The sequence below is a fragment of the Paenibacillus glycanilyticus genome, from assembly GCF_051200795.1.
Classification (GTDB): domain Bacteria; phylum Bacillota; class Bacilli; order Paenibacillales; family Paenibacillaceae; genus Pristimantibacillus; species Pristimantibacillus glycanilyticus.
Genome location: NZ_CP195155.1, coordinates 4,385,619 through 4,443,289 on the forward strand (window position 1 = coordinate 4,385,619; position 57,671 = coordinate 4,443,289).

Sequence of the window (57,671 nt, forward strand, 5' to 3'; positions counted from 1 at the left end):
TCCATGACCTGCGAATTGATGTACTGAACCCGGCCGAATTGTTTGGCGGCTTCAAGCGTATCCAGAATGTCCTTTACATTCGCCGGAAAAGCAATCGTGCTGAAGCTGAACCGGTGCTTGTCCAGCAGACGGTGCCACTGCTCATATTCCTGTTCAGACGGCATTGTGGCGCTAATGCCGGTAAAGCCGGCTTCGGCAATCTTCTCGAACTTCTCCTCTATCGTCCATTCCCTGCCGTTCTCGCCAAGGCCGATCATCGCCCACCAGGACTGCTGGATTTCCATTCTTGGCGGACGCGAAGAACCGTCGTTCAGATGAAAGTTAGATGCCATTTACGTACACGCTCCCATACTAGTAGTTGTTGTTCACTCCCTGACCGCTTACCATATCAATAACAGCCTGATACAGGTTAGGCGGATATTCCGCAATCCGGTGACACAAATACAGGTACCACTCTTGGCCGTACGGAACATAAATGCGAATCGGATTCCCCTCGCTTCGCAGCCGTTTAGCCAGCTCCGGACGAATGCCGTACAGCATTTCAAGCTCTGCTTGAGAGCCTGATAACAAGCCTCTCTCCCGTACGGCATTAATAATCGCATCGTCATGGGTAGCAATGGAGACCTGATGGCCTTGACGGATTGCCAATTCGACTAGATTCAAATAACGCTCATTCAGCTCGGGCGACCGTGCAAGCGACAGATGATCCGGTTCTTGATAAGCTCCTTTTACGATACGGATCCGGCCGGGCGAAGTCAGCGACGCCAAATCCGAAGGCGTTCGGTTGAGATGCGCCTGCAAGGTAATGCCGATGCTGGAGTACTCGGCCGCAGCCTGCTTGTAGACGGATAAAATAGGATCCGTTTTCCCCGACTCTTCCATGCTGATGAACAGCTCAATCTCCGTTCCTTCCGCCTGTCTCGCCAGCTCGGTCAAGTTGGCATAAGCAAGCGAAGGGCTTATCATTAACCCGATATGCGACAGATCAAACGATACCCGCCCAGGAAGTCCCGACTGCTTCAATTGCTGAATAAGCGCTTTCATCTCTGCCGCGGCTTGTTCGCACTCCTTGGCATCCGATGTATTCTCACCAATGTATTCGATAGAAAGAGAATAACCCCTTCTCAAAATCTCTTTTCCGGCTTCCAATCCTTCCGGAAGACGATCTCCCGCCACATACCTTAACGCAGCATGACGCAAAATCTGATTGACCTGCGGGTTCTGCTCCACGTAAGCTTTCAAATCCAAACGGCGTGCGATAGATTTTAAGGCTGTTGTTAACTGCTGCTCCAATTCCATATGTTGATTCATGTTGATGATGCCACTCCCTTTTTCCGAATTGCATTCATTTTAAGAGATAAGAGAGTGACCGTATTGTATAAAATTGCTCTCTAGAGCGATAACGCGTACTTCTGCGGCGTAGCTCCGACAATCTTGCTGAACGTGCGGGAGAAATGGCTTTGGTCATAAAAGCCCGCTTCCGCCGCGATATCCGCTATCGCCCGCCGGTTCTTCATAAGCTCCGTCTTGGCGTGATTAATCCGTAGCAGGTTCTGATAAGCATGAGGCGGCAGATGACTCGATTGCTTAAACAACCGGATCAGATGAAATCTGCTGATATCCGTCATCTTCTCCAGTTCGTCCAGAGTAATCTTTTCGGTATAATGCTCATGCAGGTATTCTTTGACCAAATTGACGTATTTACGGTCTTGTCTGGTTCTGCGGCGCTGATGCGCAAAGTCGGAAGCATTCCGGCTGACTACCGCCTCGATAAGCTCGATCAGCGAGGTTTCGATCTCAAGCGGAGATCCTTCACCCGCTAAAGCTTCCATAGTCCGGTTGATGCGGATCCGGCATGCTTTGTTCTTGCCCTCTTCCAGCAGAAAAGGAATATGCAGCCGGTCAAGCTCACGCTGCTTCAGCCCTTGAAGCCAATCCTGCTTGATAAACAGCATTTTATAGCTCCAGTCCGCTCCTTCTTCCGGATGGCAGGCATGAAGCATCATTGGCGGGAAGCTGATCATGCGGCCTTCCTCCACAAGGTGCATCGTTCCGTCACACCATGCGTGGGTCTCCCCGGTATCGATCAGCCCTATGGAATACTCTTCATGGAAATGCTTCTGGTAGGCAAAATCACTCTTCCTGCATCGCTTAGCCTCAAGAAACGGAAGTGCCTGTTCTCGGTAAAAGACGACATCCGGCATACGTATCGAACACCTCCTTTAATCTAGCATTATTATATCAGCCTTTGCGTAGAAAAGGACAATCCGGAAGAATGACTGCTCCCGGATTGTCCTCGCTTAATCTCTAATTCTTGTAAATGTTATACAGCATAACGGCAACTTCCGCTCTTGTTGTTGTCGCCAGAGGAGACAATTGGCTTCCCGACCCTTGAATGATGCCGTTCTTAACAAGGGTAGCGATGCTCTCTGCCGCATACGCGCTTACTTGATCGGAGTCCGCATAACCGCTGATATCAGCAGCTGTACCGTTCATCGCAGACAGCTTTTTAGCCGTAACCAGCGCCTTGGCTGTCAACGTCATCATATCCTGTCTGCTGATGCTTGCGCGCGGATCAAAACGGTTCTCGCCAATGCCGTTCGTAATGCCTAGCTTCTTCGCAATGCCTGCCGCCTGATAGTAATAATCGGTCGTATGGATATCCGCGAAGTTTGAATCTACTTCGGCTGTCAAACCAAGCGTAGATACAAGAAGCTGAATGAAATCTGCTCTCGTAATCGCCGCATTTGGCGAATAGGTTTGGGTCGAAGTCCCTTTGATAATTCCTCTGGATGCCAGAGCTTCAATTTGTGCTTTGGCCCAAGGTACGGCAGCCAGGTCATTAAAGGTCTTGTGCACGAACGCAACGGCATACTTGCTGAAATGCGCCGTTGTAAATACCATAACGCCAGCTGCCGGATCGTAATAGCCGCTTGGCACAGACTCTGTCGTGCCGTCTTCCTTCACGTACAGGATGACGAGATGATCCAGATTTTCGCCTGCCGTAGGCGTGTATGGAATGGTTACAAGAACTTGAACATGGTCATTATGGAAGCCAAGCGGCTTGCCGTCCGCCAGCAAATGAATATCAACAGCCGGCTTTCCTTCCGCCAGAGAGCTTGAAGGCCCAATATGAAGGGTTACGTTTTGGGCGGAACCAAGCTGCGCGGACGTAAACATGCCTGCCGGAAGCATTACGCTGCCAAATGGCGTTTTTACCCGAATCTCTTGCGATTCTTCGAGTTGTCCGAGCATGCCGGCCGGAATTTGCTGCTCATACGCTTCCGCTCCTGCCACTTTCGGCAGTTCAATCTCGACTACTTTTCTGCCGTCCCGCAGTACCGGGGCAAGCGCGAAGGCTTTCGCCAGGTCGTCGCTTGTTACGGAACCTTTCACAACTTTGGTAGACGAATCCATCACTCCGTTCACCGTAAGCCTTGCCAGATCCGTTGTAACGACTGGCGTCAGCCCGGTTGAGGAGCTGGAATTACTGCCGCTGCCGGAATTGTTTTGGCTCGATTTGGCCGGTACAATCACCGCAATGGAAGCCGTGTCCGCTGTCGTGTTATCCGCCGTTCTTGTTACGCGAAGCACCAGATTAACCGTTGTTTCTGCTGCCGGCGGCGTAATAACGCCGTCCGTTCCGATCACTTCGTTATCCGAGGACAAGATGGCAACGGAATAACCTGCAGGCACTCCAGGCAGCGTCAGCGTTGTGGCATCCTTGGCTGGAGCCGTAATCGCCGTAATACCGTCCGCGATTTCTTTCACCGTGCGGGCAATCGTAACATTTTGCACGGTGGACAAGGCCGACTCCGTGCCGGTTCCGTCAATCACGCCAACCTTGTAGAAATAGGTATGCTCCGAAGGAAGGCTGCTGTCGGTGTAAGTGCCGGCCGTACCGCTGTACACTTTCGTAAAAATGCTGTCTTCGCTGTCCGAACGGTACAGGTTATAACCAAGCGCACCGGTCGTTTTGTTCCAGGCAAGCTTCACGCTGGTCGAAGATGCCGCTGTTGCCGTAAGGCCCATTGTTGCATCGGCAGCTGGCGTCAAATCCGGATCGACAATCATAATCCAGCTGATCATCGGGTCCTGCGCAGCCGTATTTCTAACCGTAATTTTGAGCGAGCCGTTCGTAATATTCACGCCTGTAAATGCCATTGTATTGCTTGGTGTAAACGTAACGGCGCCTTTCAATTCATCATTCAGGAGCAAGTTTGCTTTTCTGCTCGTATTCGTCCACGGATCGTTAAAGCCCAAATACACATCATACGAACCATTCTCCAAGGAGAACTGATAAGCAAGGTCCGTACCCTTCGGAGAGTTGGATACGTTGCCGCCGTTCAAGTAACGAACCGTTGAGAAAATATCCCCGTCAGCCGAACCGGATGGCATCGAATCTGCGCCAAGATAACCCCAAGGCGAAGCATCGGCTGCATTATAAGCCTGCTCGATCACCGTTTTGTTCGCCAATGTATCCTGCATGTAAGAAGCGAGCAGCTTGTAATCGGATGTCGCGTAACCGCCTGCGTTTACGAAATACAGCGCGTTGTCCGGCACGACGTACATCTTGACGCTCTGCACCTTGTTGTAATACTCCGGCAGCGTCATTTGAACCGTTATTGGACCAGGCTTCGCGAAGTCCGCTGCCGTAAGGGCATGAGAATTAATAGACCAGGATACGGGAGTCGATACGGTTCCCGTTTTGCCCAAGACGTCAACCTGGCTTGGCAAGCTAGGCACTTCCCCCAGCTTAACCGCTTCAGGGAACTTGGTGGTTACGTTCACTTGACCCATTGCATTCAGCAGGTCCGGTGTCCAGCTCGCATACCATTTAATCGCAATATCCGTTCCCATTCCGAACTCGATTGGCAGAAATACATATTTAGCGCCGTCATTGGCAAAGTTGCCGCCGTTCCAAATATCGCCTACGTAAATAAATTTACCGTTCTCCGGATCAACCGGAATCACATACGTCGATTGCGTATTAAAAGCTTTCGTCGGGTCCGGGTCGCTGGCTGACGTACGGACGAACGGATCCTGCATCGGAGCCCATGGTCCAAAAATATGATCCGCTACCGTATATTTGTTCTGGTTGGCAGACCAGCCTGTAGCGCCGGAAGTAATTAAATAATAATGGCCGTTATATTTGAACATCGCTGGTGCCTCGCGCTGGGCTCCAGGGAATACCCGCACATAGTCAACGCCGTTTACGGCTTTGTACGAAGCATCGCGGACAGCGTTTCCGTTCTCGTCCACGTTGCCGTCTTTATGCCAGCCGGTTACATCGAGATAATCCGGCATCAGCTTGGAGATGTAGATCGTCAGGTTCTCTTCGCTCGAATAAATCAAGTACGCGGTACCGTCATCATCCTTGAAGAGATTCATATCCCTTGCCATACCCGGGTTGCCCGGCTGGTAGTCGATCTCCCCGGCAGGTGCCTGATCCATCCGGTAGCTTCGCTGGTAGACGAACGGTCCGGTTGGCGAATCGCTTACGGCCACGCCCGCTTGAGCTTTGCCGTAATTGGCGCTGTTATTGTAAGGATCCTTATCTCCGTCGATATGGGCCCACATGACGTATTTCTTCGTTTCATCGTTGTATATGACTTTCGGACGTTCAACGATTCGTCCTTTACGGATATCCGCCCATATGTTAACGGTATCCGTTCTGCCTTCATACAGCTTGGAGATCAGAGGGTCATTCGTGAAATCATCCATCGAATTGATTAACGTAAGAGCCATGCCCTCGTCTTTCCAGTTCATGAGGTCCGTAGAAGAGTATACCCGGACGCCTGCAGCCGGCCATCCGCCTTTGTGGTATTCCCCATACCAGTAATACTTCTTCGTTTTCTCGTCGTACATCATGCCTGCACCGTGAGCGTCAATCGGATTGCCGGTTGTATCTGCCCATAGTGCGCCCGGAGTTAAGGATGTACGAACCGCGCTCACTCCAAGCAAATCGGATACGGCGGAGGAAACGCCGTCTACGACTGCGCTAATGGTATAGAAGTAACCCGTGCCCTGCGTTAATCCGGTATTGGTGAAGGTTGTATCCGTACCGTTGTACACTTCGGCAAAGGTTCCCGTAGCACTCGCTGCTCTCTTGACGGAATAAGCAACGGCTGTTCCCGGCAATGCATCCCAGGTCAGCGTGACCGAGGAATCCGTTGCGGACGCGGCCTTGAAGTTAGCCGGTGCGTCAAATGCATAGGTCGTTGCTTGAACCGATGCAGGCGCCGATTCGCCAAAGGCATTGTACGCCGTAATCTGGTACTTATATGCTTTGTCGGCTGTCAGGCCTGTAGCCTGGAAGCTTAATGAGGTCCCGTCGTAAATGTTCTCATAAGACGTACCGCCATTCGAAGACTGGTACACCTTGTAGCCGGTTGCCTTGGCAACGGCAGCCCAGCTCAGATTGATTTTCGAAGAGTTAACCGCCGTAGCGGTCTGACTGGCTGGCGCAGCCGGCGCTACCCCTACGGTCTTCACGGTAAATTCCGGCGACCACTGGGACTCGGTAAGCCCCCCGTACAAATAAGCGATCTTGTAGTAATAATCCGTATCCGAGCTCAAACCTGTGTCCGAATAGCTGGTTGCAGCAGTGTTGCCCACATAACTGTAACCGCTTCCGGAAGTTGTGGAACGGTATACGTTGTAGCTGCTTGCTCCGTTTACCGCATCCCATTTCAAGGAAACGGAGGAGCTGGTCTTCTCATCCGATTGAATGACGGTTGAATTGGCTGCCGGGATATCCGCAACCATAACGTCATCCACTTGAACCGACTGCCATTTATTGCGGATGCCGATCTTCCCGCTCGCAAACGTTGTATCAACTGCGTCAAACAGAAGCTTATCCTTTCCGTTCTCCACAATATAAGCTTTGATTGAGCTGCCGATAAGCATAAGCTTCAGCGTATACCAGGTATTTTTGCTCAGCGTATAAGCGGTGGAGCCTTTAATCGTGGCATCCGTATTATTGACCCGCTTGGTCAGAGTAAGCCCGGTTGCAGCCTGCATCTGGAAATAGTAAAAGTTTTTATAGTCTTGGACGCGGGCCAATATGCCCGGATAAGCACCGCCGGCTCCCGTATAGAACCGCATGGATACCGTGGAATCCGTCCAGTTATCTCCCGTCGTAATAATGCCTTCGCCCGTATCGGTCTGGCTAAGCACTTTATTGCTTGCGTCAGCCGGATCGGCCGTTACCGCCCATGTACCGGAAGTAACCGTCCACTCCGGATCAACTGAATAATCCCCATCCGTAAAATGATCTTGAAAATCGATAGCCGATGCTGCCGACACCTTGGGAATCGGCGTAAAGTTAAACAAGGAAACACCTAATGACAGCAGTAAAAGCCAAACAATCGGTTTTTTCCGCACTTTCTTTTCGCTCCTTTAAATAGATTAGAGTACGATCAAACGCGGATGATACTGGCAAAGCCTGCGAGCTCCCCCCTTGTTTCGGAAACCGGTTTCATGAAACCCGTTTCATGATAGGCATAAAAATATGAAATCCAGCGGGACTTCTCCAAACAAAAAAGAAGAAAGCGGTTTCATTGCCCCAATTGTACTGTTTTCCCCATCAATTGGCAACCAACTTTCTTCTTAACTCCAGTCGTTTTTCGAGATATTTTTGTCAAAACTTGTTGAATTTCAAAAATTTCAAATCCTGTTACCTTAAATAAAGCATGAGGGGCTGCAGCTTCAGCGCCTTTAACTCCTCGTAGACCAGTCTCGCGATCTCGATTCCGCCAAGCTGCTGGAAATGCGTATTATCCTCCGTGCCGTCCGGGAAGTTCATAAATTCCCCGGGGGCCAGCCACATGAACAGCTTCTTGGTCTCTTCCGGGCCTAGTGCTTCGAATAAGGCTTTGCTAGCCTTCGCCAAATCGATTAACGGTACTTCCTCTTCGGCTGCCAGCTCCCTGACCGCCGTCAAATAATCCCCGTGTGTATCCCGGAGCGTTCCGTCCTCCTCATAGAAGCGGCGCTGCACGGAACTGACCAGAACCGGAATCGCCTTCCGCTCCCTCGCCCCGTCGATATAGGTCTTCAGAGTCTGCTTGTAAGTGGTAAAAGGTTCCGTATAACGCTCTTCGTCAAACTTCTGGTCGTTATGGCCGAACTGAATAAGCAAATAATCGTATGGCTTTACGCGGCTCCAGATTTGATCCAGCACGCCTTCGCTGATGAAGCTTTTGGAGCTGCGGCCGGATAAGGCATAATTCGCTACGGCCGCGTCCTGCTTCACGAACATCGGAAGCATCTGTCCCCAGCCCGCGTACGGATAACCGTCATCCGGCTGGTCCGTCACCGTCGAATCTCCCGCTAAGAATATCGTACAGGCTTGCGGCGCCGGCTCCACCTCCATCGCGTTAATGCGAGGCGCAAGCCCGGAGAATGAGAGCTTTAGCTGCCCGCCGGTTACCCATACCGAAAAGCTGATCCGGGAGAAGCTGCCCGGAGCTGTCCGCTGCTTATGCACCATTAGGCGTCCCTGACCGGCTTTGATCGTTGTTTCGGTCTCCGCGATTTCATCGCCCAGCAGGACAGAGACGCGGTAAATGCCGTCCTCTGCATCGAGCAAAAAAGCCGTATCGAGCGGGATGCAGAAATCTCTGCGCAAGGCTCCCGGTTCGCCGCGGTCCTTCGCATTTATCCGGTCCGTCCGGGTAAAGCCGTATCCCGTAAAGGAATCATAGACGGATTGCGGCGTAATCTTCGTATAGCCCTCGGCCGGGGTGCCTGTGCCAAAATCAAATCGATAGTTTCGCGTCATTTCGTTTCTAGCTCCTCTACTTTATTTCTCCGCCGGGATACAAGGTTGAGCTGGACAGCCGTTTGGGCTGCGGCAGCGGAGAATCGGTTACGCATTCGCTCAGCTTCACTTGCTTGCTGGAATAAATGGAGGCCATGTCATTCGAATAAATAATGACCTGCTCCGTTCCGCTCCCCCATAAGTCCGCGTGGACGGCATACCCTTCGGAAGGGAATTGTACCACCGGATTCATAGACCCATCGTACAGGGTTGGGAATATACCGCCTCCGCGCCGGTAAGCCAGAATATAGTCCGGCGCATCCTCCGTCCAGCCCCTTAACGGTTCAATAATGGTCAGCCAGCCCGGCGTCTTCCGGTCTTCCTTCCACAGCTCCTTGCCTTCGCTGTCCAGCAGGAACAAAGCGTCCTTGCCGACCAGGCCTTTGCCGTCATCCTCCCGGACAAGCCGGTCCAGCCCGGCGATCTGCAGACCCGGAAGATCGGTCCGGAACCGGCCCAGCGCGATATGCTGCGATTCAACGGACCCCTCATAACGCCACAGCTCCTTGCCATGCCGGTCGTACATAACCGTTACGCTGCCGCCGATGACAAGCTCGGGCTCCCCGTCCCCGTTCACATCGCCTACCCAGATGCAGTCGGCGTGATCGTCCAGATCATGACAGCTCCACAGCAGCTTGCCGTCATGATCGAGCAGATCGTAGCCGGCCATGACCTCATCCCTTCCGTCGCCATCCAGATCGTAGACCCACGGGAAGTGGCCCGGATTCCCCTCATGCGTCCATAACAGCTTGAACTCACGGTCCAGCGCCCACAGACGGTGATAACGGTCCTTCAAGATAAGATCGCCGGCAAACGTGCCACCTGTAAGATTTGCGACAATGATACAGTCGTGGGCATGCGGATCAGGCAGCTCATGGGTTGATCGAACCGAGCCGTCTTGCCCGTTAAGAATATGCAGCCGGTCATCCATGACGCACAGCACCTCTAGCCTGCCATCCCCGTCGATATCCGCAATTTGCGCCGGATAATCCGAGCCATGGCGTCCCGCTCCGGGATCGGGCTTGCCGGTCTGCCACAGCAGATGGCCCTCCAGATCATAAGCGGTCAGACATTGCACCTGATGGGGAATATATCGGACATCCTGACGGTTATCCGGCTGTACCAGCAGCAGCTCCATCCGGCCGTCGCCGTTCAGGTCGCCAAGCAGCACTTTGCAGTTTGCCCCCGCCGCTTGCAGATCTATGGTGCTTAACAAATAAGGCTCCTTAGTGGATACGGATGACATCCTCTTGCCTCCCAACAATATTAGATTCCATAACGCTAACTACAACGCAATCTGCTGTCCGCCCTTCACTTCCACCGTCTCGGCGTCAACCTTTAGCCACACGCTGATGGCGGAAGGATTATAGACAACGCTGAGGTCAGCCGCAAACTTCAGCCCTTCGAAAGCTTTCGCGTAATCCACCAGCTCCATATTCGTGCAATACCAGATCGCCGGATTACCGCCGATGAATTGTCCGAACTGCTCCATCAGCTCCCAATTATTGTCGCTGTCGAATTCGTAGCTGTGGCCCCACACATACATCAGGTACAAATATTGCGATTTTTGAAGTCCGGCGAATTCCTCCGCATGCTTCATCAGATCCCGGTTATGATGGCAGGTTGGCTGCCACTCGTACCAGTCATCCGGCATGCCGTAATGTCCCGTGCTGGGAACAACACGCGCATATTCGATGCCAAGACCGGGCAGCAGCTCCTTGATTCTTTTGTTATAGGATCCGTTCGGGTAAGACATTCCACGGACTGTGTAGCCAACAATACGCTCCAGATTACGCCGGTCCTCCATGACCTCGTATACGATCTGCTCATTCGGGCACCGGGCAATCGTCGGGTGAGTCAACGTATGAGCCGATACTTCATGCCCGGCATACAGCGTCCTGACTTCGCCCGCCCCAATCCGGTCGTTTGTTCCAAGCAGACCGGAATTAAGATGAAATGTGCCCTTCAGCCCGTACCGGTTAAAAATATCGACCAGACGCCGGTCGGCGAACCGCCCGTCATCGTAGCTAAGCGTGAGCGCCTTATGCCTTCCTTCCGGGAAACACATCACAATCGCCATTGCTTTAACCTCCCGCTTCTATCGCATGTTTCCCTTACGGGGCATACACCTGCAAATTTCCGTATTCCGCGATAAGCGGTGCCATCTGGCGGAAGCCCAGCTTGCCTTTCCCAAGCAGCGGCCCCCAAGTGGTGCCGTCATCCTTAAAACTGAATAACAATAGATCATTTACGGCAAATTGCACATACGGCCCTTGCTTGAGCAGCTGCATCCGATATGGCCCCTCCGCATCGGCCGCATCCGGGATCGGATCCGCGCCTTGCGCAACGAGGTGGAAGCCGTAGCTTTTCCGCAAATTGCAGGTATGGAAGCTTCTTTCCTCCGCGTGGCGCCTGCGGAAATAGGACACATGGAACGCGTTAATATCTCCGTGATGATACTGGTCATAAATGCCGCTGCGACCGGCTAACCCGGAATCAAATAAATCCTGTCCTTCTATTCCCGCCGCGCAAAAAAATAGAATAGCCAGCCCCGGCTCGCGGACCGGCCAGAAATCCCACGTGACTACGAAATCCGGCGGGAATTGCTCCGGGCACCAGAACACCAGATTGGCTGCTTGTCCCTCTTCGGGGTCACGCGTGCTTTCAAGGCGCATGCGCCCCATCGGGAAGGTGACGGCTGCATCCCCTTCCATCCGGAAATCCGATACGTCCTCAGACGAGCAGAGCGGGTTATTATAAATCATTCTCCATCCTGCCGGAATCAGCATGCTTCTTGCCGTCGTTGCTGTTGTCATCGTCAAGTCAACTCCTTAGAGATTGCTCCCGAAGCTTAGGCAGATGTTCTGCGATCAGTTCCAGGGCGATAATCGTATTCAGCGACCATTGGGCTGCTTCATTCGTATTTATCCAGTCGATTTCCTGCAGAACGTCAAGGTGAGCAACCGTCGCGGCCTCCTCCTGAAGATTCACGGCCGCAAACGGATTGCCAAGCAAAATGTCCCAGCATTGCCGGGCCGTTGCTTCATCCTTCCTGTAATAAGCGCCGTAAGCAACAATCGCCGCGCTGAGCACCGGATGCTCGAAGCGCGTTGTGCTGATATGGCCCTTCGTCAGCTTATCCTTCTCTTCCTGCGTCTTGTTGTAATAAACGCCAAGCTCCGCGAGCATCTCTTCCCATTCCGGATCCTTCAGCATGCCGGCCAGCTCGAACCATACCTGCGGTCCGCCCATGCAAATCGCCAGATGACGGCCCCAGTTATCGTCGCCCATAGGCGTCAAGACACCGGTCTTTGGATCATAGCCATAGGTGGGGCCGGAGATAAGGCGGTAATTGGCGCCTTTTATACTGTTAATGCCGACCAATATTTTGTCCCGGTAAGCCGCACTCTCGTAACGCTCCCATTGCGTCATCCAGTTCGAGCTGAAGGCTGCCCAGTCGGGACCTACCCGGATGTGGGTCGGATGCTCGTCTTTCGGGAAGTAATACCGCATCGGATCAAGGTTAACGGTTGTAAAATCCGAATCCTTCGTTTCGTTCATCATATCCCCGATCCGCTCATCCGCCGTCAGATAATAAAAGTAACGGTGAAGGCCGGCCATGCCGATTCTCGCCTCCTTGCAGCCGCAGCCCCAATGGACGACGTTATGGCGCGAGCCAAGACCGGCATATTCGCCGAAATGATAGACGTCTACCTCGCTTGTATGCCTGGTCATCGCTTCCGCCATCCGGAAGATGTCTTCCCGGCCCGTTCGAAGAAACATGATCCACAGCCACATGTTGGGCGCAAGCTCCGTGTTCTGCCAAGCGCAGCCGCCTAGATCATAATTCCAGACATGCCGAACCGGATCGTAGCTGTGCATGTAATCGCCGTAATCCCACAATCCGTACCATTTGCGCTGCTCGACTTCCTTCCGGTAAAAGGCAATAATGCCGTCCAGCCTCGCTTCAAGCTGCCGCTTTTCTTCGGTCGAATGATCCGGCAGGCTCCATATTCCGAAAGCTCGTGCTTCATGGTAATAGAATGGCTCGCATACAAGCAGGGTCGGATGATCCGTTTCCTGCCGCATGAACTCCAGGAGCTCCGGCCCCGGCGTTTCCTCCGTACACCAAAGCATCAGTTCATTCGTATTGGCGATACCGTATGGCGTTGCGCGCAGCTCCTCCGCCCCTTCATAGGACGATTCCACATGGGTTTTCGTATCGTAATGCCTCATATCCATCGGCTCGCCTTCCGGCGTCCATAACCATGCGGTAAACGATGCCTCGTCCCCCGCAGCTCCATGAACCTCAAAGCCCGAAGGATGCTTTCTCCAGAAATGGCGCAGCCCGCAGGCAAGTCCGCCCCCTTCGCTGCCAACGAATGCAAGTCCGCCCGCCCGGTGGCCATCCGTGACCTTTACCCAGCTGCAGCCTTCGCCGGTTCTTTTCCAGATCCGGTAATGCTCGGACGACTGCTGCATAAGCTTGAAGCCGTCCCATGTCGCCGAATCATCCAGCAAGCCAAGGAAATACGCGTCATCCGAAGGATCGAAGCCGACTTTTGCCCCAGCAGTCTGCCGTTCGAACAGCTCACGGTACTTCCCTTTTGTTCTCCGGGTATGAAGGGTTTTCGGAGATTCCGCGAATAGTCCGTTGTCTCCCGAGAAACGGATATGACGGTTATATTGCTCGCCTCTCATGGGAACGGCAAAGCGAACGCCAAGTCCCTTAATAAAATCCTCGTTCGGGTTGCCGTCGTAAAAAAACGTATGCACAATCCGGATCGTCTCAAGACCCGCATACAGGTAGAGTCTCATGGAAAAAGGAAGCCATTCCCGCGAACCGGCGGCTGCGCGGTGCCTGCCGTCGATTTTTACAACCGCGCGCACGGGACCCTCCTGCTCAATAGTTAACCGGTGTACCCGGCTTTCAAACGGTTCCTGCCGGAACGTCCGGACGCCGGATACTTCGCTTGCGCTCTCCCTTATGCAAACAAGCTCTCCGCCGCTGCATAGCTCTACTCCATTCCGGGCAATCCCGCGCAGCCAGCTGCTGCCCTGCTTGCCAAGCGTACAGACGATGACACCGGTATCCAGTCGAACCTCATCATCCGTCTCCGTCACTTTAACCGTTAAAGGGGCAGCTGCTGCTTCCCCTTTCGTCAAGCTGTAAGCTTCCGGACCGCTGTCAGCGCTTACCGCTGCGTGAGCGGACCATTTTACGCTGCCGTCCGGCCAATAGGCGGTCGCCCAGTGCTGCATCGGCACGGGCACGCCCAAGCTGGTTGTAAGGCTCAAAGCCTCGTCCCGCCCAAGCTCGCCTTCCTTCCACGGAATTCCCCACGTCATCCCGACCGGCATTATACTCTGATTTGACGATAAGCTGTGCAACTGAATTTTAGCCGCCATTTGCACTCATCTCCTTTGTCGTTTGGCCACATTGTAGAAGCTGGCGGATTAACGCTCAATGAGACAATATTGCGGAAGGGCCAAAAGACGGTTTGCACATTATTGCAACGTTTGCACGATCTTGCTTACAGGTGCTGGCTTTGCTCTCTGTAGCTGGTTGGCGTCATGCCCTCCAGCTTCTTGAAAATCCGGTTGAAGTAGCTGTGCTGGTAACCGACCTGCTCGGCTACGTCATTGATTTTTAGCTCCGATTCCCGCAGCAGCTCCTTAGCTTTCTCGATTCTAAGCTCGGTCAGATAGTCGATGAAGTTTTTTCCGGTCACCACTTTAAACGATTTGCTCAGGTAAAACGGATTGGTGCCGATATGCTCCGCGCAGTTATCCAGCGAAATATCCTGCCTGTAATGCTGCTGCATATAGATCATCGCCGCTTCGATCAGCCGTTTAACCTCGGAGCCCGCCCTGCAGGTCAGCTCCTTCTGGTAAGGAGCAAGCACTTTATCCCTGAACCAGCCAAGCATCCGCTTCGGCTCCCGGATTTGGGACAGCTGCTCATACAGATTAACGCCCTGGAACAGCCTGTTCGGATTAACGCCGGATACCATGATGACATGCTGAATATTTCCGAGCAGATGGAGCATCCCCTGCTGCACGTCGATTTCCTTGGCTCCGGCGCAGGATAACGCTCCAACAAACGAGCTAAGCAGCTCGCTTGCCTCTTCTTCCTTGCCCGTGCGGAGTGCCTGGATAAGCTCCCGCTCCAAGGTAAAAGGATACTGCGGCTCGGCCCAAGCCTCGCCGCCTAACACGCCCTGCTCCATGTCGATAATCTGGTTGGCATTATCGCAATTGCGGTAGCTGACCGCCTGCTTGACCCGCTCGAACTCGTTGGGCAGATCTGAGATATAGGCGGTCTGGCGGCTGACCGCCAGAGTTACCCTCATCCGCAGAATCCGGTTCACCGAAGTCGTCAGCTCCTCGCTGAAGGCTTCAACCGCCTGCTTATACGAGCCGCCTTCCGGAATAAAGAGCATAATTCCTGCCGTTAAATCATGAAAGTTAAGCGTGTCGCTTTGCTCGAAATGCTTGGACGCCAGCTCCTTCATCATATTAACGGCCGCAAACGTGATCAGCCCCTCGTCTCCGCTGCGGAATTTTTCGTCCATGTTCGCGATTCCGTTCAGCTGGATAAACAAGACGGCAAAATGACGGCCGCGCACCTCCCATTTGAACTTTTCCATGCGGCGCAGCAAATCTTCCTCCGAATACGCATAAAGATAACCCTGCAGCAGCTGATGCAGGAAGCTTTCCTTCACATGCGGAAGCTGCTCCGCCAGCTTCGAGTTCAGCTCGAGCCGCTCCTTATGAAGATGTTCATATTGCTGCTCGATAAGGGCAAACTCATCCTCTTTGCCCGTCCATGCGGCTCCGCCCGAATAACCCCCAAGCAGGTTCGCAAGCCGTTTTACCGGCGAATAGATCCGGTGGGAAGCGAGCCAGGATAACAAAGCCGCCAGCAGCAAGGCGATTAGACTTACCGTAATAACAAGCTTGGAGATAAACATCACCGGCGCAATGATGCTGTTGATCGGAGAGGCCGAGACGTACAGCCATTCATCCGAAATTCTCGACAGGCTGCCGTAAGACACGGTGTAGGTCGAACCCTTCCAGTCGAAGAAAAAAGAGCCCTTCTCCGACTTCATGCCATTGATTCTCTCGCGAAGCGCCTCCACGAACGAATCGTTGGAAGCGCTTCCGTTTGCGGAAACAAAAAGGTCTCCCGATTTCTGCTGCAGGAACGCTTCGCCTTCGTAATACGGAGTCATCGTCTGAAGCAGACTGGCAATCTTGTCGCTGTCAAACCGGAAGACCAGCACGCCAAACGGATTGGGACTTCCGCCCGGAATATGGTGCACGAGCGTCAGGTCCTTCTGATCCGGATGTTCGGAATCAAACGCCCACTGGGTCCAATAGGTCAGGTTTTTACCGTGTATCAGCTTGCTGTATAGGCTTAAATCCTTCTGATCCTGCAGCGGCGTATATTCAGGATTAAACAATACTTGGCTCTTCCCGCCAACAAACAGCTCGGCTTTCTTGACCAAAGCGTTCGAGCCCTGCATGGCGATCAGCGTCTTTGTTATATCGTCGGTTCTCTTGAAATCGCGGACAAAATCAAGTCCGTTTAAGCTATAGTCGAATTTGTTGTCGAATGCCCAGTGGGAAAGCAGAAGCTCCAGGTTGCTTAACTGATCATCCATTTGCTCGGAACGTTGTTCAATCTGCTGGTAGTGAAGCTGCAGCAGCTCGCTTTCTACCCGGCCGCCGGCCATCCAATAGATAAGTCCTCCGATAATAAGTCCGGGAATGCCGGAAACGATGAAAATCATAATTAAGCTTTTTCTAAAAAAGCGTCCTTTGCCGGAATCCGTGCGGTTCCGCCAAATTTTCTTTCCATGGAGCATCCTATTCCCCCATTCCTTTCGGTTATAAAGTTGACCTTATAATAGATTCCAAAAAAAGGGAAGCATGAAAATCAGACTATTTTGTACGAAATTCAGAGTTTTTTCCGGTCATGCCAAAGCACCCATCCTCCCGAAGGAATTTTTGATGGGTGCTAACGGTCAGCTTATTTATTTCACGGAGGCTGCGTACAGCTCGTTCATTTCTTTCACCAGATCGTCGCCGCCGGATTTCTTCCATGTCTCGAAGGCCGCAATCAGACCCGCTTCATCGGTTTGACCGACGATAAACTTGATGCGCGCATCGTTGATGATGTTGTCCAGCTGCTGGCCCTTTTGCGAGTAGACGTCTGAGATAAACGGCTCAGCCGGGTTGGCAACAATGTATTGCTCGGCTTCCTTCTGAATTTCCGTCGTTTGCAGACGTAACGGCGTTTGCTGCACGACGCGCCCACGGCCAGCCGGGATGAACGGCAGCATCTGGTTAAGGCCTTCCACCTCGGATTCCAGCAGGGCAGCATCCTTGGTAGGCACGATAAACTCTCCGTCCAGCGTATAATGCTTGCCTTCAATACCGTACCCGGCCAATGTCGTCAGATCGTCATCATTCATTTGATCCAGGAACTTCAGCACGCGCTTCAGCTCTTCCTCCGTCTTGACCGTCCCTTTCGGAATCGCCAGCAGGCCTGCGAAGCCCGATGTCGGCAGCGCTTTTAGCTTGCCGTCCGCTCCCGTTACGCCAATCATATTGTCCATGTATTGGGCATCCGGATTATCTTTGTTTTCCTTGGCAAGCGCCGCGTGAATCTTATCTTCAATCCGTCCGGCCGTATCGGTTACGTCAACAATAACGCCGGCCTGGCCGTTAACGACCGGATCTACCCATTTCGCGGAGTCGAATACCGCAAAGTCCTGGTTGATCAGCTTCTCGTCGTACAGCTTTTTCATAAATTTAAGAGCTTCCAAATATTCTGGCGTCTGATGCTCCGGCACCAGCTTGCCGTCTGCAACCCCCCATTTGTTTGGCGCGCCGAACCACAGCTTGATCGTATCGAAGGCGCTTGCCCAGCCGCCGGTCCATTTTACCAGCACCATGCCGTACGTATCGTCTTTGCCGTTTTTGTCCGGGTCTTTCTCCTTAAACGCTTTCAGCATGTTATAGAATTCATCGATCGTCTTCGGCTGCTGAAGGCCAACCGCTTCCAGCCAATCCTTGCGGTAGACAATCCCGTTGCGGCCAAGGGCGCGGCCGCGGTAGATGCCATAGTTCTTGCCGTCGATGGAGGAGTTGTTCATGATGACCTCGTTCGCTTGGCTCAAATTCGGATAATCCTTCAAATAAGGGCCAAGCTCCCAGAAAGCTCCGGAACGAACTGCATTTACGAAGCTTGGATCCTTCGAGCTTGGCACATATATAATTTCGGGAAGCTTCGTTGAAGCTAGCGTGATGTTGAATTTATCTCCGTAGGAGGCGTTAGGCACCCATTCCAGATGAATGTTCGTATTCGTCTTCTTCTCAATCTCCGTGACGACGGGACCGTCGTCTTTAGGAAAATTCGTCTTGAAGATTGGCAGCATGATGCTGATGTCCAGCGGCTTCTCGGCGGACGCCTCGGTTGTGGCTGCGGCGGCTGCCGTCGCGCTTGCCGATTGTTCCGGCTTGGCCGTTTCTTCTTTGTTGCCGCTGCAGCCGGCAATCGCTGTCATGGCCAATGTTCCGAGAGCTGCCGTTGCTACCCATTTTTGCGTCTTTTTGTTCATCTTTACTGATGCCTCCCTTTAATTTTCATTTTTTGTTATATCGCAATCCGCATTACCCCTTGACCGAACCGATCAAGACCCCTTTAGCGAAATGCTTCTGAAGGAACGGATAGACGAGCAGAATCGGAATAGTGCCAATAACGATAACGGCCATCTTGATCGATTGATCCGGCGGTGCCACAAAATTCGGATCCATGGAATTGATGTCGCCGGCGGCCGTCTGCGAGAGCAGCACGATTTGTCTGAGCATCACCTGCAGCGGCCATTTCTGCGGATCGTTGATGTACAGCAGGGCGGAATAGAAGTTATTCCAATGCCCTACCGCATAGAAAAGCGTAAAGGTCGCAAGCACCGGCATCGAAAGCGGCAGGACGATTTTCCACAGCAGTCCCAGCTCGGTACATCCGTCAATCCTGGCGGCCTCCTCCAGCTCGGCGGGCAGCTCCTGGAAAAAGTTTTTCACGATAATCAAGTTAAAAGCGCTGATCGCGCCCGGGAGCATCAAGGCCCAAAAAGAATCAAGCAGATGAAGATCGCGGACAACCAGATAGGTCGGAATAAGTCCTCCGCCGAACAGCATCGAGAATACGATCAGGTTAAGCACCGTATTTCGCCCCATCAGATTACGCTTGGACAAGGCGTAAGCCATCGTCACCGTAAAGAACAGATTCACTGCCGTGCCCACTACCGTTACATAGAGAGACACCTTAATGCTTTGCAGAATCGTATCGGTCGAAAAAATAAACTGGTAAGCCGCGGTGGTGAACGTCTTCGGGATGAGGAACACGGCTCTCTTCGTTAATTCCGCATCCGATGCGAAGGATCCCGCTATGATGTAGATAAAAGGCAGCACGGCCAGCAGGCTGATGACGCTTAGCAGGATCACGTTCGTTATATCGAATGCGGTCCCGGATGCGCTTCTGTATTGTTTTGCCACGGCTAATCCCTCCTTCCTTCCAGCCTTTTAATAGATGCCGGATTGTCCAAAACGTTTGGCCAGCCAGTTCGCTCCAAGCACAAGCGTGACCCCAATAACCGCTTTGAACAAACCAACGGCCGTACTATAGCTGAACGCCCCTTGCGTGATCCCCATCATATAGACATAGGTGTCGAACACTTCGGCAGACTCCCTATTCAGCGGGTTCAGCATCAGGAAGATCTGCTCGAAGCCGTTGTCAAGCACGTCCCCCATCCTCAGAATCAGCAAAATAATAATCGTGCTGCGGATCGAAGGAAGCGTAATATGCCACAGCTGCCTCCACCGGTTCGCCCCGTCCGTAATTGCCGCTTCGTATTGCTCGACATCTACCCCCGCAAGCGCTGCCAGAAAAATAATCGTGCCGAATCCGGTTTCCTTCCAGATGGTCTGCATAATAATCATTGGCCTGAACCAGTCCGGGCTGGCGAGAAAATCGATTTTGGCACCCGTATACTTGAATAGAAACTCGTTAATCACGCCGCCTTCGGTCGTCAGAAAGACATACGTCAAGCTGGCTACGATAACAAGCGATATAAAATGCGGGATGTAGATCAGAGTTTGTACGATTCTTTTGAAAAACGCCAGCCTCAGCTCGTTTAATAGAAGAGCTAATATAATAGGCGCCGGGAAGTAAAACACCAAATTGTACAAGGAAAGTATTAAAGTGTTTCGCAGAAGCATGAAAAATTCGGGATTCGTGAAGAACACCCGGAAATGCTCTAGTCCCACCCAATCGCTCTTCCAGAAGCCAAGGAAGGGTTGATAGTTTTTGAACGCCAGCAGCACGCCCCACATGGGTACGTATTTGAAAATAATGAAATATAACAGGCCTGGAGTTAAAAGCAAGTACAGCCACTTGTCTTTCTTGAGTCTCGCCAGCACGTTAGGTCGTGTTCTTGTACGAATGGTTGTCGCCTGCATCCGTTCTGCTTGGCCGGGAGCAGCCGCCTGCTTCATTTGAGGTCACCTCCAAGTATGGGTTGCATCGCATGACCTCATTATTAAACCTTCCTTGCCTTTCCGCCAATCGGACATTTTTGAGAAAGCCCTTTAAAAGCCTTGCCGCACGCGCAAATCAAGATAATGCAAACCCGGCAAAATAGTAGAAGGTCCCGTCAAACCGGGCAAAATTGTACGATTGTTCTCCCCTTTTCGTGCGCCTATAGTGAAACTGCATGTTATTCCTGTCGAGTTGAGGTGAGGTGAGCCTATGGGAAATAAGCTGTATCATGAGGCAGCTCCCTTTAAGCTTCTGTTCACATCCTAGGTTGGATTTTATCCAATCTACAGCCTCTTCCCCTATGCTTTTAGCCCCTATGTTGGATTTCATCCAACGTAGGGGCTCCCATCTAATCTTTTTGATGATTTTAGGTGAATTTTACTGGAGAAACTCCAACGTAGGCGAGGAAACGGCATCCAAACCGGCAATTTTAATGGATGGAATCCAAGGTAATCTAAAATGAACATTTGTATGTCAATTCGGCGCCTCTTAGCAAACCTTGTTTGGTTGCTCCAGTTCATATGCAAAAGAAGCATCGCCTTCCGGAAAACGGAAAGCGATGCTTCTTCTTCTTCTGCTTTTATGATTTATTTTTGAATGGATGCCGCTTCAATGTCGCCGTATGCCCAATAGCTTGCCGGAACGTCCTTCCAGGAAGAAGCTCCGCTGCCGGATGGGGTAATGCCGAGCGAACGGTTAATTACAACAACGGCTTCGGCTCGAGACAGCGTGCGATCCGGACGGAACATGCCGTCGGCGTAACCCTTGATGTAACCGGCTCCTTCGGCTGCTTTCACCGCTTGCTCCGCCCAGTGACCTGTCGTATCCGCGAAGCCTGCACCTAATTTGGAGCCGCCGCCGGCCAGACGCACGGCAAGCTGTGCCATCTCGGCACGCGTAATCGCCTTCTCCGGACGGAACGTACCGTCGGTATAACCGTTCATCAAACCGGCTGCCGTAGCTTTGCGGATTGCATCCGCTGCCCAGTACCCTTGCTTGACGTCGCTATAAGCGCGGCTATCTTCTCCTACCGTGGCGTCCTGCGCAATACGCGACAGAATGGTCGCCATCTCCGCGCGGGTAATCGCCTTCTCCGGCTTAAACAGATTGCCATCAAAGCCATTCATGTATGCGGCCGAAGCCGATCCCGAAGCTTCGCCCAGCTTCACAAGCGCGAATGTGCTGAATTTCGAGTTCTTGAATTGAATGCCCTTGCCGCCTTCAACATCAACAACAGTGCCTTGCTTGTATTCTACCGTACCATCGCTATGCTCGATGAAGACGCCAATATGCGAAAGCGCTTCGGAGCTCCAATCTCCGGCTGGAAGCGGCAGCACAAGCGTTGTCTCTCCTTCCGGCAGGTTTGTGTCAATATCAGCCGGAATGCCGATCAGCGTTATCTTGCTGTCCTTGACGGCTGCGGAAACAACCGTGGACAGATTGGCGCGGCGTTCGAGCTGCGCCTTCTTCTCGTTAACAGGCGAAATGACGAAGTGTACCTCCGTGTTCACGTTTTTCAATACGGCGTTCGGCACATGGATCTTCGCGCCGGACACGTCAATGTCCAGATCAAGTCCGCTGGCTGCAAGCTGTTTGACCGCTTCCGCATCCAGCTTCACGGCTGTCTCTGCCGCTTGGCCCTTCGAATCCGGCACCACCAGCTTCAAGGCGCTTGCTCCCGATGCCTTGCGCGCGTCAATCAGTGCCTTTGCCTCCGTGGCAGCCAGCGTCAGCTCATCGCGCACCGTGCCGTCCGGCTGCGTCGTGCGAATAACTTTTGGCGCTGCAGGTTCAACTGGCGGAGTTGCATTGCCTCCGCCTCCGGATACCGGCGGCACGCTTGCTTCCGCAGCGGTAAACCGCAAGGCGTCGGCAAGCATCAGCTCACCGGACTTGTTGACGACGCGGATCGTATGCGAACCCGCGGTCAAGCCCGAGACGCTGTACAGGCTTACTTGCGAGTCGCGGCTGTCCGCATAAGCGTTAACCGTCTTCTTCAGCTCGCCGTCTATATAGACTTCCATCTCGCCTTGCTTTGGTCCAACCGGCGACAGCAGCTCGATGCCGGTGCCTTTAAACGTATAGGAGAAGGCTGCTCCTTCCGCCGCGGACGCATGCGCGTCGTCGCCGTAATCGCCCCGGAAGCGGAGCGTCAGCTTCGTTGTTCCGACCGGCTGAGCGGCCAAGTACTGTAGCTTGATGGTCAACACATGATCATCAATCGTGTAATCAGTGCCGCGAACAAGCGCCGCTCCCCCGTTATAGATGCCACTCAGGCTGTCCGGACTTGCCAGCAGATTAACGCTGACGTCAGCCGGCGCGTTCTTCGCGAAGTCCGTCGAGGAGACATCGATCAGGTCCGGCAGCTGTACGCGCAGCGCGTCGAGCAGCATGAACTTTCCTGATTTCTTCACGGCTTTAATGGTATGGAAGCCGTTTGTCAAGCCGCGAACCGTATACACGGTCCGCTGCGGAGCGTTGTGAGCACCCGCTTCGTACGTGCTTACATTGCCTTGGCTGACACCATCGATGTAGATTTCGACGTTGCCTTGACCCTCGTCAACCTCGGTAATGTAGTCGATCCCCGTACCTTGGAACGTATACGTGAAGAAGGAATCGTTATTTTCCGTCCACTGCACGTCATCCTTGTAGTCGCCGAGACCGCGGCCGCTGCTGCGGTTCCAGCTGCCCGTATAACGGATGCCCGGGTCGTCGTTGTTTACGAAGACATAACGGCCGGGCGAAGCCGAATTAAGAACGGTAAGCGAAAACGTTCTTGGGCTGCTGCCCGAGAATTCGAACGACAAGCTTGCGTCCCCAAGCGGCAGCGATGCCAAATAGGATTTGGCGATACGGACAACATTTCCGTCAACCGTATAATCCGTTCCTGCTGTCAAAGCATTTGCGCCGTTCTTAACTCCGGTCAGCTCGTTAGAGTCGCCTAGCGTCAGCGTAACCGCAAGGTCTGCCTGAGCTGCCGGGCGTTTATCGAACGAAGCCGATACCGGGCTAATAGAAGTTCCGCTAACGGCTACCGACAACGTCTGTGCGGCTCCTCCCGCGAATTTGAAGCTGAGAGCCGCGGATTGACCGGATGCCTGCTGCGCCAGATAAGACGATTTGATTGTCACGACGCCGCTTGATACCGTATAGTCTGTACCCGACTGCAGGGATGCGGTGCCGTTGCTGATGCCGGTGAAGGAGCTTGCGCCGAGATTCAGCGGAATCGTAATATCAGCCGGCGCGTCCTTATTGAAGCTTGTCGCCGAAGGGCTGCCGAGCAGCGTATCCGCGGTGACTTTAAACGCGTCGAAAAGGAAGTAATATTGGCCGCCGGCATTCCGGACTGCCCTCAGCGTATGCGTGCCTTGCGGCAAATCCGCCACGCTGAATACGGAATGCTGTCCAACCTGGTCGTTGCCGTAGGAATCAACCGTCGAATGGAAATTTCCGTCGATATAGATATCAATCTTGCCGCTGCTGGTGCTTTGCTCCGATAGCAGCTCAATCCCCGTACCCTCGAACGTGTACGTTAATTCCGGCTCCGAACCGTCCGGCTCGCCGTAATGCACGTCGCCCATGTAATCGCCGAAGGACCGCCCGGTGCTGTGACCCCATTTGTTGGCGTAAGCAATCGACGGATCATCATCGTTGATCGTAACCGTATAGGAGGAAGCCGCAGCCTCTTCCGAGCCCGACGAACCGTCGGCAGAGCCGGAATCGCCGCCGGTGCCGGCGCCCGTGTCCACGGAAGTGCCGCTGCCCGAGCCCGACGAATCCGTGACGACAACGGACAAGTCCTGTGCGTCGCGCACAAGCTCGTTGCCGCCGTTGCGCGTCCATTCTCCCGTATATTTCATGCCGGTGTCGTCATCGTTAACGATCGATGTCCCGTTTTGCACCGTCACCTTAAACAGGCGCGATGCGTGCGGCTCGAGGAATAAAGGATCAATGCCGGTTGCCGAGCTGCCCATTTCCTTATGGCTCCACAGGTCGCGGATCGAACCGGTGCCGCTAAGGCCGATATCGCTCCATTTTACGCCAACCCGCGCGCCTTTGCTGCCCAGATTAAACAACGCCACCGTATACGTGCCGTCACCGTTATTGGCGTACCAGGCTTGCTGATCGGTATCCATCGATACCGGGTGAATCGGATGACCCGCTTGGTTGACGGCGATTACCTCATCGTTCGTATAAAGGGATAAGCCGTAATCATCCAGATTGGTTAAATCGTCCCCGGTATAAAATTGCGCTGCCGAAGCGGCCCACAGCGTAGCGGCCGTCTGCCGTTCGTCCTTCGTCAAGCCCGACGTTTCGCCGTTGCCGACGTTCAGGGAATCGAAGTCGTTCCAGCCGCCGGGTCCGGCGTCGCGCCACCACAGCGCCGCGCCAGGGAACAGCCTCGCAATGTTGGCCCATTGCGTCATGCCGATATTCGGATCGTACGCCTCAACGTCCCAATCGATACGCCAGCCGTTGGCATATTTCTTCCAATAATCCACGTAGTTATGATCAAGCGCCCAGCTCAGTTCCAGCCAGATGCCGTGCTTGCTTAACGCCTCGGACCACGCTTTAACGTCGCCGCGCGCATCGATGCTCTCGTCGTTATGGCCGGAGCCAGGCGTCACGCTGTCGAACTTGACGAAGTCGACGCCCCACGACGCAATCAGATCGGCAACGGAGTCGACCCATTTTTGCGCGCACGGATTACTGAAATCGATCTTGTAGCCGAGATTCCAATAATCGCCGTATTTATAAGGTTTCACGGCGATGTCGCCGATTGTGCAGCCCGGAGCTCCGTAGATCGGCAGGTCGCGTTCAACCGCATCCGGCGAAATGCCGGGAATCATATAGATGCCAACCTTCTGCCCGTTGGCATGCACGTAATCGATAAGATTCTCGAAGCCGTTCGGATATTTCTCCGTGCTCGGAACAGGCCGTCCGTATTCGTCCATGCTGCCGTTCCAGCCCGCGTCGATATTAATGTATTCATAGCCATGCGACTGCAGCTTTTCATGCATCGTATCGGACATCAGCTTAATTTTATCTTCCGAAATCCAGTTGCCCGACGGACCGTCGTACACCTGCATGCTGTAGCTGCTCCAGCCCATGTAAGGCTTCTGTGCCAAGCCGTTGTCGGCCGCCTCCGCGACGTTCGTCCGCGGCGGAATGAAGCCGATTTGCGCCAGGACGGCGACCACCAGCAGTATCCCCATCCACGCCCTGTTCCGGCGTTTTGCTTTAACGCTCAATCTTTGCATCCCCTTTACCCAAGTTATTCGGCAGCGCCGCCCGCATGTTATGTAGAGGTAATCTCCAATGCGGTCCCTGTATATGAAAACGCTTACCGTACAACCGATTGTAGCGGTCCCCCGTCCGGCAAGGTAGGTACATCTTGGTCGTTGAGCGTACCTTATTCCCGATTTCGGGGGTACAAATCGCCATTTAATGGACAATTTTACCTGGATGGCGGTCGATTAAGGGAAATAACGCAAACGGGACGCCACGGAGTCAAGCCCGCATCGTCCCGTTTGCCATTGTTTTATTGATTCGCCAATTCCGCTGCTTGAGCCTGATTTATTGCCCCTTCAAACACCTGCATGGAATCATCCTTTTACGGAACCGATCATAACCCCTTTCTCGAAATATTTTTGCAGGAACGGGTACAGCATCAGAATCGGCAGGGACGATACGATAATAACGCCGTATTTGATCTGGTCGGCATAACGCTGGGCATAACCGCCCGATGCAGCGCCGCCGCCCGTACCCGCTCCGTTCTGGAATACCTGGTTGGACAGCAAAATATCCCTTAGCACGATTTGCAGCGGCTGCAGATTGTTATCGCGGATATAAATCAGACCGGTAAAGAAATCATTCCAGTGTCCGACCAGGTAATATAACCCGATCACCGAAATCAGAGCTTTGGAGAGCGGCAGAGCAACCTTGGCGAAATACATGAAATGCGAGCAGCCGTCCATCACGGCCGCCTCGTAAAGCTCCGCCGGCAGCGCGGTCTCGAAGAACGTACGGGCTATAATCAAATAGAAGATATTCACGCAAAACGGCAGAATAAACACCCAGAACGTATTCGTAATATGAAGATCCTTCATCAGCAGGTAAGTCGGAATCAGACCGCCGTTAAAAAACATCGTGACGACGAAGAGAAACATAATCGGACGTCTCGCTTTAAATTCCTTCCGCGACAGCACGTATGCGGCCGGCATCGTAAACAGCATGTTGACCAGCGTTCCGAACAAGGTGTAGAACAACGTATTCCGGTACCCGGTCCATACCCGGCTGTCCTGGAATATCTCCTTATATCCAAATAGACTAGTGCCCTTCGGGAAAAACAGCACCTTCCCCGTCGACACAAGCGTTGAATCGCTAAACGAAGCAATCACGATGAAATAAAGCGGATATAAGATAATGACAAAAATGACCGCGCATAACGCATAAAGCGCGATATGAAAGGCGAGTTCACTCCCTTTCAAGCCCTTGAGCGCCATATGGCCTCCCTCCTTCCTTTCCGAATCAATACAGGCTTGTATTGGACATTTTTTTGGAAGCGGCATTCATCGTAAACAGGAATACAAAGTTGATCAGCGTATTAAACAAACCGATCGCGGAAGCATAGCTGAACTGATTGGACACAATGCCGATTTTGTAGACATAGGTGGCGATAACCTCCGAGACCGGCAGGTTCAGAGCGTTTTGCATCAGGAAGATCTTCTCGAAGCCCGTGCTTAAGATATTGCCCATGCTAAGAATGAACAAAATAATAATCGTAGGAACAAGCGCCGGAAGATCGACATACCGGATCATCTTCATTCTGCTCGCTCCGTCCATCTTGGCGGAATCATAGAGCTGCGGATCAACGGTAGACAAAGCCGCCAAATAAATAATGCTGTTCCAGCCGCAATGCTGCCAAATATCCGACAGGACATAGACGGGAATAAAGGTATTGGTCGAGGCAATCAGATTGATGTGGCCAAGCCCCAGCCCCTTCATCAGATGGCCAACAACGCCGGTCTCCGGCGACATCAGCACGTTCATCATGCCGACAAGAACGATAATCGATATAAAATGCGGCAGATAAACCGTCGTCTGCATCACATTTTTAAATCGCTTGCGACGGATCTGGTTCAGAATCAATGCTAGAATAATAGGCGCCGGAAACCCGACGATAATGGTCGCCAAGCTGATGAGGAACGTGTTGCGCATCAGATCGGTGAACAGATAGCTGTCCATAAACTGCTTGAAATAATCGATGCCCCTCCACGCGCCGCCGGTCAAGCCTTTCGTAAAATCGAAATCCTTGAAAGCAAGCTGAATGCCGTACATCGGTATATAGTTAAAGATCAGGACAACGGCAATCGCGGGCGCAATCATAATCCATAGCTGGTAATCCCGTCTTAATGCCCGTAGTCCTCCTCCTAATAATCGCATCGGCGATAACCTCCTTTGCCAGCCGGAAGCCGGCATACCGCATCAAGCGCCGCATGCCGGCTTCCGCAGCTAGTTATTGCTTCTTATATTCGTCGTAGTATTTCTGCATAATTTCAAGATTTTGCTTCAAACCTGCTTTTTCGCTTTCCTTCACATAGCTGTCCCATTCCTCTTCAACGCCGCCTTTTGTTACCCATTTCGCGAAATTCGTGTTGGCCAGGTTCATGACATTGGTGTTGTTCAGGCCCATTGTGCTGTTATCGGCGCTCGAATATTTAAGAAAGGTAGGGAACACATCGTTGTCCACGTCGATTTGAATCGCGTCAATCGGCTTCGATTGCTCCAGAACCTCCTGCATATCCTTGCCTAGCGTCAGCTGAAGCGAATCCGGAATATAGAATGCTCCGTTATCCGCCATCGTGGACGTCCATTTCCAAGTGCCGGGGTCCATCTTGGAATCGGCCGGCGGCAGCACGCTGTAGCTTCCGTCGCCGTTATCCTTAATGTTTGGTCCAAGGGATCCGAACAGAACCTGCATGCCCATATCCGGCGCGTACAGCTCGTTAATAAACCGCATGACCGCGTCTTTGTTTTTCGATTTGGCCGATACGACTAGCTGATTAACTCCGTAGTTCAAGGAATTGTAGTCATAGCTCCACGATACATTGCTGTCAGACGTTGCCTTAAGCGGCGACATCGAGGTGTACTGCGGCGCAAGCTGCTCGCCGAAGCGGTCTGACGCAACCCAGCCCATCGTAAAGCCAACCTTCGCCGTATCCCCTTCGCCCCGGGCAACGGACTGGTATTTCGTGTAATCGTGCGTGAATACTTCCGGGTTGATCAGACCGGCTTTATAAAGCTTGTTCAAGAAAACAACCAGCTGTTTGTATCGATCATCGACCAAATAGTTCTTCACGGCGCCGTCCTCGACGAAATACCCTTGCGGGCTGCCGTCCGTCAGCGTTATGCCTTCTCCGCCAAGCATATAAGCCGGGTTGAAATAGCCGCCGATTCCGCCCGGCCAGTCCATTGGGATCTCGTCGTTTGGATCTCCGTTGCCGTTCGCGTCCTTCTCTTTGAATGCTACGAGCACATCGTACAGCTCATCCCAGGTTGTTGGCATTTGGAGGCCCAGGTTATCCAGCCATTGCTGGTTAATGTATTGGCGGGTAGCCGTGGAAGGCCAGTACCGCTGATATTTCGGAAGGCCGTAAATTTTGCCATCCTGCTGCTCGGCGATTTTCTTCGTCTCCGGCTTCGCATCGAACATCGCCTGAACGTTAGGCAGCTGATCCAGCATGCCCGACAAATCCTGGAACAGTCCTTGGAATTGCGCCATATCCGCATCCGTAATGACATTAGGACCAATAAAGAGATCCGGAACATCTCCGCTTGCCAGCAACGTCCCTTTCTTCTGATCCCAGTCGGCCGTAATTTCCTGCCAGTCAATCTCAACGCCTGCCTTATCCTCCACCTGCTGCAGCCATTCCATATCCTTAAGCGGTTTCGTCAGAGCATGCTTGGTCATAATCGCCGTAAGCTTTACCTTCTTGCCGCTATTGCCGCCGCTGCCGGCGAAGCTGTCTGCCGTAGGATTGCTGCCCGCATTGCTTCCGCCATTGTTCCCGCCCGAATTCGAATTGCTGCTGCATGCTGACATAATGGTTGTTGCAGCAAGCATGACGGTAATCATGCCGACTACTTTTTTCCGCATGTAATTGCCCCCTCGATTCAATTTAGATGGCAGCCGCATCGGAAGCCGATACGCTGCACCGAGGCATCGTCGCCCGGTACATCCACACTAATCGGTATGGCGATATGCCGTATACGGACAGTTTTCGAAAGGTTGGCATTTTTTGAAAGCGTTTAACTTCAGGTTGTTGAAAACGCTTCAATTTCTGCCCTTTCAATTATTGTGGATGTTCAAAAAATGCCGCTTGCCATACTCGGAAGGCTGATCCGCGGGTAAAAAAGAGGCTTTTTAGTTCCAGGGCAACAACAAAGCCTGCCGAACGATTCGGCAGGCTAGCCCGCGATAGATGTGCAGCATTTTAGGAAATGAGCTTATGCGTCTCCCGGTATTGACCGGGTGTCGTGCCTACGATTTTTTTGAAGCAGCGGATAAAGCTTGATGTGTTCGAGAAGCCCGTCTGCTGGGCAACGCCGTCCAATGTCTGGTTCGTTGTCCTTAGAAGCTGAATAGAGGTTTGAATGCGGAATAAATCGATGTATTCTTTAAAATTCTGACCCATCGTTTTCTTGAAATGATGGCTGAAGTTAGACGGAGACATCGCAAAATGGTCCGCAATCAGTTGAAGGGAAAAGTCAGGGTGTAATCCCCTTTGCTCGATAAAGCGAGTAACCTCATCCTGGGATGCATTTCGGACAGGCGGCAAGGTGTTCTGGATCATGAGGCATAACCGCTCGCAGCTATCCCGGATAATATCGGCCATCTGATCGACGGTATACCGGAACTGGTAAGCCGTATCCGTAAGCCGGAGCAGGACATCGTCCTCCGGGCTAAATCGCTGCAGCCCGTTAAGCAAAGCGCTGACCGTGTTAATATAAACGCTTCGGACCATATGCGGCGGCATTCCCGCGCTGCTCATTTGAGAGACAATACGGTCCGTAATAGAGCGAACAGCTCCGGTGTCATTTTTCAGAATGGCCAGCTCCAGCGATTGAAGCAGCTCCGCGTAATAGGATACGGAGCCGGATTTGGGCGCTTCCAGCTCATCGAAGACGATAACCGGACTGCCACCGCGCAGCTGAAGATGCTCCGTTGCCCGTACCGCCTGCAGGTAGGCAATATGGATCGCTTCTGCCCGGTCAGGCTTGCTTGAAGTTCCTATGCCGATATAGACCTTCGCTCCCGTCTGCTCTTCCAGCTCCTTCCCGGTATCCGCCAGAAACTGTTTCATCGCAAAGCCTGCCTCATAGGAGCAAACGTATATCATTTCGTGACTATAAATGCTTTTTAGAAAATACCCGGTACCTCCGATTGGCTGCGCAGCTTCCAATGCCCTTAAGTACTCCGCTGCCCGGCACTCCGTTCCTTCATCGCTCTTCGGGGATTCGATCGACAGGACGGCTACGGCAACCGCTTCATGCGGGAATGCAATGCCGTATGCGGCCGCCTGCCGCATAAAAGCTTCGTCATTGCCTGCTTTCCCGCTTACTAGCTCCAGAAGCAGATGATCTCGAAGCACCGGCATGGTCTGCTTCACTCTGGCATCAAGGGAGCTGTTGACCGATACCAGTTCGCCAAGCGCAAAGCGGATCATCTCGAATTCATTCATGGGCTTCCTTCCGCCAGGCTCGAACAGATTGGAGGCAAAATCCACTATTCGCTTGATCGGCTGATAGTTCCGTCGGATCGCCACATAGATAACGAGAATTTCGAGCAGCAGCATCATGCCAATCAGAAGAACCGTATTGCGCTGAATCGTCTGAATGCCCTGCAGCATCTCCGTTACAGGCAAGACGCTTACATACTGCCACCCGTTCTTGTCGGAAACGGTATGCGAAATAATATAAGAGCTGCCGCCTTTCTCGTAAAAGCCCGCTCCCTTGCCGCTTTTATCAAGACCGGTCAGGAAGCTCTGCACTTCATTTGTAGGTATGTACGATCCTTTGTTGGAAGTGAGCAGAGGACGGCCTTCTCCATCCAAAATAAAGAAATCTCCGCTGTACATCTCCGACATGGAGTTCAGCATCCGGATAATCGTATCTTCGCGGACCATGATAAGCACCGCTCCCGGGGTCTCGTAGCCGCCAATCGGAAGCGGAAGGGCAAAGGTAAGCATGCGGACATGATTGCTGCCAGGAATAATGACATCTTCTACCGGCCTTACTAACGTCCCCTTCAATTGGTTCAGTTCATTAAACATGTCAGGCCAGTCTTTATAGTAATAACCGATGCCCGGTTTGCCGAAATCGCCCACATTGTAAGCGCTTCCTGTTTTGGCGAATAAATAACCCATACTTTGTATATAAAGGAGGGTGTTGTCGACAAAGCCGTCCGTGGCATTATATTTCCGCATTTCGTTTGCAATTTGCACGCGCTGATAATCAATGTCTTCGGCGTTGTACAATTTGATCTCCCGGTTCTTGAGCAGCTCGAACGGCAGATTGTATACGTAACGGGTAAATGTATCCATCGAAGTTCTTACCTGCTCCGTAAGATGCGTATTCCAGTCCATCTCCTTCTGTTTGACGACCGCCGTCGAATGCGGATAATAGTAGACCAAAATAATCAGCAGCGGAAACAGCAGCACCAGGAAGTAGGAGACGAGATGCTGGATCAGCAGATTCATACGGCTTCTTTTCATCGCAACCACCTTTCGCCCTTGCCTAACTTAAGGGATGGGAAAAGTCTCAATAATTGCTTTATTATACCACCCCGGGCAAACGCAGACTACAGCCCTAAGCAGCAATTGAAACCATTCCATTGGATCCCCGGACGGAATAAGAAAGGATGAATTTGGAAAAATAAAGGAATGTTCAAAATTTCATCCCATTAAATGACGAGGTTACGATGAATAAAATTACAGGGTATCAGTTGTTCGCAATCACCTTCATTTTTCAAATAGGCACTACGATTATTTTCGGCTTTGGCGGTCAGGCTGGCAAGGATGCATGGATTGGCGTATTGCTATCCAGCTTCCTGGGCGTATTTGTGGTTCTAGTCTACACGGTCCTCATGCGATTGAATCCGGGGCTGACCCTAGTTCAATGGTTTCCTGCGCAATTTGGGCGTTGGATCGGAACTCCGATTGCATTTTTATACCCCCTTTTGTTTATATATATCGCTGGACGGATTACTGCAGATATCAGGGACATGGTTTCAACAACCTTATTATTTAACACGCCGCTTATCATCATCTGTGGGGTGTTTGTCTTTATTATTGCCTATTGCGTATATGGCGGAATAACGCGAGTATCCCGGCTGGGGGAAATGTTTCTCCCCATCGTGCTGCTCTTGTTTTCGATTGAAGTCATTCTTCTAATCAGCTCAAACGTGATGCATTACCATAACTTGCTCCCTGTTTTAGAAAACGGTTGGGGCCCCGTCTGGAAAACCGTTTACCCGCCGGGCATCACTCAATCGTATGGAGAATCCATTATCCTTGCGATGTTCTGGACGGAGACCAAAGAGCCTAATAAAGTCATGAAAATTACGATTCTCACCACAATAATGTCGGGAATCATGGTAACCATCTTCGATTTGATGGCTGTACTCGTTTTTGGAGATATGTTCTCAGGTTTCCTGTACCCTCTTTACACTCTGCTTAGTTTAATAAGCATCGGCAAATTCATTGAAAACCTGCAAATGTTTGGCGTGCTTTATTTATTAATGACGGCCCTGTTAAAGGGCGTTATTGAAATGTTCGCAGCGGTGAGAGGGATTCAACAATTAACGAATATGAAGAGCTACCGCGCGCTTGTCATCCCGTCCTGCGCCGCTGCGCTCATACTTGGAATGACGATGTCCAAAAACATAGCCGAGCACATTTACCGACATCACTTTGAAATTTTGGTGCCTTATGTGTGGGTGCCTTTATACTTAATCTTGCCAACGATTCTTCTCCTTGTTACTTGGTTGCGTCGGCAATTGGCGAAATGAATCTCTTCATTTTATTACCTCGTCTGGTTTTAATTGCAATGCGGGTCCCGTTACCCCTATCCGTCTAACCGTAATGTTCGCTTTTACAGAAACCTCGGCTTCCCGGAACTCTTTTTCCCAGTCATTCTTCAACGATCTCCATAATGCCAGATTCTTTCTTTTGATCGTATCGCTGAATCCAAATATATCTGTTCCATACTCTTCCTGAACTTTGGAAATCGTTCGTGATACGGTTTCTTCAATATGTTTGTCCAATACGTTCTGAACCAGGCTAATATTAGTAGTCCGTGTCAGGTCCAGCCTGGTGTTATTTTCACGGATTACTCCATTCGCTGTTAAGGTAACAAGAAATTTCAGCTTGCCGTTCTCGACTGTCGGCTGAATGTTGCTATGCAGTTTAAAGAGAACCATACTGACATTACCTTCTTCATCAGGTAGTGTTGCAGGAACCGTCAGCTTGTTTAGATCTCCGGTTACCCATCGCATTGCCCGGCCTTCCTCCATATTCAAAAAACCAACCATTTTCAAATCTTTATTAAAAACCGCCGTTCCTATAATTCGGAATCCTTCCGGATTGGACGACGTATTCCGATTGGGTCGGTTCTCTGTTTTAGAATCCATGCCAATGGCGACCGCCGGCACCGCTGGAGAAGCTCCTTCGCTTGTTGCAGCATGCAAAAAGTTCAGCAACCCCAATTCGACGGGTGTTCCTATTTGATCGTATTCTCCTAAAACCCCAAGCGCGGCAATGTTTTCCAATGGGTACGAGGTTTTCAAAAATTCGTTTGCGATGCCTCCCATGACAATAAATATATCGGTTCTCAGCTTAAGGTTCGGATCCCGCGTGTAAGTATCGAATACATCCTTAACTCCCTGTCTAGCCATGGATTCCCCGATCACAATGACACGCCTATGTCCGCGAAACACTAACCTGGAAAGCTTAGTCTGCATCTGCTGTACCGCGTCCAGCGTATTCATGCCTTCGCCCGAGACGACAAAAAACGGCTTGTCCTTGCCTCCTCCGTTTTTACCGTTCTGCCCACCGCCTATTCCGGCAGGAATGATTGCCTGGGCACTGATCTTGACTCCCTTATTCGGAGCTTTGTCGATCCCCCACCCAAGCTCAACCGCAATCTCATTGACTTCGGAATTATCCCAACAGCCAGATACTAATGTTAGAGAGAGAAACAGAAAAAACAAGCTGGTCTTATGTAACTTATTCATTCGTCTGCATTTCCTCGCTTTGAACTTGGTTGCTGACCTGTCGGGATCCGGGTTTTATTGGCACCGGATGTAAAGGCCGTACGACGGGTCATACTCCATCTCGGCGCACGTATAAATACATCCTTGAGGCTTTGAGGTACGCTCGGAACGACCGGACTCAAATACGGAACTCCAAACGACCGCAGGCCAAGAAGATGGATCATCAAAAGGAATAACCCGCTAATAATCCCGTATAAGCCCAGCATGCCTGCCAATATCAACATGGGGAAACGAAGAAGACGATAAGCGGTTCCGAAGTTATACCGAGGGATGGCAAACGATGCGATCCCGGTTGTGGCAACAACGATGACCACAGGAGCGGACACGATGCCTGCTTGTACGGCAGCTTGCCCAATGACAAGCGCTCCTACAATGCTGACGGCCGAGCCTACGGCTTTAGGCATGCGAATACCGGCCTCGCGGAGCCCCTCGAACATGAACTCCATTAACAACGCCTCGACAAACGTGGGAAACGGGACGCCTTCCCTCGAATTAGCGATGCTGACAAGCAGATTCGTAGGGATAAGCTGTTGATGAAAGGTTGAGAGCGCCACGTACAGGGAAGGAAGCAGCAGTGCGATATTAAATAAGGAGTACCGGACGAATCGAATGAATGTCGTGTAAATGGAACGTTCGTAATAATCTTCTACTGCCTGCAAACCCGTCCAAAACGTCATCGGAGCGATGAGCACGAATGGGGTGTTATCGACAAGGACTGCGACTTTCCCTTCGAGCAAGCTTGCGCATACGATATCGGGCCGCTCGGTATTTTGAATTTGCGGGAACGGAGACCAAGGCGCATCTTCAATAAATTCTTCGATAAAGCCTGATTCCAGTATCCCGTCCATCACTATCCGGTCGATTCTATTGCGGACTTCCTTCAGAATCGTATTCGAGACAATCCCGTCAATATACGCAATAACGACATCGGTCTGAGAAACTTCGCCAATCGTAACGGATTCCATTTTCAGCTTTGGACTACGGATTCGTCTGCGTATTAAGCTGGTATTGGTACGCAATGTTTCCGTAAATCCGTCCCTTGGGCCACGAACGGAGATTTCGGCGGCCGGTTCTTCGATCGAGCGTTTCTCGAATCCTTTAAGATCCGCGACAAGGGCTTTATTTTCTCCGTCAGCCAAGAGAACAATATTCGCCTTCAGAATCCCATCGATTATTTCGCCTAAAGTGGAAACGGTTTTAATTTGCGAGACCGCTATCAATTTATCTTGAATCATCTGCCCCGATAGAGGGACCTCATCATATAGGAGTGGCGCTAACACCATGTTATCCAACGTCTTGTTATCGATTAAACCATCCGCATAGACGATAAGAATCCTCGGATTGCTGCCGATTGAACGAAAAATGATATCGGAGCATTGTTGAAAAGTTTCCCTGACCATCTTCTCGTTTATAGAAAGCTTTGTGCTTAATTGAAATGGAGGCTCAGTCGATTGTAACCGGTCAGAGCTATGATTGCGATCCGTTTGTTGCCGACTTCTTATCCGCATCAAGCGTAAATCCCTCCTCCATACGCGTAAGCAAGCATCCCCGATGTGTAGTGTATCCATTCTTTCCAAATTTTTTTCAAACCATCAAAAAAGAGCTGCCTCATGGCAGCTCTCTCTGTTAGTTCGTATTAGCCTTCAATGGCTACTTTCTTTGCGGTCGCGCTGGTCTGTTTCTCGTCGGAAGCTTGAGCAACGCGTTTAATGAAGAAGGTCAGAATGAGACCAACGACGCCGATTCCGACGATAACCAGATAAGCATCGTTCATCCCGCTGATTGTCGCATTCGTAATCATCTGCTGTTGATCCCCGGTTGCTCCGGATGCCATCGCATCCTGCAGATGGGATTTGGTTTGCGTAGTCAGGATCGTAACGAGAAGCGATGTGCCAACCGCACCCGCTACCTGTCTGATCGTATTGGAAATCGCCGTGCCATGCGCGTTTAGACGGTTAGGCAATTGGTTAAGACCCGCTGTCTGGACAGGCATCATCAGAAGGGCCATACCGATACGGCGGCCGGTCGACATCAGAACCAGATAAGTGTAGCTTGTCGTATCCGTCAGATTAATGAAACCGAGAGTTGTCACGATAACAATAATCATACCGGCAACGGACAGCCATTTGGCGCCGAACTTATCAAACAGTCGGCCTGTAACAGGCATCAGAAAGCCCATGATAAGCGCGCCCGGAAGAAGAAGCAGACCCGATTCCATCGCCGTATAACCGCGCGCGTTCTGCAGATAAAGCGGAAGCAGCATCATATCCGCATACATAATCATCGTAATCGCAATGTTAATGAACGTTGTTAAGCTGTACATATTGTACTTGAAGGCCCGCAGGTCAAGCAGCGGATTCTGGGAAATAAGCTGCCGCCATACGAACAGCACCAGAGAGATAAAGCCGCCGATAATCGTAATAAGCACTTCTGCGCTTTCCCATCCCGCGCTGCCCGCGCGGCTGAAGCCGTACAGCAAAGCTCCGAAACCGATCGTGGACAAGACAACGCTAATCACATCGATTTTCGGATACGAACGTTCCGAAACATTCGTAAGGAAAACAAATCCGCAAATGATAACAATAATGGCGAGCGGAATCATGCCGTAAAACATCATTTCCCATTTAAAGTTCTCGAGCACCCAGCCGGCAAGCGTAGGACCAATCGCCGGTGCGAAAATAATGGCGAATCCAACCATCCCCATTGCGCCTCCCCGCTTCTCGGGCGGGAACAAGGTCAAAATAACGGTCATTAGAAGCGGCATAATAATACCGGCACCAGCCGCTTGAATCAAGCGTCCGATAAGCAATACGTTAAAATCCGACGCAAGCGCAGATACAATCGTACCCGCCAGGAATAAAATCATCGACGTCTGGAACAATTCCCGCGTCGTAAATCGTTGCATCAAAAAGGCTGTAATCGGAATTAAAATACCGTTAACCAGCATGTAGCCGGTCGTCAGCCATTGGACTGTAGTAGCCGAGATGCTAAAATCTTTCATTAACTCAGGGCCGGCCACGCTCATAATCGTCTGGTTCAGCGTCGCAATAAAGGCGCCCAGAATCATAACAAATAAAATAGGACCCTTTTTGATAGAACTGTCCGCTTGTAAACCTTTACTCAACCGCTCCATCCTTCTTTCTTGTCTCTCTAGACTAAATTTACAACGTGTCGTATAGTGAACATTGTATAAATTAAATTATAGCTCGAGCCACCCCTTTTACAAGCGACGATTCTAGTCAAAAGTGTAAATTAGTTTACAGAAATTGAATTTATGTAGTATTTGTAAAGAAAATAATACAGTCAAAACGAAATTGTCGTTTACTACTAGGAATTTAATAACTAAAGGAAAGGAAGGGAGTAACGATGGACAAAACAACAACCCGGACGGATCCGCGTATTTTGCGGACGCGCCAGCTGCTAAGAGATGCCTTTATCGATCTGCTCGAGGAAATGGATATCGAGAAAATATCGGTTAACAAGCTTGCCGAGCGGGCTACGATTAATCGGGTTACCTTCTATCTTCATTATAAAGATATCCCGGACATGCTGGACAAAATGGCGGATGACATGATTGAAGATATTAATCAGGTACTGGATCGCTCGACCGTAAAATCAGACTCGCCGGAGGTCATCAATACAACGATGCTCGTAAAGCTGCTTGAGCATATCGCGGAGCATGCGAAATTTTACAAGATTATTTTGGCCTCTCACCGCACGACGATCTTTACCGATCGTTTATTGCGGTTGTTGACCAAGCTGATCTCGGATGGCATCGACAAACGGGGAAATGACTCTTTTGTGGCGAAAGCCAATATTCAGAAGGATATCGCGGTATGGTACAGCTCCGCTGCCTTGATCGGCACCATTGTATCTTGGCTTCGCGCGGACATGCCTTATACCCCGGTGTTTCTCGCCAAGCAGTTCTTCCTGCTCCGTACGCTGCAGGATCCCAAAAAATGAAATAAATCGCCCTCATCCTGAAAACCTTACATACAGGTGAAGGCGATTTTTTTTACATTGCTTATTTATCCTCATGGGGCTTAGTGCTTTGTCTGACAATAAGCTCCGGTTCAAGGGAGTACACTTTCTTCACCTTTTCCTTGTTCATCAGATCGCGGAGCACGCGCACCGCCGTCCGTCCTAGATTATTCGCCTGCTGCGATATGGTTGTCAGCTCGGGAATAACGTGATGCGCCAACGGAATATCGTCGAATCCCACGATCGAGATATCCTCCGGCACGCGAAGTCCCTGCTCCACCGCCGCCTTGATCGCGCCGATTGCCGTAAAATCATTGACGCAGCATACCGCCGTCGGCCGGTCCTTTAAGTGCAGCAAAGCCTCCATTTGCGTCCGTCCGGAATCAACGGAGAAGCTGTCGGGCAGAATCCAGTCTTCCCGCACCGTCAATCCGGCATCCTTTAACGTCTTCTTATAAGCCCTAATCTTGACCGCCGTAGTTGCCATATGACTCTGCCCGCCGATAAAGCCAATCTTCTTATGGCCGGTTTCAAGTAAATGTTTGACCGCCAGAACGGTGCCCGCGTACTCGTCCGTTACGACGCGCGTAATGCCGGAGTCCTTCAAATTGCCGTTTACGAGCACCATCGGAATTTTCTGCGAATGCTCAACGACCTCCTGGACCAAGGCGGGGCTGCAATCCTTCAGGTTAATACGCCCGCCCATGAACAGAATGCCGTCCACCCGCTTCTCCTGCATGATGGTCAGGAACTCCGATTCCTTGTCGTGCAGCCCTATCGTATTGCAGAGGAAAAAGGTATGGCCGGACTCCCTGCCCTCCTGCTCCGCGCCTGAGAATACTTCCGGAAAGAACGGGTTCGTAATATCCGGTAAAATAACGCCAATAATTCCCGTCTCTTTCTTCAGCAGACTCCTTGCGTTAGCATTCGGCTGGAACTGATATTTTTGCATGATCGCTTCGATCTTCTCCCTCGTTGAGGCACGTACGGGAGCGGTGTCGTTTAGTACGCGCGAAACGGTCGCAACGGACACCTTGGCTTCCTTCGCTATATCGTACACAGTCACTTGCTTCATCTGATAGGTTCTCCTCTGGAACAACTAATATAGTTGAAATTATACCAAAGTTAGGTTGCTAAAGAAACGGATTTAAGCAGCCGCAATCCGCCAATCTTCCTAAAAAAACCGCTGCCCGATATGATTGATTCAAAAATTGAACGCATCATCCAAGCAGCGGTTGCTTACAACCTTTTTATTTTGCGGCGAATACTAGGATTGAATAGAAATCCAGCGCTTGCTGGACGCCTGGTCATAAAGCAGACGTACCTTGGACGGGCTTGCTCCATTCTCGTCAAAGAGGACAAGCTCGTTGCGGTCCTTCAGCCATGCCATCGGAATTTTATAATCCTCCTGCGGACCAACCTGCCAGTAACGGCCAAGGTCGATGCCGTTCAGCCATAACGTTCCTTTGCTCATGCCGGTTAAACGCAGCTTCAGCTTGGCGTTAACATCCGCCGGAAGCACCGGCTTGTCGAATTGCACGGTATGCCATACCGGAACGCCTGTCTCTCCCGCATACGGCTTACGGTTAAGCTTCCGGACATCGGCAATGCGCCATCCGTTTAGCTCCTTCTTCGAGGAAGACGCGAGAAGCTCCAGACGCTGCAGCGGCGATTTAACGTAAGCCATTTCGATCAGATTGGAGCCTTCCTGAATGTACTCCGAGATATCCAGCGTGTGATGCAGGAACCAGTCCTGATAGCCTTCCAGCTTGATTTCCTTGCCGTTAATGCTAAGGCGTCCGCTGATCGCGCCTACCAGAACGACGCGGTCGAAACCGGCTTCCACGCTAAAGGTTCTGCTGATCATGCTGCCACCCGCGATAGAATTGACTTCATTCAGATGGACCGTTGCCTCTTCATGCTTCCATCCGCCAAGAAGGTCAATCGATTGTCCGTCCGCATAGACCGCCCCGGCAATCCCCTTCGCTTCGCCCAAATAAGGCGAGAAATTGAGACGGCCCATATTTTGCACCAGAATTTGCAGATGGTTCTTGCTGTTAGGCGTAAGCTGCACTTTTACCGCCGCTGCTCCTACCTTCTGCACAAGCGCCTGCTGCTTACCGTTCACGTACACTCTGGCCGTATCCTCCAGCTTCGAGAGCACTAGCTTCGTAGCATTCTCATTGCCGGCATCGATGTCGCATTCATAAAGCAAATGGCCATAAGGCTGACCAAGCTCGGAGAAGGCTGTTGGCTGCGAGGCTTCCTGGCCTTGCGCCGCTGACAGCTCGCAGGCTTCGGAGCTCCAGCCTTCAAGGACCGGCGCTTGCAAATACACGTACGGCGCAAGCTGTCCGCCAGGGAGAGCTCCCCAATTGCCCAGGTGAATCGGCTCCGCATCGCTGTCGTGAAGAGCAGCCCGGAATGTACCGTCCGCCATCAGGTCGAAATCGGCGTATCCAATCGCCCAGCCCGCGCCGTTCTTGCCGGCAATCCGCCAAGCCCGGTCCGCGCTGTCTTTGTTGATGACCACAATGCGGTAAGGCTTGCCGCCAACGGTCAGTTGAACGAATTGCGCCTCCTGGAAGTGGCAAAGATCAAAAGCAACTCTTCCGTCGCCATCCAGCTGTTGTCTTCTGACCCCGTCATCCTGGACCAGAATCGGCTGATCGGATTCCAGCTCGATATACGAACGCTGACCGTTCTCCGCATAGACGATAAGCGTATGCTGGCCATCGATCCATTCATTGGCGATCAGATACGTATTGCAGGTCAAATAAACGCCCGGTTCAAGCTGAAGTCTGTCGATTACGGGAACAACGGCAGAAGAACCAACCGTAACCGGAATGGTCCGGCCGTCTGGCAGCGTCATGCTGGTTGTTTCGCGCTCATCCTTCGAGCTCTCCACAAACCAGATCCGCTCCTTGCCTTTCTCGCGAACCCGTGCCGAGAACCCTTGCGGAAGAGCTGCCAGCGACGCGTCGCCTTCAACCGCATTCAACAGGACGCTTTCCGTTGCTTGGACAAAGTAAGACATCCGTTTGGCGGTATTATATTTTTCCGTCACGCGCCCGTATTCGCTTAGCGGTGCATCATAATCGTAAGAGGTCACCATGAAAATATCGCTGGCGCCAACCGTACGGCCGCCGTAGCCGCCAAAGTTCGTGCCGCCAAAGAACATGTAATGGCTGATGCCCGTAAATCCGGACCGCAGCGATTCCAGCATTCTTTTCTCGTATAAGGCTGCCGTCTTCTGCGTAGCCGCAGGCGCACCCCAATGCTCGAACCAGCCGGTCCAGAACTCGGTTACGATCTTTGGCGTATCCGGCTGCTTTTGCACCAGATTGTTATAATGGTGATCCGCACCCGACCAGAAGTTCGCGCCTTCAACCGTGCCTTCCGCGCCGCCGACGCAAGTGATCAGCGGTACCGTTACGCCCCGGTCCAGCATGACGTCTCTTAGATGAAGCATATAGTCGCGCGCAACCTCGTCGCTTGCCAGATAACCGTATTCGTTCTCCACCTGCACGAGAATAACCGAGCCGCCGGCATTAATTTCGCGCTCCTTGATAATGGGAATAATCCGGTCCATGTAGAGGTCCACATAGGTCAGATATTGCTTATCGAAGGCCCGGAATTTCATATCCTCTTTGTTATTCAACCAGTAAGGGAATCCGCCGAAATCCCATTCCGCGCAAATAAACGGACCGGGACGGGCAATGACCCACAGGCCCAATTCATGGCATAGATCAAGAAACGCGCCGCAGTCGTTATCGCCTTCGAAGTTCCACTTTCCTTCTTCCGGCTCGTGAACGTTCCAAGCAAAATAAGTATCGACGCAATTCATGCCGGCCAGCTTCGCCTTCACAAGCACCTCGCGCCATTCTTCCTTCGGCATCCGGAAATAATGAATGGCCGCGCTGTTCAGGAACACTTGCTCTCCGTTAATATTGTAGCTGAATGCGTTATATTGAACCGCCGTATTTTTATGCGGCAGTCCATTCGTTTGTACGATGGTTTCCTGCATCTGAAGTGCTCCTCCTTATTTCTCTGTTAAAGAGTTACATTGGCTATAACCACAGTCGTTACGGACTGTGCTTCAAGGTTAACTGTAAATTTATTGCTATGAATGGACAGCTCGGCTTCAACCAGGTTTTCCAGCTCCGATGTGCGATATAGCTTGGCTGCTGCATCGCCTTGGACAAACGGGCCGAGATCATAACGGATTTGTCGTTGCCCTTCCCGGTTATGCGCAACCACTGTCAGCTGCTTGCGGGCTTCATCGTAAGCGGCAATGGAATCGCGGTCATCCAGCCATAAAATGCGACTGCCCGGACGAATAAACCTGCTGAATTGAGCCATCGCGTAATATTGCTTCGTCATTTCGTATTGACCGTTGCCTTGTCTGAAATCGGTGTGGATAAATCCCCAGTTATTCCGAGCGCTTTCGTCCTCTACGGCCTGCCAATACACCCAAGCTGCGGGCTGCAGCAGCCGCAGATCCGTAATGATCCTCTCGGCCAGCTCCATCACGCTGGTCATATCCCCGTGATCATGCGGTCCGGTACCCCCGGTTCCGTACTCCGACATCCACAGCTTCTTCCCCTTCTCCTGCGCCAGCATGCGAATCTCCTCAAGCCGAACGCCATTATAAGAGTGGGTATTGATTTGCGAGAAGCTGTTAAACGTCTCTTCGTCATAACCGTGCAGCATTTCCAGCGTTTCATCCACGCTGTTCCCATCGGGTGCGCTGACTGCCGTTTCGGTTAAGCCTTTTAATTGAAGGGATCGGGCCGTTAGCTTAATGATCTCCATTTGTTTATCGAGCGAGAAATGTGCGCCTTCTTGAATATTGCCCTTTTTCCACCAGTTCGAGATCGGTTCATTCAACGGATTAAGCGTCCGGAAGGCAACGCCGTGCACATCCTTATAGTGTTTAACCACTTCCGTCAAATAGTCCGCAAATGGTTCATAACATTCTTCACGCAAATTATTGCCGCCGTCTTCCGCACCCGTAACGGAACCGCTTATCGTCATCCAATAAGGCGGCGAATTGGAAAAAGCTTCTGCAATATCAGCCCCGCGCTTCATCGCTGCCAGCAAGACCTTCCTCTGGCCTTCATCTGCATTCCAGTTCCATATGCCCTTCTCCGGTTGAAATCCCGGAATATCACCGCCTGGGCGCAGCGTGTTAGGCTGGATTTCCGGGTTTTCCCCGCCGCCAATGTTGTACCGGATAATGTTTAAGCCAAGGCCTTTATCCGCATCAAAGATAAGATCCATGATCTCATCCTGCTTATCCCGATCGCTCCACTGGCCGACAATATGCCCCCACCAGGCAAGCGAAGTACCCCAGCCTTCAAAGCCGTCATAGCCATTCTCCGGCTTGATCTGAATAATGGCACCTTCGTTAGTAAGTCCGTTATCGTGTCCATTAATGCCGCTCATAAGTCCTCCTGTTCCAGCCTATTCTGAAACCTATTTCATGAAACGGGTTTCATAACTGCTGAAAAATGAATACCCTTTGATGGGTATTGGTAATTATGGAGCTCAATTGAAAAGGCTTACAATAATCTGGTTTTAATTATATTCCCGACTTCTGGAAACTGTCAATACTTGTTTATCGGCTCGTTCAGAGGCAAAGAGACCGCCCTTTGGACAGTCTCTTTACTTGGGTTTAATCGCTATTTTACCGCTATGCTCAACTTCTTGCCTTCTAGTCTCTCCCGCCTTATGTGCCAAACGCATTCGCGAGCTGGCAGGTATACGTAAAAGCCTCTTTTATGGCCTCGCAAATCATTATTTACGGGTATAAAATGCTTCGAATTCCGCAACGGAGTCAAAGCGGTTTAGGGCTACACCCTCCGCTATGAGATGCTTCTCCAGCTTGCCGATAAGCTGCAGCACGGCTAACCGTAACGGTTCAAAATTAACAGGATCCAGCAACGACACAAGATCCGGATATCCATAACGAACGTAGTACTCCCGATAGTCACCAATGTCAACTAGTCCAGGCCAACGTCCTTTTTCCGCCGCGTACAATATTCGGGCTAGTCCGTCTTGCAAACCGGCAGCAACAAAAAAGGCCGTTTCGTAATGGCCCTTTTCGCATGCGGTCAACAGCTTGTTCATCATGCCTCTTTCCTCTTCGTAGTATCCTTTCATACGTTCTTGGTAAGAGCGTTTCTCTTCCAGGCTGCTTCTTTTCTCCGATATTAGACGCATCGTATCCGCTGCCAATTTCTCGCATGCTAATAAGATTTCATCCGGATTATGACTGAACATGATCGTATCCAGGTATTGATCCAGATGACCCGGCTTTACCTTCAGATCTCTGACTTGCTCGCGATAGTGGCCCCAGCTTCGCTTATAATAGATTTGGTTCAAGAAGCCAAGAGACTTGAAAATGTTTCCCGTAATCTCTTGAGCTTGGATTCGAAAATAGGACAGATTCTCGGAGTCCGTAAAAATCCGCATTTTAGCCAAGCTGGCAAGGCATTCCTTTATAACGGATTCTGCTTTGTTAACCATTGATGATGCATTGGCTTCGCTTCCCATGCCGGATATCTTGTCTCGAAGCGCCATGAATCTGGCCAGATCCTCCTCTGATCGAACATACAATAGTTGGCAGTCCGCGATAATCGTGGTGTTCCACTCCTCCGACGCTGCCATTCGTTCGGCACGATCCCAGCCGATTGGCCAGAAATCAAAGCTGATGCCTTCGATTATGAACTGGCACTCGGCTTGTCTCCCTTTGTCCGTTGCCGGAATAAAGAAGAAATCCAAATCGGAACGTTTCGTGGCCCGCCCCTGCAAATAAGATCCATAATAGCCGACAATCGAAATATCTTCGGAGTAATGCTTTTTAATATGCTCAACAATAATATCCGCGACAGCAAAAACATCAACCATTAGACAACCTCCTAGTCTGTCTTGATCAACTTCCATGATTTATTCGAATAGACTAACCAAGCCTTGTAATCCGAGATTTCTGCCCTCATTTCGCATACATGGTCCATATCGGTGTAATGACCAATTTGGCTTAATGGTATCGCAATTTCTTTCGTCCCCATCGTTATTCTTGCTAAATCAATGATTAAACCGCCTCCCGTATATTCAAGGAGCATGGATGCAATGTCCATGGGAATATCATTCATTTGTTTGCCTGTTAACCGTTTATGTTTGGAAACAATAATTTTTGCCAAAAGAATTTTATAATCATTTAGATCGGTCACGTAAAGTTTATTAAACCAACCGTCATCGTGAGCAAAATAAGCAAATCTTTCCTTAGGTATGGCATGCAATGGCTTAGCAAGATGAGCGAAATACAATAATTCCGCAATATCAGCAGCACTTAAAGCATCCAAATCGCTTTCCTTCGAGAAATCCACCCAACAAAAATCCCCATAACCGTAAATATTGTCTTCCATTAATTCTTCAATTTCTTGCTCCGTAACATAATCAAATCTGGAGTGCATATTCCATTGTGCGCTGTCAAAATGATGTTTAAGCAACAAAAGGTTCTCCGGTCTTTTATCCATACAATTCATAAATTCATGGAATTCGATTCCATAGGAATAAAAACAATTCAAAGAGTTTGGCCTGCTTACATAGATCATATCCCTGATTTTTTTACGATTCCTCATAAATTTAGATCCTCGCATAAATGTTTTATCCTTACTATAAGCCAATTTCGCCAAATTCAGGTTGTAATCTTTAAGTATAAAAAAAATATAGCCAAGTACCCGAAGTACTTGGCTTGTTTATTTGCTACAGCTGATGAGTTGCAGTCGGCTGCCCTGCCGGGCTTGCTTCAAAGTCATCCGCATTAACAGCGGTGGATTGCCTTGAGAGAACCTCTAAACGCGCAATACGCAAGCCGCGCGATACTTGGAGGCAGAGGATCAAAAAAATCATGTAAAGAATCAGCGTAACAAAGCTCAGGATAAGAAGCATCGTTCCGCTCAATTCGTCGGCTTGATTAACCATGCGGCCAAGCCCGTTGGAGAGCATCATGAATAGAAGAAGCGGCAAGGCCAAGCTGCAGATCCAGCGCCCTTCCTTCTTAGCGCCGCCTGTATCATCCAGATACCACCGTCCAATCATTCGGTAAATGGAAGGAATCCCGAATAAGTTATAGACGGGAATCAGGATGCACGCGAGCGATTTCCCGGGTGAACGGGCGAAGCTCGGAAAGAGCGTCTTCATATCGAGATGAACGCAATAGATCCAGATCAAATAAACAACCGCGGCAATATAATACAGAACGGAGGATACAATTTCAATGAAACCGTAGAAATCATAAATATAAGCGGTGAACGCATCCAGACTTGCCGTATACACAATGGTGCTCACCAAATCGGCACAAGCTAGTCCAGCAAGCACCCACAGCAGTAATTTCAATACGTTCGACAAAGTCTCTGACTTCAATTTCAAGGTTGGTTCACGCTCCGAATATAGGGATTAGGTAACTGCCGCAAATAAGAAATAGCTTCTTCTAATGTCGCAACCGGGACAAGCTGTAGCTTCAAATCCAGTTCTTTCGAGGCAAGCTCGGCTTCTTGCTCATTGCTGAGTCCCGGGTACATAAACGTCTCTTTATCCTTAGGGACGAAGAAAATATCCGTGCCCGCCGCTTCGGCCGTTCGCAGCTTATCCCGGATAGCGCCAACGGAGCCGACTGTATGGTCCTCTTCCAGCGTTCCCGTGCCCGCGATAATAATCGTACCGTCTTGAGAGAAATCTTCCTGCATCGCTTCTTCCACAAGACCAATCCCCAGCATAAGGCCGATCGAATCCCCGTAATAATTCGACGTTTCTTCGATTAACTGCTGAAGCCGTTCATCTCGCCGGTCTTGTTCGATCGGGGAGGAGATCACCTCGGAAGCCGAATCTACGGCATAATGGATCGTCTCATTACACCTATCTTCTTCGAAATCCAGCATCGCGCTTAGATCGTCTTCAGCCGAGGAATCAACCTTCGTAAATTCGGCTTCCGAATCGCTAAGGCTAACGGAATACTTTTCATAGCGATTACAAGTGACGCCTTCTTGGACGTACACGAAGTTAACGCTGCCGTTGACATCAATCTCTTCCATCGGGACGATCTCGCCCGTAGTCGTGAAGCTATAGTACTGGGGCCAATAAGCATAGACGGCAACCGTAAAGGGAATGAGGAGCAATAAGATGCCTATGATCCAGTGGCGGTATGACTTTTGACTTTCATTGTTTGTCATCTGAGGTATTTCTTTCAATTTCACAACCATCCTATTGGTTCAAATGTAGGTCGAATGTCTCCTATTCGACAGTTGGATAAGTATTCCTGCTTACTTAAAGAAAGAAAACTAAAGAGGAAGAGTAGGTTATACGATACTTCTGCAGCGTCAGAATTATTTTTGCTGTGCCCCATGCATCCGCTAATCTCGCAAGATTTCTTGTAATTAACTTCTTAACTATAGGACATGCCAACCCTGCTAGTTCGAGAAAACTTATTGAACTTCAAGGGAAGAGTAAGCTATAATGACAACAATATTCGCATTTTAGAAACACTGTTTCTATTATAGAAACACTAAGGAGGGGCATTGTGTTAAAAACGTTGGATAATTCACTCGAGCTATTGCATTATTTTACGAAGGAAACGCCCCAATGGGGCGTCCGGGAATTGGCGAAAGCAATGGGAATGAACCATTCCATCGTCTTCCGTATTTTGGCAACCTTCGAACAGCACGGGTTTCTTGTTCAGGACAAGGACTCGAAGAAGTATTCCTTGGGTATGAAATTTATGGAGTTCGGCGCTATCGTGAGAGATCAATTCCGTATTTCGGATGTCATTCTGCCCATTATGCAACAACTGTCGGCAGATACGGGGGAATCTATTTATTTAACTTGGCGGGACGGGCTGGAGGGCATCTGCGTGGAGATTGTGGAAAGCTCGCAAACGATCCGTTACGGCGTTACCGTAGGAAGTCGGTCTCCTCTTTTTGCAGGCGCATCGAATAAGGTGATCCTAGCTTTTCTGCCGGAAGAAGAATTGGAATCTATACAGCTTCAGCCGTTTACGGACAAGACGATTACGTCCAAAGAAGATCTCATCCAGGATCTAGAAAAGATACGTGTCGCGGGATGGGCATATTCTGTAGGCGAATATACGGAATCGGTGTTTGCCTTATCGCTGCCTTTATTTAATTCGTCCAAAGAGGTTGTTGCCTCCATAACGGTTGGTGGCCCGGACTTCCGAATGCCGCAACAGAAGGTGGAGCCAACTCTGCAGAAGTTAATCCGGGGACGAGACGAGATGCAAGCTCTTATCGGCAAACTTGCCGGAGCAGCATCCTTTCGTGGATTTATGTCCTGATCACATTATTCCAGACAACATAGGGGGAACATCATGAATTCCGAGCAAAGCAAAAAGCACCCTTCCGCGTTTGAACCGCTTACCTTATTGCTGACGGTTGTAACCGCTGTACTTGGTGCGATAATCGGCATGCAAATTATTGTGACTCTTGGGGTTACGCCTAGCACTTCCATTATTGGCGCTCTTGCCGCCATGCTTATTTCACGGATTCCCATTGCGTTAATGAGAAAATACCGGTCAGTCCAACGGCAAAATCTCGTTCAGACCTCCATTTCTTCGGCAACCTTTGGCGCAGCCAACAGTCTGCTGATCCCAATCGGCATTCCGTTTGCCATGGGCAACACGGAGCTTGTGATTCCCATGCTGATTGGCGCGGGGCTCGCGATGCTTATCGATGCCACGCTGCTGTACAAGCTATTTGATTCCCGCATTTTTCCTGCGAGAGGAACCTGGGCCCCTGGCGTCGCTACGGCGGAATCCATTCTGGCCGGAGATAAAGGCGGCAAACGCGCAGGCTTGCTCGGTATCGGCACAGCTATAGGCTTAATCGGCTCCTACTTCGGCATTTCCATGTCCGCGTTTGGCGTCGCCTTCATTGGCAATATCGCAGCTTTAACGATGTTTGGCATCGGACTACTCATCCGGCAATATTCCTTGCCATGGTTTGACTTCGATCTAAGCACAACCTACATCGGTCACGGCTTAATGATTGGCGCCGGTATTGTCGCTTTGGTGCAGGTCGCCTTTATGATGCTCCGAAAGCCCAAGAATCATGATTCCCAGGAGGAAGCCGAAACCGCGGAAACCTATACCCGTTCTACAAGCGAAACGAAACGCGTATTGGGAGCAGGTTTTGTCGCTTATCTTATTGTTGCCGTTATTATCGCCCTTGCAGGCGGATTGTTGACGGATATGTCCGCAGGCATGCTGATCGGCTTTATTCTTTTTGCGGCTTTTGCCGCGTTCCTTCATGAGATGATTGTTGGCATAGCCGCTATGCATTCGGGCTGGTTCCCTGCTTTTGCCGTAGCGTTTATTACTCTATTAATCGGCATGCTGATCGGATTTCCGCCTACGGCTTTGGCATTGCTGGCCGGTTTCAGCGCAGCTACGGGGCCTGCTTTTGCGGATATGGGATATGACCTTAAGACCGGCTATATCCTGCGGGGCAACGGTGAAGACAGAGAATACGAGCTTCAAGGCAGACGCCAGCAATATATAACCGGCATGATCGCTTTTGGCGTTTCTCTGATTACCGTTCTTATTACTTACAACAGCTATTTCTCGGATAATCTTTTCCCTCCGATCGATAAAGTGTACGCCTCGACAATTTCGGCGGGAGCATCGCCGCATGTGGCGCTCGAGCTGTTCTTATGGGCCATCCCCGGTGCCATCCTGCAGCTGATTGGCGGATCGAAGAAACAGATCGGCATCATGTTCGCAACCGGTTTGTTGATCACGTCTCCTTATGCCTGCTGGGCTGTTCTTGCCGGGATCGCGATCCGTTTAATTGTACTAAAGGCAAAAGGCAAACAAGCCGAAAGCACGATGAGCATTTTGGCTGCCGGTTTTATTGCAGGGGATGCACTGTACAGCTTCTTTAACTCCGTATTTAAAATTAACAAATAAAACAAACGGGTGATAATAATGGCTACCATACAACTAGATAAACAAACTGTGGAATATGCGGTCTATGGAGGTGCCGTGCTTGGCGGCGGAGGAGGCGGCTGGATCGAGCAAGGGCTTGAGGTGGGGCGTCTCGCCTTGGAGGCGGGAGATCCAAAGCTTATTACGGTAGACGAATTGCATGATGAGGATTTGCTCGTAACCGTGGCGTTGGTCGGAGCGCCGGCTGCCAAAGATAAGTATGTAAAGCCGATGCATTATGCGCGTGCGCTCGACATTGTTTCCCGTCTGGCGGGCAAGCCGATTCAAGGCTTGATCACCAACGAGAACGGCGCGGAAACAACCGTAAACGGATGGTTTCAATCCGCTTTAACCGGGATTCCGGTCATTGATATCCCTTGCAACGGCCGGGCTCACCCAACGGGAATGATGGGAGCCATGAATTTGACCGAGCTGGACGATTACGTGTCGCATCAAGGGGCGGTGGGAGGAAAAGGAAGCCGATACATGGAAATCGGCGTCTCCGGCAAGCTTGAAAAATCCGCTTCGGTCGTACGGAACGCTTCCATTGAAGCCGGCGGAGTTGTGGCCGTTGCGCGTAATCCTGTGTCCGTGGCTTACGCCAAGCAGAACGGATCTCCGGGAGCGATTCGTCAGGCCATAAACGTCGGACAAGCTTTACTCTCCCATAAAGGAGAATCGGCGATTGCTGCCGTAGTCAAAGAGCTTGGCGGCAGCATGGCCGTAACGGGGACGGTTACCGGGTTCCGCCTTGAAACCAAAGGCGGATTTGACGTCGGAATTCTGACAATTAACCAAAAAGTGGAATTAACCTTCTGGAACGAATACATGACCCTGGAAATAAACGGAGATCGTATAGCTTCCTTCCCGGATCTGATCATGACGCTGGACGCGATAACAGGCAGACCGGTTATCTCCGCAGCGGTAGAGATCGGACAGCAGCTGGCGGTTATAATCGTTCCTAAAGAAAAATTAATACTCAGCACAACGATGAAGAACGCAAAGCTGTTAAAGCCAATCGAAGAGATTATCGGCAAACCAATCTAATACTTATCGCACGCAAAACAACCGCTCCGTCATTACGGAAAGCGGTTGTTTTTGCTAGACAGCACTCTGTCTGTATCGGTGACCTACGGTTGCTCCTCCTTATCGACGATCACCCATGTACCGTGGTCAAGCTTGGTTTTGATCTTGATTGGAATTCTGGATGCCCCGTACATAGCGGCATGATCATCTTGACCAACGCCTTCGTACGTGTACTGAACCCATACTGTCCCTTTGGTAAAGGTATGAAAGACATGCCCCGTGCTTAATTGAACTTGAATGCGGTCATCGGGCTTTTGACTCGGGAAATCAACACCCCCCCTCCCTTGCATTAAGGTCCCGTTCCAACGCTCGAAACGATCCAGAACGGTCCAAACTTTTTTAAGTAAAATACGCTCAATCCTCCGCCGGTAACTCTGTCTGTGAAGTTCGTCACATCGTATAAATGCCCATATTGATGATCATAGCGATGTTTGTCGGTAATTTTAGACGTAAATACGCTTCCAAGATGGAAGCTGGTCAACATATACCTCCGGGTCGTTAACTGCGGGGACAAGAAGCTAATGATCCATAAGACTACTACAACAATTACAGCAAGCTTGACTATCGTTCTTCTCTGCAGCTGAATAATCGATCACCTCTAAATTCATAAATTCCATTATAAGGTATTAATTCTAATTGTTAGACGATGGGAGCAGGCGAATAGTTTCGCTTTTAATCAAATGGATTAATCGTATAGCTGCAAAACGGCTTTTATTCGACCTAAGTCCAGTAAAAGTAGCGACAAATGTCGGAAGTGGATCGACACAGCTTTGGGTAATCTTGAGAAGCAGTTGTTAAACGTCCATATACCTATTGAAAAGGAGAAATTGATTGTGAATGAGTTGCAAAATGCGTTGTCTGAGGTTATTGAATCAGGCTCGCAAGCTAATCCTGCCTTGAGTGCAGTCATCCATAATTATGCGAAGTATCATGCGGTACTCGTTATTTTTGGCGGACTATTGGTCATAATCTTTGCATTGCTTAGTATCAGATTTTGGGCAAAATTCAAAAGAAACCCCCATTATAACAAATCCAAATGGAGCTTTGAGAAAAAGGTATACTTCTCTTTCGGAATAATGAGCTTGTTTATCACTTTATTAATGGCTTTGATAGTGGTGGCAAACGCGACGAATACCTTTTATCCGTTGCATGGCTTCTCCTTGTTTATTGATTCATTTGCAATCTCGGATGGAGGATCCTACAAGGATGAATGGCGTTATGCTTTTATAGAGTGGATAAGGTCAGGTAATGAAAGTATCCCCGCCATGATTCAGCAGAAAATAAATGCACGTATCGAGTTTCACGCAGCAAAAGCATTCGTTTGCGGGGCTTTGTTAATCATCTTTGTTGCACTTGGCCTATTCCTGTGGAACTCCTTAATAAAAAGGTCCAAAGCTATGGGTTCCAAGTGGAGATACATAGAAAAAACGTACTTTATATCCGGAATAGCCACGGTTGCTCTATCTCTATTATTGATGGTGATGGTTGTAGCAAATACGCAAGGAGCAATTGCACCCCTGACCGCCTTTTTAGTTGGTTTGTCCGGATAAGGTTGGAAAGCTTCGCATGGAAAAAGCACCGGTGCTTTTAATAAGTCCTTACCCATTCAAAGCATCTGCATACAAAAGCAAAGGCCTCATACTCTTGTTCTTTTACCCGGAAGTTAATATTCTCAAGCTGATCGGATGAAATATCCTGGATTTTGATATCCAGACGGAAAGCTCCCTGGAAGCTGCCTATTTTCAGATCTTTTACATCCTCAAACGTAATGATTAATTTGGGACCATCCTGGTCAAGCGGAAGCGAACTTAGCGTTATGATCAAATTGTCTGTCAACATCCCCGCTTCATGCTCGCAGCGAACCAGATTAAAGGATTGTATGTAGCAGAGCTTGTACTGTTTTTGATAGAAACTCTGTATTCGATCAGCCGTATGTTTCATCTTCGGACAGCCTCCTTATTATTAATATATACTCCTCCGCATAAATGAAAAGGACCATCTTCTAAGATGGCCCTCTAGTACTAGTAGGAAACAAAATAAGCGATTATTCTACAGCTATCGAGCATAATATAGTATTCGCCCTGGTCTCCTATTTTTGGGGGTATGCGATAGTTAGTTCGGTTTCTTCCAGCTGTCCTTGAGTGGTACAACCCGGTTAAACACCAAATGATCATTCGTACGAAGTTTTGTGTCAACGGAGAAATACCCATGGCGCAGGAACTGGAATTTTTGCTCGGGCTCGGCATGCTTAACATGATCTTCAATCAGAACTTGTTTTCGAACCAAGGATTCGGGATTTATTTTGGCTGTCCAATCCTCGCCGTCCTTTGGCAGCTCCTCGTCCAGAAGCAATCTATCGTATAGGTTAACATCCGCCCGGATGCAATGCGCCGCCGAAACCCAATGAATCGTCCCTTTCACTTTACGTCCGGTAAAGCCTGAACCGCTCTTCGTAAGCGGATCGTACGTGCATCGCAATTCCATGATTTCACCGGAAACAGGATCCTTAACAACCTCTTCGCATCGGATAAAATAAGCTCCCTTTAGCCTTACTTCCCCGCCTGGACGAAGCCGGTGATAACCTTTTGGCGGCTCCTCCATAAAATCTTCACGCTCGATATAAATGGTTCCGGAGAATGGGACCTCTCGTTTACCTAGCGATTCGTTTTCACCGTTATTTTCGATCAGCAGCCTTTCCTCCGACCCTTCCGGGTAGTTCGTGATGATAACCTTTAACGGCTCCATAACAGCCATAACGCTTGCCGTTTTCTCTTTAAGGTCCTGCCGCAACAAATGATCCAGAAGCGAAATGTCTACGATGCTTTGATTACGGATACTCCCGATTTCTTTAATAAAATCATGGATGCTCTCCGGCGTATAACCCCGTCGTCTTAAGCCGCGAAGAGTAGGCAGTCTAGGATCATCCCATCCGTCCACGAAGCCGCCCTCCACCAGCTGTTTTAAGAACCGCTTGCTAGTGACCACTCCGGTTAAGCTAAGCCTTCCAAATTCTCTTTGCCGCGGAGGCTCAGCCATCTCCAGCTCGTTCAGGACCCATTCGTATAACGGCCGGTGATCCTTGAATTCAATCGAGCAAAGCGAGTAGGTAATCCCTTCAATCGCGTCTTGCAGCGGGTGCGCGAAATCGTACATCGGATAGATGCACCAGTCGCGTTTTGTCCGATAATGCTCGGCATAAAGGATACGGTAAAGAACCGGATCCCGCAGATTGATATTGGGGGAGGCCATATCTATTTTCGCGCGCAATACTTTGGTGCCGGCCGGAAACGCTCCTTGCTTCATCTTTGCGAAAAGCTCCAAATTTTCCTCCGCCGAGCGTTCCCGGTAAGGACTGTTTCTTCCCGGCTCCGTTAAGGTTCCGCGGTACTCCGTTAATTCGTCAGGCGTCAGATCGCATACGAAGGCTTTGCCTTTCTTAATGAGGGTAATAGCGGCATTATAGATTTGCTCCGCATAATCGGAGCCGTAATAGATATGTTCTTTCGGATCTACGCCAAGCCACTTGATATCCTCGATGATCGCGTTAACGTATTCGATATCTTCCTTTAACGGATTGGTATCGTCGAACCTCAGATGAAAAGTGCCGCCGAAATGTTGCGCAATCATAGCGTTCGTAAGAATCGCGTAAGCACTCCCGATATGGAGATAACCGTTAGGTTCGGGAGGGAATCTCGTGCACATCTCCCTGCTGAACGGCTTCCGTTCAAGCTCCTCGCTAATAAGTCTAAACATGTGATGCTCCGCTAAATGTTCCTTGGAATTGTCCATTCCGAGTTCCTCCTAAAAAGAAATGTGAAACAAAAAAAACTCCACCCCCAAGACGTTAAGTCTTGGGGACGAAGTTCCGCGGTGCCACCCCAGTTTGTTAATATGTCGCCATATTAACCTCTTCGAGTACGGCATTGCATGCAATGGTTATACTCTAGCTCTGTAACGGGAGCTCCCGTCATGCCATCACCCGTAAGGATCCGTCATGCTGCTCAGAGGCTTGTTTCGGGGAATCGTCCTCCGCTCCTTCTCAGCTGCCGGAGCTCTCTGTTCGAGAACATTATTCCCTTACTCTTCTCTTCATCGCGTTTTCCATAATTGTTTATTATAATACGAATAATTCCCTATTTTGTAAACGGCATTCCGTTTTTTATCCGGTTATACTCCTCCATCGTAATGGAAAGCATAAAGGATCACAGCCAAAAACTGACCTATCGTGCTTTTCGGGATGATTGACTGATTAGCTGGACCGTTCCTTGTGTAATACTATATCGATACATAATCTTTAGGACGGGGTGATGAACATGCATGCAAATACAAATAACCGGGAAGCCATCGAGAAGGTAAGGGAACTGATCAAAGACATCAAAATCGCAATGCTGACAACGGTGTCCGAGGATGGCCTGGTGTCACGCCCGATGAAAACGCAGGATGTCGAATTTGACGGCAGCTTATGGTTTCTGACGAAGAAGGATACGGATAAATTTCATGAACTGCTTCAAAACAAGCAGGTGAACGTTGCTTATGCGGATAAGTCCTTTGTCTCCATCCGCGGTGTGGCGGAGCTTGTGGACAGCACCGACAAAATCAAGGAATTCTGGAATAAAGCTTACGAGGAAATATTGGAGACGACCTATGACGATCCCAATCTTGTTCTTATCAAGGTGAATGCCGAAGCCGCCGAGTATTGGGATTCCGGCAACAAGTTCAAGATGGTGAAGTTCCTATTCAATCGGTTGATGGGAAAAAATACGGAAGGAACCGAGCTCAATCAAACGGTGGAAATGAATTAATACGGCCTCATGCTTAAGTCCGCTTCGGATTTCACACGAAGCAGGCTTGAAGCATGAGGTTTTTTGTTAGCCCGTTATGCGAATATAAATCCAACTCGCGAGCCACAAGCCTAGAGGAAGAAGTACGCTCGCAACCGTTAGATTCGGAGTCAGCGGCTTCTTTCGGACAACGGAAAGGATCGTATCCGACAAGTAAAAGATAGCCGCCGCCAATAAACTGACTTGATATAGAATAAGCCCAAACACGCAATGAAACACGGCGGACACCGTCAATTGAACCCAACGTCTTGGAGCAACTAACCGTGAAATGATCTCACTCAGCATGGAAGTCATCGCTCCGTAAACGTAAATGACGGGGCCGGCGTACATCATATATATACCTACCATTCCTGCAGCTTCATGCAATCTCGCTCCTAATGAAAGGTTATTGTGGATGCGAAATAAATCCGGCTCCCATACGGAGAAAATAATGGTAAATAAGAAAGCGGTTATGCCGGCGCTTATGATTTTCCTCATGAATACTTGGCCCAAAGCTGGTTGCATCGTCCCTTCTCCCCTTTGCCTGCCCTTTGAAGCAGAATGAATTACCAGCATCATACCTTAGGAGCAATGCGCAAGTAAGTTCTAACTTTTGTAGGACCCGGTTCGGAAAAAATTTTTTCTAAAAAAATTTGTAACCCTTGTCGATTTGGTCATCCCTCGTTCGTTGTCTTCATAGAGGCTGAGGAAACAGTCTAAACCAAGCGATGGAAGGATGTTATTCAAATGGCAAAACTTACGGCTTACATGATGTCAGAAGACGCGAAAGCACAGGCAGCATTTTATGTTCAGGCACTCGGCGGGGAAATTTTGTCCGTGGTCACTCACGGTCAGCTTCCAGAGTCAAATGAAGAGCTGAAGGACAAGGTTGTGAATCTCAGCATGACGGCAGCAGGCATTACTTTTCTTATGTCGGACTCCGTGTTTGAGCCGCTCAGACAAGGGAATGCAATTAATCTAAGTCTGGAATATTCCAATGAAGCTGAAGCGCGTGA

The 57,671-nt window shown here is 50.5% G+C and carries 40 protein-coding genes and 1 other annotated feature (2 of these 41 cut by a window edge); of the genes, 8 read left to right on the forward strand and 32 right to left on the reverse strand.

Going from position 1 to position 57,671, the window contains the following annotated elements; genetic code table 11:
- The 18 genes from ACR9FF_RS20105 to ACR9FF_RS20190 form a co-directional block, all read right to left on the reverse strand.
- Positions 1-332 carry the start of a sugar phosphate isomerase/epimerase family protein gene (locus ACR9FF_RS20105; RefSeq protein ID WP_435164120.1) on the reverse strand. Its footprint begins 577 nt before the window's first position, so 332 of the gene's 909 nt are visible here — the first part of the coding sequence; the start codon lies at positions 330-332; its stop codon lies beyond the left edge, outside the window.
- Between the two features lie 19 nt (positions 333-351).
- Complete coding sequence (locus ACR9FF_RS20110; protein ID WP_435164123.1) at positions 352-1,311, reverse strand: proline dehydrogenase family protein; 960 nt, start codon at positions 1,309-1,311, stop codon at positions 352-354.
- Between the two features lie 80 nt (positions 1,312-1,391).
- Positions 1,392-2,204 (reverse strand): AraC family transcriptional regulator, encoded by an 813-nt coding sequence (locus ACR9FF_RS20115; RefSeq protein WP_435164126.1) that lies wholly within the window; start codon positions 2,202-2,204, stop codon positions 1,392-1,394.
- A gap of 103 nt (positions 2,205-2,307) precedes the next feature.
- Entirely contained in the window at positions 2,308-7,386 is a 5,079-nt protein-coding gene (locus ACR9FF_RS20120; protein WP_435164129.1) for an S-layer homology domain-containing protein, read from the reverse strand.
- 292 nt (positions 7,387-7,678) lie between these two features.
- On the reverse strand, positions 7,679-8,785 hold the full coding sequence (locus ACR9FF_RS20125) for a rhamnogalacturonan acetylesterase (protein ID WP_435164132.1): 1,107 nt from the start codon (positions 8,783-8,785) through the stop codon (positions 7,679-7,681).
- Positions 8,786-8,801: 16 nt separating this feature from the next.
- On the reverse strand, positions 8,802-10,070 hold the full coding sequence (locus ACR9FF_RS20130; protein ID WP_435164135.1) for a hypothetical protein: 1,269 nt from the start codon (positions 10,068-10,070) through the stop codon (positions 8,802-8,804).
- A 39-nt stretch (positions 10,071-10,109) separates the two neighbouring features.
- The gene (locus ACR9FF_RS20135; RefSeq protein WP_435164138.1) at positions 10,110-10,904 is read right to left on the reverse strand and encodes a polysaccharide deacetylase family protein; all 795 of its coding nucleotides are present in this window, start codon (positions 10,902-10,904) and stop codon (positions 10,110-10,112) included.
- Positions 10,905-10,938: 34 nt separating this feature from the next.
- Positions 10,939-11,640, reverse strand: coding sequence for a YesU family protein (locus ACR9FF_RS20140; protein WP_317980079.1), 702 nt, complete (start codon positions 11,638-11,640; stop codon positions 10,939-10,941).
- A 7-nt stretch (positions 11,641-11,647) separates the two neighbouring features.
- Complete coding sequence (locus ACR9FF_RS20145; RefSeq protein WP_435164141.1) at positions 11,648-14,233, reverse strand: hypothetical protein; 2,586 nt, start codon at positions 14,231-14,233, stop codon at positions 11,648-11,650.
- Between the two features lie 125 nt (positions 14,234-14,358).
- Positions 14,359-16,695 carry an AraC family transcriptional regulator gene (locus tag ACR9FF_RS20150; protein ID WP_435164144.1) on the reverse strand — a complete coding sequence of 779 codons (2,337 nt, stop codon included), beginning with the start codon at positions 16,693-16,695 and terminating at the stop codon, positions 14,359-14,361.
- Positions 16,696-16,863: 168 nt separating this feature from the next.
- Positions 16,864-18,453 carry an extracellular solute-binding protein gene (locus ACR9FF_RS20155; RefSeq protein WP_435164147.1) on the reverse strand — a complete coding sequence of 530 codons (1,590 nt, stop codon included), beginning with the start codon at positions 18,451-18,453 and terminating at the stop codon, positions 16,864-16,866.
- 52 nt (positions 18,454-18,505) lie between these two features.
- Entirely contained in the window at positions 18,506-19,390 is an 885-nt protein-coding gene (locus ACR9FF_RS20160; RefSeq protein WP_201001937.1) for a carbohydrate ABC transporter permease, read from the reverse strand.
- Between the two features lie 27 nt (positions 19,391-19,417).
- The gene (locus ACR9FF_RS20165; RefSeq protein WP_373312710.1) at positions 19,418-20,389 is read right to left on the reverse strand and encodes an ABC transporter permease; all 972 of its coding nucleotides are present in this window, start codon (positions 20,387-20,389) and stop codon (positions 19,418-19,420) included.
- Between the two features lie 630 nt (positions 20,390-21,019).
- A complete protein-coding gene (locus tag ACR9FF_RS20170; protein ID WP_435164152.1) occupies positions 21,020-25,684 on the reverse strand; it encodes a X2-like carbohydrate binding domain-containing protein in 4,665 nt (1,554 codons plus the stop codon).
- Positions 25,685-26,038: 354 nt separating this feature from the next.
- Positions 26,039-26,938, reverse strand: a complete 900-nt coding sequence (locus ACR9FF_RS20175) for a carbohydrate ABC transporter permease (RefSeq protein ID WP_201001943.1) — start codon at positions 26,936-26,938, stop codon at positions 26,039-26,041.
- A 25-nt stretch (positions 26,939-26,963) separates the two neighbouring features.
- A complete protein-coding gene (locus tag ACR9FF_RS20180; protein WP_435164156.1) occupies positions 26,964-27,878 on the reverse strand; it encodes an ABC transporter permease in 915 nt (304 codons plus the stop codon).
- Between the two features lie 73 nt (positions 27,879-27,951).
- The gene (locus tag ACR9FF_RS20185) at positions 27,952-29,592 is read right to left on the reverse strand and encodes an extracellular solute-binding protein (RefSeq protein ID WP_435164159.1); all 1,641 of its coding nucleotides are present in this window, start codon (positions 29,590-29,592) and stop codon (positions 27,952-27,954) included.
- 337 nt (positions 29,593-29,929) lie between these two features.
- Entirely contained in the window at positions 29,930-32,209 is a 2,280-nt protein-coding gene (locus tag ACR9FF_RS20190; protein WP_435164162.1) for a helix-turn-helix domain-containing protein, read from the reverse strand.
- Positions 32,210-32,415: 206 nt separating this feature from the next.
- On the opposite strand from ACR9FF_RS20190, the gene ACR9FF_RS20195 reads away from it, so the two are divergent.
- Positions 32,416-33,504, forward strand: coding sequence for a GerAB/ArcD/ProY family transporter (locus ACR9FF_RS20195; protein ID WP_435164165.1), 1,089 nt, complete (start codon positions 32,416-32,418; stop codon positions 33,502-33,504).
- Between the two features lie 6 nt (positions 33,505-33,510).
- On the opposite strand, the gene ACR9FF_RS20200 is transcribed toward ACR9FF_RS20195, so the two are convergent.
- From ACR9FF_RS20200 to ACR9FF_RS20210, 3 genes are all read right to left on the reverse strand, one after another.
- A complete protein-coding gene (locus ACR9FF_RS20200; RefSeq protein WP_435164168.1) occupies positions 33,511-34,728 on the reverse strand; it encodes a Ger(x)C family spore germination protein in 1,218 nt (405 codons plus the stop codon).
- The gene (locus ACR9FF_RS20205) at positions 34,725-36,275 is read right to left on the reverse strand and encodes a spore germination protein (RefSeq protein ID WP_435172172.1); all 1,551 of its coding nucleotides are present in this window, start codon (positions 36,273-36,275) and stop codon (positions 34,725-34,727) included. The genes ACR9FF_RS20200 and ACR9FF_RS20205 overlap by 4 nt, the downstream gene beginning before the upstream one ends.
- A 128-nt stretch (positions 36,276-36,403) precedes the next feature.
- On the reverse strand, positions 36,404-37,834 hold the full coding sequence (locus tag ACR9FF_RS20210; RefSeq protein WP_435172174.1) for a DHA2 family efflux MFS transporter permease subunit: 1,431 nt from the start codon (positions 37,832-37,834) through the stop codon (positions 36,404-36,406).
- Positions 37,835-38,133: 299 nt separating this feature from the next.
- On the opposite strand from ACR9FF_RS20210, the gene ACR9FF_RS20215 reads away from it, so the two are divergent.
- On the forward strand, positions 38,134-38,730 hold the full coding sequence (locus ACR9FF_RS20215) for a TetR/AcrR family transcriptional regulator (RefSeq protein WP_435164171.1): 597 nt from the start codon (positions 38,134-38,136) through the stop codon (positions 38,728-38,730).
- 61 nt (positions 38,731-38,791) lie between these two features.
- Here ACR9FF_RS20215 and ACR9FF_RS20220 read toward each other — a convergent pair whose 3' ends face one another.
- The 7 genes from ACR9FF_RS20220 to ACR9FF_RS20250 form a co-directional block, all read right to left on the reverse strand.
- Positions 38,792-39,823 carry a LacI family DNA-binding transcriptional regulator gene (locus ACR9FF_RS20220; protein WP_435164174.1) on the reverse strand — a complete coding sequence of 344 codons (1,032 nt, stop codon included), beginning with the start codon at positions 39,821-39,823 and terminating at the stop codon, positions 38,792-38,794.
- A gap of 192 nt (positions 39,824-40,015) precedes the next feature.
- Positions 40,016-42,775 carry a beta-galactosidase gene (locus ACR9FF_RS20225; RefSeq protein ID WP_435164177.1) on the reverse strand — a complete coding sequence of 920 codons (2,760 nt, stop codon included), beginning with the start codon at positions 42,773-42,775 and terminating at the stop codon, positions 40,016-40,018.
- A gap of 26 nt (positions 42,776-42,801) precedes the next feature.
- The gene (locus ACR9FF_RS20230) at positions 42,802-44,196 is read right to left on the reverse strand and encodes a glycoside hydrolase family 30 protein (protein WP_435164180.1); all 1,395 of its coding nucleotides are present in this window, start codon (positions 44,194-44,196) and stop codon (positions 42,802-42,804) included.
- A 351-nt stretch (positions 44,197-44,547) separates the two neighbouring features.
- Entirely contained in the window at positions 44,548-45,660 is a 1,113-nt protein-coding gene (locus ACR9FF_RS20235; protein WP_435164183.1) for a hypothetical protein, read from the reverse strand.
- A gap of 11 nt (positions 45,661-45,671) precedes the next feature.
- Positions 45,672-46,394, reverse strand: coding sequence for a hypothetical protein (locus ACR9FF_RS20240; RefSeq protein ID WP_435164186.1), 723 nt, complete (start codon positions 46,392-46,394; stop codon positions 45,672-45,674).
- Between the two features lie 124 nt (positions 46,395-46,518).
- Entirely contained in the window at positions 46,519-47,184 is a 666-nt protein-coding gene (locus tag ACR9FF_RS20245) for a hypothetical protein (protein ID WP_435164189.1), read from the reverse strand.
- Entirely contained in the window at positions 47,181-48,002 is an 822-nt protein-coding gene (locus ACR9FF_RS20250) for a hypothetical protein (RefSeq protein ID WP_435164192.1), read from the reverse strand. The genes ACR9FF_RS20245 and ACR9FF_RS20250 overlap by 4 nt, the downstream gene beginning before the upstream one ends.
- A gap of 329 nt (positions 48,003-48,331) precedes the next feature.
- On the opposite strand from ACR9FF_RS20250, the gene ACR9FF_RS20255 reads away from it, so the two are divergent.
- The 3 genes from ACR9FF_RS20255 to ACR9FF_RS20265 are packed head-to-tail and all read left to right on the forward strand — an operon-like array spanning position 48,332 to position 51,796.
- The gene (locus ACR9FF_RS20255; protein ID WP_435164195.1) at positions 48,332-49,102 is read left to right on the forward strand and encodes an IclR family transcriptional regulator; all 771 of its coding nucleotides are present in this window, start codon (positions 48,332-48,334) and stop codon (positions 49,100-49,102) included.
- A 33-nt stretch (positions 49,103-49,135) separates the two neighbouring features.
- The gene (locus ACR9FF_RS20260; protein WP_435164198.1) at positions 49,136-50,731 is read left to right on the forward strand and encodes an OPT/YSL family transporter; all 1,596 of its coding nucleotides are present in this window, start codon (positions 49,136-49,138) and stop codon (positions 50,729-50,731) included.
- Positions 50,732-50,749: 18 nt separating this feature from the next.
- Positions 50,750-51,796, forward strand: a complete 1,047-nt coding sequence (locus ACR9FF_RS20265) for an S-methyl thiohydantoin desulfurase domain-containing protein (protein WP_435164201.1) — start codon at positions 50,750-50,752, stop codon at positions 51,794-51,796.
- Between the two features lie 83 nt (positions 51,797-51,879).
- On the opposite strand, the gene ACR9FF_RS20270 is transcribed toward ACR9FF_RS20265, so the two are convergent.
- Entirely contained in the window at positions 51,880-52,125 is a 246-nt protein-coding gene (locus tag ACR9FF_RS20270) for a hypothetical protein (protein WP_435164204.1), read from the reverse strand.
- Positions 52,126-52,668: 543 nt separating this feature from the next.
- Between ACR9FF_RS20270 and ACR9FF_RS20275 the strand changes: the two genes are divergently transcribed.
- A complete protein-coding gene (locus ACR9FF_RS20275; protein WP_435164207.1) occupies positions 52,669-53,385 on the forward strand; it encodes a hypothetical protein in 717 nt (238 codons plus the stop codon).
- 37 nt (positions 53,386-53,422) lie between these two features.
- Here ACR9FF_RS20275 and ACR9FF_RS20280 read toward each other — a convergent pair whose 3' ends face one another.
- Both ACR9FF_RS20280 and ACR9FF_RS20285 read right to left on the reverse strand, forming a co-directional pair.
- On the reverse strand, positions 53,423-53,776 hold the full coding sequence (locus ACR9FF_RS20280) for a hypothetical protein (RefSeq protein WP_127490565.1): 354 nt from the start codon (positions 53,774-53,776) through the stop codon (positions 53,423-53,425).
- 171 nt (positions 53,777-53,947) lie between these two features.
- Positions 53,948-55,624, reverse strand: coding sequence for a glutamine--tRNA ligase/YqeY domain fusion protein (locus ACR9FF_RS20285; protein WP_435164210.1), 1,677 nt, complete (start codon positions 55,622-55,624; stop codon positions 53,948-53,950).
- 61 nt (positions 55,625-55,685) lie between these two features.
- Positions 55,686-55,937, reverse strand: a binding site (T-box leader).
- Between the two features lie 205 nt (positions 55,938-56,142).
- Here ACR9FF_RS20285 and ACR9FF_RS20290 point away from each other — a divergent pair.
- Positions 56,143-56,637 carry a pyridoxamine 5'-phosphate oxidase family protein gene (locus tag ACR9FF_RS20290; protein WP_435164213.1) on the forward strand — a complete coding sequence of 165 codons (495 nt, stop codon included), beginning with the start codon at positions 56,143-56,145 and terminating at the stop codon, positions 56,635-56,637.
- A 66-nt stretch (positions 56,638-56,703) separates the two neighbouring features.
- Here ACR9FF_RS20290 and ACR9FF_RS20295 read toward each other — a convergent pair whose 3' ends face one another.
- Positions 56,704-57,180 carry a hypothetical protein gene (locus tag ACR9FF_RS20295; RefSeq protein WP_435164216.1) on the reverse strand — a complete coding sequence of 159 codons (477 nt, stop codon included), beginning with the start codon at positions 57,178-57,180 and terminating at the stop codon, positions 56,704-56,706.
- A gap of 222 nt (positions 57,181-57,402) precedes the next feature.
- Here ACR9FF_RS20295 and ACR9FF_RS20300 point away from each other — a divergent pair, with 222 nt between their 5' ends.
- Positions 57,403-57,671, forward strand: the 5' portion of a protein-coding gene (locus ACR9FF_RS20300) for a VOC family protein (protein ID WP_435164218.1). It continues 136 nt past the right edge of the window; 269 of the gene's 405 nt are visible here — the first part of the coding sequence; the start codon lies at positions 57,403-57,405; its stop codon lies beyond the right edge, outside the window.

What these genes read in the sequence shown, in the direction of transcription:
- ACR9FF_RS20125 (WP_435164132.1), bottom strand. Translation starts at nt 8,785, where the DNA reads ATGACGCGAAACTATCGATTTGATTTTGGCACAGGCACCCCGGCCGAG.
- ACR9FF_RS20290 (WP_435164213.1), top strand. Translation starts at nt 56,143, where the DNA reads ATGAACATGCATGCAAATACAAATAACCGGGAAGCCATCGAGAAGGTA.
- ACR9FF_RS20190 (WP_435164162.1), bottom strand. Translation starts at nt 32,209, where the DNA reads ATGAAAAGAAGCCGTATGAATCTGCTGATCCAGCATCTCGTCTCCTAC.
- ACR9FF_RS20295 (WP_435164216.1), bottom strand. Translation starts at nt 57,180, where the DNA reads ATGCAACCAGCTTTGGGCCAAGTATTCATGAGGAAAATCATAAGCGCC.
- ACR9FF_RS20240 (WP_435164186.1), bottom strand. Translation starts at nt 46,394, where the DNA reads ATGAGGAATCGTAAAAAAATCAGGGATATGATCTATGTAAGCAGGCCA.
- ACR9FF_RS20205 (WP_435172172.1), bottom strand. Translation starts at nt 36,275, where the DNA reads ATGCGGATAAGAAGTCGGCAACAAACGGATCGCAATCATAGCTCTGAC.
- ACR9FF_RS20115 (WP_435164126.1), bottom strand. Translation starts at nt 2,204, where the DNA reads ATGCCGGATGTCGTCTTTTACCGAGAACAGGCACTTCCGTTTCTTGAG.
- ACR9FF_RS20145 (WP_435164141.1), bottom strand. Translation starts at nt 14,233, where the DNA reads ATGGCGGCTAAAATTCAGTTGCACAGCTTATCGTCAAATCAGAGTATA.
- ACR9FF_RS20200 (WP_435164168.1), bottom strand. Translation starts at nt 34,728, where the DNA reads ATGAATAAGTTACATAAGACCAGCTTGTTTTTTCTGTTTCTCTCTCTA.
- ACR9FF_RS20175 (WP_201001943.1), bottom strand. Translation starts at nt 26,938, where the DNA reads ATGGCGCTCAAGGGCTTGAAAGGGAGTGAACTCGCCTTTCATATCGCG.
- ACR9FF_RS20225 (WP_435164177.1), bottom strand. Translation starts at nt 42,775, where the DNA reads ATGCAGGAAACCATCGTACAAACGAATGGACTGCCGCATAAAAATACG.
- ACR9FF_RS20215 (WP_435164171.1), top strand. Translation starts at nt 38,134, where the DNA reads ATGGACAAAACAACAACCCGGACGGATCCGCGTATTTTGCGGACGCGC.
- ACR9FF_RS20260 (WP_435164198.1), top strand. Translation starts at nt 49,136, where the DNA reads ATGAATTCCGAGCAAAGCAAAAAGCACCCTTCCGCGTTTGAACCGCTT.
- ACR9FF_RS20155 (WP_435164147.1), bottom strand. Translation starts at nt 18,453, where the DNA reads ATGAACAAAAAGACGCAAAAATGGGTAGCAACGGCAGCTCTCGGAACA.
- ACR9FF_RS20270 (WP_435164204.1), bottom strand. Translation starts at nt 52,125, where the DNA reads ATGCAAGGGAGGGGGGGTGTTGATTTCCCGAGTCAAAAGCCCGATGAC.
- ACR9FF_RS20210 (WP_435172174.1), bottom strand. Translation starts at nt 37,834, where the DNA reads ATGATTCTGGGCGCCTTTATTGCGACGCTGAACCAGACGATTATGAGC.
- ACR9FF_RS20285 (WP_435164210.1), bottom strand. Translation starts at nt 55,624, where the DNA reads ATGGACAATTCCAAGGAACATTTAGCGGAGCATCACATGTTTAGACTT.
- ACR9FF_RS20265 (WP_435164201.1), top strand. Translation starts at nt 50,750, where the DNA reads ATGGCTACCATACAACTAGATAAACAAACTGTGGAATATGCGGTCTAT.
- ACR9FF_RS20180 (WP_435164156.1), bottom strand. Translation starts at nt 27,878, where the DNA reads ATGCGATTATTAGGAGGAGGACTACGGGCATTAAGACGGGATTACCAG.
- ACR9FF_RS20220 (WP_435164174.1), bottom strand. Translation starts at nt 39,823, where the DNA reads ATGAAGCAAGTGACTGTGTACGATATAGCGAAGGAAGCCAAGGTGTCC.
- ACR9FF_RS20130 (WP_435164135.1), bottom strand. Translation starts at nt 10,070, where the DNA reads ATGTCATCCGTATCCACTAAGGAGCCTTATTTGTTAAGCACCATAGAT.
- ACR9FF_RS20150 (WP_435164144.1), bottom strand. Translation starts at nt 16,695, where the DNA reads ATGCTCCATGGAAAGAAAATTTGGCGGAACCGCACGGATTCCGGCAAA.
- ACR9FF_RS20140 (WP_317980079.1), bottom strand. Translation starts at nt 11,640, where the DNA reads ATGACAACAGCAACGACGGCAAGAAGCATGCTGATTCCGGCAGGATGG.
- ACR9FF_RS20110 (WP_435164123.1), bottom strand. Translation starts at nt 1,311, where the DNA reads ATGAATCAACATATGGAATTGGAGCAGCAGTTAACAACAGCCTTAAAA.
- ACR9FF_RS20280 (WP_127490565.1), bottom strand. Translation starts at nt 53,776, where the DNA reads ATGAAACATACGGCTGATCGAATACAGAGTTTCTATCAAAAACAGTAC.
- ACR9FF_RS20230 (WP_435164180.1), bottom strand. Translation starts at nt 44,196, where the DNA reads ATGAGCGGCATTAATGGACACGATAACGGACTTACTAACGAAGGTGCC.
- ACR9FF_RS20195 (WP_435164165.1), top strand. Translation starts at nt 32,416, where the DNA reads ATGAATAAAATTACAGGGTATCAGTTGTTCGCAATCACCTTCATTTTT.
- ACR9FF_RS20135 (WP_435164138.1), bottom strand. Translation starts at nt 10,904, where the DNA reads ATGGCGATTGTGATGTGTTTCCCGGAAGGAAGGCATAAGGCGCTCACG.
- ACR9FF_RS20165 (WP_373312710.1), bottom strand. Translation starts at nt 20,389, where the DNA reads ATGAAGCAGGCGGCTGCTCCCGGCCAAGCAGAACGGATGCAGGCGACA.
- ACR9FF_RS20235 (WP_435164183.1), bottom strand. Translation starts at nt 45,660, where the DNA reads ATGGTTGATGTTTTTGCTGTCGCGGATATTATTGTTGAGCATATTAAA.
- ACR9FF_RS20185 (WP_435164159.1), bottom strand. Translation starts at nt 29,592, where the DNA reads ATGCGGAAAAAAGTAGTCGGCATGATTACCGTCATGCTTGCTGCAACA.